General features: G+C 57.9%; 56 protein-coding genes and 2 pseudogenes (2 of these 58 only partly in view). 25 read left to right on the top strand and 33 right to left on the bottom strand.

Features of this window, described 5'->3' with window-relative positions; genetic code table 11:
* The 8 genes from AADW23_RS07165 to AADW23_RS07130 form a co-directional block, all read right to left on the bottom strand.
* A protein-coding gene (locus tag AADW23_RS07165) for an autoinducer binding domain-containing protein (protein ID WP_341863829.1) crosses the window boundary here: on the bottom strand, window positions 1-78 show its 5' portion. The gene continues 678 nt to the left of window position 1, outside the view; the window shows 78 of its 756 coding nt (coding positions 1-78); it begins with the start codon at window positions 76-78; its stop codon lies beyond the left edge, outside the window.
* A 172-nt stretch (window positions 79-250) separates the two neighbouring features.
* Entirely contained in the window at window positions 251-589 is a 339-nt protein-coding gene (locus AADW23_RS07160; protein ID WP_341863828.1) for a DUF736 domain-containing protein, read from the bottom strand.
* A 573-nt stretch (window positions 590-1,162) separates the two neighbouring features.
* Window positions 1,163-1,603, bottom strand: coding sequence for a hypothetical protein (locus AADW23_RS07155; protein WP_341863827.1), 441 nt, complete (start codon window positions 1,601-1,603; stop codon window positions 1,163-1,165).
* Between the two features lie 113 nt (window positions 1,604-1,716).
* Window positions 1,717-2,643 (bottom strand): DUF2493 domain-containing protein, encoded by a 927-nt coding sequence (locus AADW23_RS07150; protein WP_341863826.1) that lies wholly within the window; start codon window positions 2,641-2,643, stop codon window positions 1,717-1,719.
* Window positions 2,644-2,854: 211 nt separating this feature from the next.
* A complete protein-coding gene (locus AADW23_RS07145) occupies window positions 2,855-3,889 on the bottom strand; it encodes a toprim domain-containing protein (RefSeq protein ID WP_341863825.1) in 1,035 nt (344 codons plus the stop codon).
* Window positions 3,890-4,008: 119 nt separating this feature from the next.
* Window positions 4,009-6,114, bottom strand: a complete 2,106-nt coding sequence (locus tag AADW23_RS07140; RefSeq protein WP_341863824.1) for a ParB/RepB/Spo0J family partition protein — start codon at window positions 6,112-6,114, stop codon at window positions 4,009-4,011.
* 121 nt (window positions 6,115-6,235) lie between these two features.
* Entirely contained in the window at window positions 6,236-7,429 is a 1,194-nt protein-coding gene (locus AADW23_RS07135) for a DUF932 domain-containing protein (protein WP_341863823.1), read from the bottom strand.
* A 460-nt stretch (window positions 7,430-7,889) separates the two neighbouring features.
* A complete protein-coding gene (locus AADW23_RS07130) occupies window positions 7,890-8,414 on the bottom strand; it encodes a hypothetical protein (protein WP_341863822.1) in 525 nt (174 codons plus the stop codon).
* 69 nt (window positions 8,415-8,483) lie between these two features.
* Here AADW23_RS07130 and AADW23_RS07125 point away from each other — a divergent pair, with 69 nt between their 5' ends.
* Entirely contained in the window at window positions 8,484-9,065 is a 582-nt protein-coding gene (locus AADW23_RS07125) for a Crp/Fnr family transcriptional regulator (RefSeq protein WP_341863821.1), read from the top strand.
* A gap of 13 nt (window positions 9,066-9,078) precedes the next feature.
* Here the strand turns inward: AADW23_RS07125 and AADW23_RS07120 are convergent.
* From AADW23_RS07120 to AADW23_RS07080, 9 genes and pseudogenes are all read right to left on the bottom strand, one after another.
* Window positions 9,079-9,399 (bottom strand): annotated as a pseudogene (locus AADW23_RS07120) (L,D-transpeptidase); the annotation flags it as partial.
* Window positions 9,339-9,716, bottom strand: coding sequence for a hypothetical protein (locus AADW23_RS07115; RefSeq protein WP_341863820.1), 378 nt, complete (start codon window positions 9,714-9,716; stop codon window positions 9,339-9,341). The pseudogene AADW23_RS07120 and the gene AADW23_RS07115, both read right to left, overlap by 61 nt.
* A gap of 200 nt (window positions 9,717-9,916) precedes the next feature.
* Window positions 9,917-11,191 carry an exo-alpha-sialidase gene (locus AADW23_RS07110; protein ID WP_341863819.1) on the bottom strand — a complete coding sequence of 425 codons (1,275 nt, stop codon included), beginning with the start codon at window positions 11,189-11,191 and terminating at the stop codon, window positions 9,917-9,919.
* Between the two features lies 1 nt (window position 11,192).
* On the bottom strand, window positions 11,193-11,456 hold the full coding sequence (locus AADW23_RS07105) for a DUF411 domain-containing protein (protein WP_341863818.1): 264 nt from the start codon (window positions 11,454-11,456) through the stop codon (window positions 11,193-11,195).
* A 298-nt stretch (window positions 11,457-11,754) separates the two neighbouring features.
* Entirely contained in the window at window positions 11,755-12,687 is a 933-nt protein-coding gene (locus AADW23_RS07100; protein ID WP_341863817.1) for a cation diffusion facilitator family transporter, read from the bottom strand.
* A gap of 18 nt (window positions 12,688-12,705) precedes the next feature.
* Window positions 12,706-15,045 carry a heavy metal translocating P-type ATPase gene (locus AADW23_RS07095; protein WP_341863816.1) on the bottom strand — a complete coding sequence of 780 codons (2,340 nt, stop codon included), beginning with the start codon at window positions 15,043-15,045 and terminating at the stop codon, window positions 12,706-12,708.
* On the bottom strand, window positions 15,042-15,746 hold the full coding sequence (locus AADW23_RS07090) for a TVP38/TMEM64 family protein (RefSeq protein ID WP_341863815.1): 705 nt from the start codon (window positions 15,744-15,746) through the stop codon (window positions 15,042-15,044). Before AADW23_RS07090 ends, AADW23_RS07095 begins: the two co-directional genes overlap by 4 nt.
* Window positions 15,743-16,180: a DUF6010 family protein gene (locus AADW23_RS07085; RefSeq protein ID WP_341863814.1), complete on the bottom strand. Its 438-nt coding sequence runs from the start codon at window positions 16,178-16,180 to the stop codon at window positions 15,743-15,745. The genes AADW23_RS07090 and AADW23_RS07085 overlap by 4 nt, the downstream gene beginning before the upstream one ends.
* A gap of 211 nt (window positions 16,181-16,391) precedes the next feature.
* Entirely contained in the window at window positions 16,392-16,961 is a 570-nt protein-coding gene (locus AADW23_RS07080; protein ID WP_341863813.1) for a calcium-binding protein, read from the bottom strand.
* Window positions 16,962-17,130: 169 nt separating this feature from the next.
* Here AADW23_RS07080 and AADW23_RS07075 point away from each other — a divergent pair, with 169 nt between their 5' ends.
* From AADW23_RS07075 to ccmI, 6 genes are read left to right on the top strand one after another with little or no spacing between them, the layout of a single operon-like run.
* The gene (locus tag AADW23_RS07075; RefSeq protein WP_341863812.1) at window positions 17,131-17,856 is read left to right on the top strand and encodes a response regulator; all 726 of its coding nucleotides are present in this window, start codon (window positions 17,131-17,133) and stop codon (window positions 17,854-17,856) included.
* Window positions 17,853-19,316, top strand: coding sequence for an ATP-binding protein (locus tag AADW23_RS07070; protein WP_341863811.1), 1,464 nt, complete (start codon window positions 17,853-17,855; stop codon window positions 19,314-19,316). The genes AADW23_RS07075 and AADW23_RS07070 overlap by 4 nt, the downstream gene beginning before the upstream one ends.
* A 7-nt stretch (window positions 19,317-19,323) precedes the next feature.
* A complete protein-coding gene (locus AADW23_RS07065; protein WP_341863810.1) occupies window positions 19,324-21,324 on the top strand; it encodes a heme lyase CcmF/NrfE family subunit in 2,001 nt (666 codons plus the stop codon).
* A gap of 4 nt (window positions 21,325-21,328) precedes the next feature.
* Window positions 21,329-21,886, top strand: a complete 558-nt coding sequence (locus AADW23_RS07060; RefSeq protein ID WP_341863809.1) for a DsbE family thiol:disulfide interchange protein — start codon at window positions 21,329-21,331, stop codon at window positions 21,884-21,886.
* A complete protein-coding gene (locus AADW23_RS07055; protein ID WP_341863808.1) occupies window positions 21,883-22,368 on the top strand; it encodes a cytochrome c-type biogenesis protein in 486 nt (161 codons plus the stop codon). The genes AADW23_RS07060 and AADW23_RS07055 overlap by 4 nt, the downstream gene beginning before the upstream one ends.
* A complete protein-coding gene (gene ccmI, locus AADW23_RS07050; RefSeq protein ID WP_341863807.1) occupies window positions 22,365-23,513 on the top strand; it encodes a c-type cytochrome biogenesis protein CcmI in 1,149 nt (382 codons plus the stop codon). The genes AADW23_RS07055 and ccmI overlap by 4 nt, the downstream gene beginning before the upstream one ends.
* Window positions 23,514-23,530: 17 nt before the next feature.
* Here ccmI and AADW23_RS07045 read toward each other — a convergent pair whose 3' ends face one another.
* Window positions 23,531-25,648: a protein-disulfide reductase DsbD domain-containing protein gene (locus tag AADW23_RS07045; protein WP_341863806.1), complete on the bottom strand. Its 2,118-nt coding sequence runs from the start codon at window positions 25,646-25,648 to the stop codon at window positions 23,531-23,533.
* 852 nt (window positions 25,649-26,500) lie between these two features.
* Window positions 26,501-27,268: a DsbA family protein gene (locus AADW23_RS07040; protein ID WP_341863805.1), complete on the bottom strand. Its 768-nt coding sequence runs from the start codon at window positions 27,266-27,268 to the stop codon at window positions 26,501-26,503.
* Window positions 27,269-27,948: 680 nt separating this feature from the next.
* Between AADW23_RS07040 and AADW23_RS07035 the strand changes: the two genes are divergently transcribed.
* The 7 genes from AADW23_RS07035 to AADW23_RS07005 all read left to right on the top strand — a co-directional run bounded on the left by AADW23_RS07035 (window position 27,949) and on the right by AADW23_RS07005 (window position 33,730).
* Entirely contained in the window at window positions 27,949-28,413 is a 465-nt protein-coding gene (locus AADW23_RS07035; protein ID WP_341863804.1) for a cytochrome c, read from the top strand.
* A 429-nt stretch (window positions 28,414-28,842) separates the two neighbouring features.
* Window positions 28,843-29,409, top strand: coding sequence for a cytochrome c (locus AADW23_RS07030; protein ID WP_341863803.1), 567 nt, complete (start codon window positions 28,843-28,845; stop codon window positions 29,407-29,409).
* Window positions 29,410-29,424: 15 nt separating this feature from the next.
* Complete coding sequence (locus AADW23_RS07025; RefSeq protein WP_341863802.1) at window positions 29,425-30,318, top strand: cytochrome c; 894 nt, start codon at window positions 29,425-29,427, stop codon at window positions 30,316-30,318.
* 63 nt (window positions 30,319-30,381) lie between these two features.
* The gene (locus tag AADW23_RS07020; protein WP_341863801.1) at window positions 30,382-31,776 is read left to right on the top strand and encodes a multicopper oxidase family protein; all 1,395 of its coding nucleotides are present in this window, start codon (window positions 30,382-30,384) and stop codon (window positions 31,774-31,776) included.
* Window positions 31,773-32,261: a cytochrome c gene (locus AADW23_RS07015; RefSeq protein ID WP_341863800.1), complete on the top strand. Its 489-nt coding sequence runs from the start codon at window positions 31,773-31,775 to the stop codon at window positions 32,259-32,261. Before AADW23_RS07020 ends, AADW23_RS07015 begins: the two co-directional genes overlap by 4 nt.
* Window position 32,262: 1 nt before the next feature.
* On the top strand, window positions 32,263-33,000 hold the full coding sequence (locus AADW23_RS07010; protein ID WP_341863799.1) for a DsbA family protein: 738 nt from the start codon (window positions 32,263-32,265) through the stop codon (window positions 32,998-33,000).
* Window positions 33,001-33,127: 127 nt separating this feature from the next.
* On the top strand, window positions 33,128-33,730 hold the full coding sequence (locus AADW23_RS07005) for a L,D-transpeptidase (RefSeq protein WP_341863798.1): 603 nt from the start codon (window positions 33,128-33,130) through the stop codon (window positions 33,728-33,730).
* 43 nt (window positions 33,731-33,773) lie between these two features.
* Here AADW23_RS07005 and AADW23_RS07000 read toward each other — a convergent pair whose 3' ends face one another.
* Window positions 33,774-33,968, bottom strand: coding sequence for a heavy-metal-associated domain-containing protein (locus AADW23_RS07000; RefSeq protein ID WP_341863797.1), 195 nt, complete (start codon window positions 33,966-33,968; stop codon window positions 33,774-33,776).
* A gap of 151 nt (window positions 33,969-34,119) precedes the next feature.
* On the opposite strand from AADW23_RS07000, the gene AADW23_RS06995 reads away from it, so the two are divergent.
* Both AADW23_RS06995 and cueR read left to right on the top strand, forming a co-directional pair.
* Window positions 34,120-36,642 carry a heavy metal translocating P-type ATPase gene (locus AADW23_RS06995; RefSeq protein ID WP_341863796.1) on the top strand — a complete coding sequence of 841 codons (2,523 nt, stop codon included), beginning with the start codon at window positions 34,120-34,122 and terminating at the stop codon, window positions 36,640-36,642.
* A 31-nt stretch (window positions 36,643-36,673) separates the two neighbouring features.
* Window positions 36,674-37,078, top strand: coding sequence for a Cu(I)-responsive transcriptional regulator (gene cueR / locus AADW23_RS06990; RefSeq protein WP_341863795.1), 405 nt, complete (start codon window positions 36,674-36,676; stop codon window positions 37,076-37,078).
* Between the two features lie 119 nt (window positions 37,079-37,197).
* Here cueR and petA read toward each other — a convergent pair whose 3' ends face one another.
* Window positions 37,198-37,758, bottom strand: a complete 561-nt coding sequence (petA, locus tag AADW23_RS06985) for a ubiquinol-cytochrome c reductase iron-sulfur subunit (protein ID WP_341864296.1) — start codon at window positions 37,756-37,758, stop codon at window positions 37,198-37,200.
* 265 nt (window positions 37,759-38,023) lie between these two features.
* Between petA and AADW23_RS06980 the strand changes: the two genes are divergently transcribed.
* Window positions 38,024-38,476 carry a DUF305 domain-containing protein gene (locus AADW23_RS06980; protein ID WP_341864295.1) on the top strand — a complete coding sequence of 151 codons (453 nt, stop codon included), beginning with the start codon at window positions 38,024-38,026 and terminating at the stop codon, window positions 38,474-38,476.
* Between the two features lie 50 nt (window positions 38,477-38,526).
* Here the strand turns inward: AADW23_RS06980 and AADW23_RS06975 are convergent, their stop codons facing one another.
* Complete coding sequence (locus AADW23_RS06975; protein WP_341863794.1) at window positions 38,527-39,204, bottom strand: hypothetical protein; 678 nt, start codon at window positions 39,202-39,204, stop codon at window positions 38,527-38,529.
* Between the two features lie 418 nt (window positions 39,205-39,622).
* Here AADW23_RS06975 and AADW23_RS06970 point away from each other — a divergent pair, with 418 nt between their 5' ends.
* Window positions 39,623-40,126, top strand: a complete 504-nt coding sequence (locus AADW23_RS06970) for a disulfide bond formation protein B (RefSeq protein ID WP_341863793.1) — start codon at window positions 39,623-39,625, stop codon at window positions 40,124-40,126.
* Window positions 40,127-40,335: 209 nt separating this feature from the next.
* On the opposite strand, the gene AADW23_RS06965 is transcribed toward AADW23_RS06970, so the two are convergent.
* The 5 genes from AADW23_RS06965 to AADW23_RS06945 all read right to left on the bottom strand — a co-directional run bounded on the left by AADW23_RS06965 (window position 40,336) and on the right by AADW23_RS06945 (window position 43,819).
* Window positions 40,336-41,085, bottom strand: a complete 750-nt coding sequence (locus AADW23_RS06965; RefSeq protein WP_341863792.1) for a heparan-alpha-glucosaminide N-acetyltransferase — start codon at window positions 41,083-41,085, stop codon at window positions 40,336-40,338.
* 185 nt (window positions 41,086-41,270) lie between these two features.
* Entirely contained in the window at window positions 41,271-42,233 is a 963-nt protein-coding gene (locus tag AADW23_RS06960; protein WP_341863791.1) for a cation diffusion facilitator family transporter, read from the bottom strand.
* Window positions 42,223-42,993 (bottom strand): transglutaminase family protein, encoded by a 771-nt coding sequence (locus AADW23_RS06955; protein WP_341863790.1) that lies wholly within the window; start codon window positions 42,991-42,993, stop codon window positions 42,223-42,225. The genes AADW23_RS06960 and AADW23_RS06955 overlap by 11 nt, the downstream gene beginning before the upstream one ends.
* A 69-nt stretch (window positions 42,994-43,062) precedes the next feature.
* Window positions 43,063-43,389 carry a YnfA family protein gene (locus AADW23_RS06950; protein WP_341863789.1) on the bottom strand — a complete coding sequence of 109 codons (327 nt, stop codon included), beginning with the start codon at window positions 43,387-43,389 and terminating at the stop codon, window positions 43,063-43,065.
* A gap of 1 nt (window position 43,390) precedes the next feature.
* Complete coding sequence (locus AADW23_RS06945; protein ID WP_341863788.1) at window positions 43,391-43,819, bottom strand: helix-turn-helix domain-containing protein; 429 nt, start codon at window positions 43,817-43,819, stop codon at window positions 43,391-43,393.
* Window positions 43,820-44,028: 209 nt separating this feature from the next.
* Between AADW23_RS06945 and AADW23_RS06940 the strand changes: the two genes are divergently transcribed.
* The 7 genes from AADW23_RS06940 to AADW23_RS06910 all read left to right on the top strand — a co-directional run bounded on the left by AADW23_RS06940 (window position 44,029) and on the right by AADW23_RS06910 (window position 49,097).
* Window positions 44,029-44,604 carry an SCO family protein gene (locus AADW23_RS06940; RefSeq protein WP_341863787.1) on the top strand — a complete coding sequence of 192 codons (576 nt, stop codon included), beginning with the start codon at window positions 44,029-44,031 and terminating at the stop codon, window positions 44,602-44,604.
* A complete protein-coding gene (locus AADW23_RS06935) occupies window positions 44,601-45,023 on the top strand; it encodes a disulfide bond formation protein B (RefSeq protein WP_341863786.1) in 423 nt (140 codons plus the stop codon). Before AADW23_RS06940 ends, AADW23_RS06935 begins: the two co-directional genes overlap by 4 nt.
* On the top strand, window positions 45,020-45,679 hold the full coding sequence (locus AADW23_RS06930; RefSeq protein ID WP_341863785.1) for a thioredoxin domain-containing protein: 660 nt from the start codon (window positions 45,020-45,022) through the stop codon (window positions 45,677-45,679). Before AADW23_RS06935 ends, AADW23_RS06930 begins: the two co-directional genes overlap by 4 nt.
* 24 nt (window positions 45,680-45,703) lie before the next feature.
* Window positions 45,704-46,171 carry a copper chaperone PCu(A)C gene (locus tag AADW23_RS06925; RefSeq protein WP_341863784.1) on the top strand — a complete coding sequence of 156 codons (468 nt, stop codon included), beginning with the start codon at window positions 45,704-45,706 and terminating at the stop codon, window positions 46,169-46,171.
* The gene (locus tag AADW23_RS06920) at window positions 46,171-46,797 is read left to right on the top strand and encodes an SCO family protein (RefSeq protein WP_341863783.1); all 627 of its coding nucleotides are present in this window, start codon (window positions 46,171-46,173) and stop codon (window positions 46,795-46,797) included. The genes AADW23_RS06925 and AADW23_RS06920 overlap by 1 nt, the downstream gene beginning before the upstream one ends.
* Window positions 46,794-48,167, top strand: a complete 1,374-nt coding sequence (locus tag AADW23_RS06915; protein ID WP_341863782.1) for a M23 family metallopeptidase — start codon at window positions 46,794-46,796, stop codon at window positions 48,165-48,167. The genes AADW23_RS06920 and AADW23_RS06915 overlap by 4 nt, the downstream gene beginning before the upstream one ends.
* Window positions 48,168-48,314: 147 nt before the next feature.
* Complete coding sequence (locus AADW23_RS06910; protein WP_341863781.1) at window positions 48,315-49,097, top strand: ZIP family metal transporter; 783 nt, start codon at window positions 48,315-48,317, stop codon at window positions 49,095-49,097.
* A 39-nt stretch (window positions 49,098-49,136) separates the two neighbouring features.
* Here the strand turns inward: AADW23_RS06910 and AADW23_RS06905 are convergent, their stop codons facing one another.
* The 6 genes and pseudogenes from AADW23_RS06905 to AADW23_RS06880 form a co-directional block, all read right to left on the bottom strand.
* Window positions 49,137-49,634: a L,D-transpeptidase family protein gene (locus AADW23_RS06905; protein ID WP_341863780.1), complete on the bottom strand. Its 498-nt coding sequence runs from the start codon at window positions 49,632-49,634 to the stop codon at window positions 49,137-49,139.
* 54 nt (window positions 49,635-49,688) lie between these two features.
* Entirely contained in the window at window positions 49,689-51,056 is a 1,368-nt protein-coding gene (locus AADW23_RS06900) for a TRAP transporter large permease subunit (protein WP_341863779.1), read from the bottom strand.
* A complete protein-coding gene (locus tag AADW23_RS06895) occupies window positions 51,046-51,567 on the bottom strand; it encodes a TRAP transporter small permease subunit (protein WP_341863778.1) in 522 nt (173 codons plus the stop codon). Before AADW23_RS06895 ends, AADW23_RS06900 begins: the two co-directional genes overlap by 11 nt.
* Window positions 51,568-51,601: 34 nt before the next feature.
* Window positions 51,602-53,944, bottom strand: a complete 2,343-nt coding sequence (locus tag AADW23_RS06890; protein ID WP_341863777.1) for a cation-translocating P-type ATPase — start codon at window positions 53,942-53,944, stop codon at window positions 51,602-51,604.
* Between the two features lie 244 nt (window positions 53,945-54,188).
* Window positions 54,189-54,830 carry a L,D-transpeptidase gene (locus AADW23_RS06885; RefSeq protein ID WP_341863776.1) on the bottom strand — a complete coding sequence of 214 codons (642 nt, stop codon included), beginning with the start codon at window positions 54,828-54,830 and terminating at the stop codon, window positions 54,189-54,191.
* A 674-nt stretch (window positions 54,831-55,504) separates the two neighbouring features.
* Window positions 55,505-56,402: pseudogene (locus AADW23_RS06880) on the bottom strand (IS3 family transposase); it runs 232 nt beyond the window's last position.

The following is a 56,402-nucleotide window of genomic DNA, read 5'->3' as shown; positions in this document are numbered from 1 at the left end:
CAACCGATCCCAAAGCGCAGAAGCATCCTGCGTCATTAGGTAGGGTTCAAGATGGTCAATCGGCGTTGCGAAGTGCATTGGATAGCCTCATAGGGCTACCCTTCCCATTCCTACGCTATTCTACGCTTCTGTTTTTTCAATTGGTTCGTTGGTCAAGGCAGCTTTTCGGCGAAAACCAACCGCTCTCAAGGGGCTGTTTCCTACCAGTGCGTGCCTTGCTCCGAAGTGTTCGGGGCAAGGCACATTGCCTTCAGTCGCCGTTGCGGCGGCTGCTGGGGCGCGACCAGATGAGGCTGTAGGTCTCTTCATCGCCTTCGATGATCGTGTCGTCGAAGAGGTTGGCGTAGATCGGCGCGGTGAAGCTTGGGTCGTCGAGCTTGAGGCTCAGGTAGTCGCGGCCCTCCGTAGAGCGCTTGGACCATGCGGCACCGATTTCTGCGCGGCCAACGAAGACGCGGTGGGAAGGGGCGTTGCCATTTGCGGTGCTGTCCTCGGGGACAACGCGGACCCCTTTCGCTTGCACGCTGAGGGTTACGATTTCTCCGACGAATTCGCTGCCGGTCTTCTTGAAGGTTCCGATGGTAGCCATGTCAGCTCTCCTTTTGAGTTGTCCGAGCCCGCGCCTATCGCGACCTCGATGGCGATCTTCGGGACCGGGACGATCCGCCGACGCAGCCATTTGGCCCGCAGCGCCAGCGAAGGACGGCGCGCACAGACTTTCTTGTTCCGCGAGGAATGGTGGGTGTACCCGCCGGGGGAAGAAAGTCTGGGCGCTCCGTTGCGGCTTAGGCGGTCGAGGCGTCAGCCGATCCCGATCAGATCAGCCCGTTGAGAGGTCCGTTTAGGACGCGCGGCACAAGTCATGGGAGAAGTGCTGACAGGTTCTCGCTGGACCCGGCAAGGCCCCTGCAGCGCACGTCGTAGAAAGGCAGGCAATGGCGTGCATTCGGTGCAGGTGCCCGCTTCGATGGACACATCAGCTTATGACACGCCCCGGCTCTGAGCATAAGTGGGCAGGCCTGTTGGCGCTGCAACCCGTGAGCTCCACAGTGTCGCCGTGCCATGCCTCAGGCTGAACCGCATACTTCTAGGACCGCGATCACAACGACTACCCCGCAAACTGAACAATCCGAGGGCATGATGCCAGCCAATTACCCGCCGCCTAAACGCCCGACCGCGATTGAGGCTCAAGGGCCCTCCCCTCGAACCATCCCACAATGCGGACCCAAGCAGTTACCCCAACAAGCGCCGCTCCGATCCATGATAGGACAGTGGCAGTCGTTTCACCCGCACCGCCCAAGTCGGAAAGACCCTTCGCCGCGTGGAAACCTGCAACCCCAGCTGGCACCGCGTAAAGCAGGCCGAATAGACCACGGATCAACGTCGATCGGATGCTGACGAACACGATTTCACCCACGACCACCGTCGCGGTACCAAGAAACAACCCGGCCGCAAGTGAGACCAAAAGACCTTGCCCGGAATCATAAAGATAGACGCCCGATGCCAATCCGATCCAAAATGGGACGGCATAGACGGCCAGGTTGAACATCGCCCAGCAGATTGAAACAAGGCCGAATACGGCAAGCAAAACTAACATGATCATGGTGTGCTCCTTTTGAAGGGACTGCGCCTCCACCACCTCCAACAGCGCAAATCCATTATAGCAGAAATCGCCCCCCCCGGGAGAGGCCGGGATGGGCATTAGCGGATTTCCGATTAGGCGGAGGGGGCGAGCTTCGGACGAAAATCGAACAGTGGGATCCCCATTGAACGGGCCTTGTCGGCGAGGTTGTCGGTGATGCCTGACCCCGGAAAGACCACGAGGCCTATGGGCAGAGCCTCAATCAACGTATCGTTGCGCTTGAACGGAGCCGCTTTTCCGTGACGCGACCAGTTGGGCTTGAATACGATCTGCGGACAGCCGCGTTTATCGGCCCAAGCACTCGCGATACGCTCGGCTCCTCGCGGAGCACCTCCGTGCAAAAGTACCATGCCATCATGTTTGGCATGGACACGATCAAGCGCATCCCAGATCGCGGTGTGATCAACAGAATCGAGCCCACCGGAAAAGGCGATTTTTGGACCAACTGGCAACAGCGGTTCAAGATCGGCTCCGCGCTTTGCAGCGATATGGTCGCGGCTGTCGATCAACGATGCGGTCATGGCGCGATGGTTCACATGGCTGCCAGTGCGCGGATGCCATGTCTGGCCAAGATGGGTTTCGAATAGATCTGCGGCGAGACCGCGCATAGCTTCATACGTGTTGCGTCGTTCTAGAAGCGTAAGGCCTTCGGCGATCAATGTCTCCAGTTCAACCGAGCGAACTTCCGACCCGTCTTGTTCGCGCTGCGCCCGTTTCTGCGCCTGTTCGTTGGCATCCAGATCACGATCAACCCGTGTGGCTTTGCGGTGGAAAAGGTTGGTAGTGGCCCAGAGCAAGTCGTCAAGGTCGGGCTCAAGTCGAGTGTCCGACAGAGTGACGACGAGTGCGTCGAAGATGTCAATGACAGCCGTGCGTAAGGCGTCAGCTTCTGGCAGCGGTCGCGGGTCAGGTTGATCGCTGAAGGCGTGCCAACCGTAGAGTTGCAGTTCCTCTAGAACGACAGCGGTCGAGGATTGGGTTTGAGGATAAATGTGGGACATAAGGTGGCTCCAGTTTTCGAGGGCCGCGCCTGTCGCGGCCTTCCCGGGCGACGGGAAAGCAGGGGCTGGTCGCGCCTGCATTCTCAGGGGTCCCCTTCGCGCCTGCGCGATGGGGTGGAACCGGAGCGCAGCGGAGGACGGCTTGCCGTTGCGGGTTCGCCCGGCCTCTGCTCCGCCTCGCCTGCTCTCGGAAGGCCTGCAGGCGCGGCGCTTAATCGGGTAACGCCAGGCCCGCATCCCCGGGCGCCAGTTGCGGGCGCAGATGGACGCGCAGCTCATTGAGCCCAAAAGCACGCAGATCGTCGTTGAAGTCACCAAGCCGGGGGACCAGCCGAACAACTTCAATGCTCTTATTCATCGCACGTTCCGCAAGTGCTTTTGCCGCAGAGCGACCCGCAGGATCGTTGTCGACCGCAACGTAAAGACGGCGCGTGGTTTCCGGAAGGCGTAGCGCGGAAAGGTGATTTGCGGAGAGCGCCGCAACGGCGGGCAGCGCTGGCAACGCTATTCGCAACGAAAGCATCGTTTCCAGACCTTCACCCGCTGCCGTGACGTCATCAGGATTCCCCAACCAGACCCCGTTTCCCAATAGGCATCCCATCGCCTTGCGACAGGGCTCAACAGGCGCTTTCTGTGCTGTCGCAGAGTCAAACCATGTACGTTGCAAACCAGTCTGCCGGCCGTTCAGATCCGTCACCTGCGCAAGAAGCGCGGGCCATGTCTCTGGCTGCTCCAGCGGTGAATGGCCCTCCCGCCAATAATAGCAATCCGGATGAAACCGCAGCGCCTTGTGATGCGCTACATCTGAAAGCCCACGATTGATCAAATAACGTTCGGCTATTGTGCCTGCGAGGGGCCGCCCCATTGCCCAAAGACGCCGGGCGGCCTTTGGCGAGCCTCGTCCAGCGGGGGCATATGACTTCAGTCGGGGCGCGGGTTGAGGAAGAACCAAGAAGCGACGCGCCTCTTCGAGAGTGTCAGTCAAAGTGCTGATCCTCATCGTGGCGGCGATCAGATCGAGTAGGTCGCCATGTTCGCCCGTGGCGGCGTCAGACCACTTTCCCGCAGCGCCGGGGCCCGACATCGGCCCGGTTAGACGGACATAAAGACTGCGACCGGGCGCATTCTCCACATTGCCAACGATCCAATATCGGCCCTGCTGGCGCCCATTGGAGAGGTAGTGGCGGCATACAGCGTCCGCATCGGCGGCCAGTGTCCGCGCGATAACCTTGGCGGGGTGTTCCATGGACAACTCCTTTCGTCAGCACCGACAAAAAAGGGGCCCACCGTTTCCGATGGGCCCAAGGTGTCCGGCCGTGTCGGGTGGCCTGGGGGGGACGGTTCATACCCGAATGCCCGGATGCGTTACTCGGCAGCGGTCTGTGTGTTCGCCTCACCGGAAACAGGCTCATCTTCGCGTGCCGGGCCTAAATCCCCCACAACCTGTTCGCCGCCATCAGCCGCCGATTGCTCGACTGCTTCTAGGGTTGTGCTGTCCGCGTCGTCGATCAATTCGATCTGCGGGTCTTCAACCTGTGGCAATGGGTTCGTACGCAGCACCTCCGGCAGCCAGCGGCTTCCAGCGAGAAGCTCTTCTGCCGCAGCCACCATCTCCGGCTTCTTGAGCCCCACGAGCCGCGCGGCGGCATCGTCGCCTTTTGCGTCCCGAACAGTCTTCAGAATACGGGCCTTCGTAACACGGCCGAGGTAGGTGTCAGCGGACACCCCCCAACCGGCCTTCGCCATGTCGAGGTCGACCGTCCCGGCCAAAACATCCGCGTGTGCCATCGCATTTGGACGACGGTAGTAGGGGTCATGCGTTGCGTTCACCCCCAGAGAGATACAATGCGCGAACAAGGCCTCTCGGCTGCATCTGTCGAACTCCGTCAGGATGTCCCACAGATCTTCCGATGCTTTGGGCAGTGTACGAACCCAGGTTTCGTGTCTCTGCTCAATCGCCTGCGCATAGGGCATATCCCCCAAACCAGGCACCTGCCCTACAAAACTTGTATGGCGCAGTTCAACTTCGACACAGCTGTCACCTCCATGACGGTAAAAGAGCCGAAGCGTCATGGCGTGAAGGGCGGCAAGCAAGGCGATCTGCGGATCCTGCGCAAGGGCATCTCGCAAAGCGAGCGTTCGATGCGCTGTGAGCTCCGTCAAGAGCCGGTCCGAGAGAGGTTTCAACTCGTCGTCGTCCTCCTCCTCAACGCTCCCAACTTCTGCCTCATCTCCCTCGTTCGTCTCAGCAGGATCCGCAGCAGCCGTATCAACCGGCTCTTCTGGCCCATTATCGGCTTCGTCCTCTGGCCTCACGTACCCGCGCTCGACGCGAAGTCGGCCTGAGCTGTCGATGCTGACAAATGCACCAGCCAGCGCAAAATCCTCGTCTTCGAAACGGATTGGGCGTTCCTGCAGCGCCTCCATTGTCGTTTCGATCTCGCCAAGACGCACATCAACGTCGTCAGGCAACTCCTCCGCATCCGCATGCTCTGCTTCGAGCGCATCGTACTCCGCTCTAAGCGCTTGGTAGGTCGCGGCCTGCTCGTCACTCATGGGCTCTGCCTCGCCGGGAATGCGGTGCATGCCAAAGGTGTGGCCATATGGAAAGTCAGTATCCACTTCGACCCAATGCCACCCTTCCGCCTGAACGCCCTCTGCGTCTTCCCGCAGTTTCTCAGTGACCATCAGATCAAGCAGCCCGGCATCCTGTAGCCAGCCACCGTCATCGGTCTGGAACAGATCCCGCAGGATCGCACCGCCTGCGTCGACATAAGCGCCCAGCCCGACATATTGCGCCCGGCGGTCTGAGGCGCGCACCGCGCCCTCAGTCAGCATGCGGCGGATTTCATAAGGCTGCTTGGAATAGTGCCGCTGCAACGCCTCCCAAACCTGCTCTTGCCGCTCATGATCGGGATTGACCGTGAACGCCATAAGTTGGTCGAGCGTCATTTCTTCCTCGGCATAGGCATCCAGCAACGTAGCAGCGACGGCGGCAAGCTTGAGCCGCTGCTTCACGATGCTGGCGGAGACGAAGAAGGCTGCCGCAATCTCCTCCTCGCTCGTGCCCTTCTCGCGCATCGCTTGAAAGGCGCGAAACTGATCCAGCGGATGCAGCGGCGCGCGCTGAATATTCTCGGCCAGGCTGTCTTCCTCTGCCAGACCATTTGTGCGGATGATGCAGGGAACGGGTGCTGTGCGGTTGAGGCGCTTTTGTTTGACGAGCAGTTCCAGCGCTCGAAAACGCCGCCCGCCTGCGGGAATTTCGAACATGCCAGTCTCGGTGCCGTTTTCGTCCAACACGGGCCGCACCGTAAGGCTGGCCAGAAGGGTGCGCCGGGCAATGTCCTCGGCCAGTTCCTCAATCGAAACGCCGGCCTTGATGTGCCGGACGTTGGACTGACTGAGCAGAAGCTTGTTGAAGGGAATGTCGCGCGAGGCGCTGAGGGTGATTTTCTGTTGCTTGGTCATCGGGGGTCTCCGCGACGGGCCGGTCGGGAACCTCTCTCGACCTCCAAACCCGTCACGAAAACCCGGCCCACCTCTTCCTCTGAGAAAGGGGTGAACCGGATCTCTCTGGGCGCGTCAGGTTTCAGGCAGCGCTTTCCAGAAGCTTTTTCGCGCGGGTTTCCATCTCCAACCGTGCGTCCTGCTGCGGCCTGTTACGCGCGACCGCAGTGACGCCTTGCACGAAATCGTAGACACTCTCAGGTGGCCTGCCTTCTTCGTTCAGCACGGCGTCGATGATCGTCGTAGCAGCGGCCTTCGAGAATCCGCGCTTACGCAGAAAATCCGACCGATCTTCGTCCGTCCGCGCCACGATCTTCTCGCGCGCGGCGCGGATGCCATCGATAAACGGCGCGGGCGACGAATTGGCAAAGGCCTCCAGCGCTGGGGTGGCCTCGTGGGCAAACCGATTGGCTGCGTACTTCGAGTGCCGGATTTTGATCTCCTGAAAGTCCTCAACTCCCCAGAGATTACGGTTCTGGCAAACCGCGCGGAGGTAGAAACTGGCGATGCCAAGCGTCTTTGCGCCGACCTCTGAATTCCAGCAGTAGAACCCGCGAAAGTAGAGATCCGGCGTTCCATCGGGCAGTGTCCCCGCCTCAATCGGGTTCAGGTCATCCACCAGAAAGAGGAAAACGTCGCGATCAGATGCATAGAGGGTCGTAGTGTCCTTGGTGATATCGACCCGCGGATTGTAGATGCCAGTCGACCAATCGAGCACGCCGGGGACCTTCCACCGTGTATCTCCGGTCCCGTTGCCCGCAATTCCTTGAACAGCAGAGACCAGCTCATGGTCATAGATGCGCCCGTAATCAGGCCCAGTCACAGCTCGCAGTTCCGTTCTACCATCCTCGGTTTCCAGCGTCTTGATCTGTTCCGCGCGGTGGTTGGTCAGCCCGTATTGCAGGTTGATGCCTGCCAGCGGCGCCGGCAGTTGACGCAAATACGCAGCGGGCGCGCCAATAAGGCTCGACAACTGGCCAAAGCTCCAATGCGTCGGGGCGATAGGACCTTCCGCGCCCGGCATCATCAACTGCAAGCGTTCCGGATTGTCACGATGTGCCTCAACCCGGATCGTAGCGCTTTCCACCGTCCGCGTCCGGCTCCGCTCGGCCCGGCCTTTAACGGACGCAAAGAGGGCATCCAGTGACAGATACCGGTCATCGTCGGGCCGCGAAAACCACTCCGACGACACGCGGTCCACATGCGCGCCGCGAGACACATCCACCTTGTAGCCGCCGCTTGGATCGCGATGGCCGTCCAGAATTTCCATACTCATTGGGACTCTCCCGAGACGGGCGGTCAAGAGCCTCTCTCTCGACCTCCAAACCCGTCATGGGAACAACCTCAGGCCTCTAACTCTCTATGAGGAAGGAGTCGGAAACCGAGCACGGGAACCAGTCTCGGAAACGCGCAACGTTTGGAATTCCAATCTAAAGATGAGCCTTCTCCAAGAATGCACGAATGCGGCGGAGGGTTGATCTTGGCTCCTATTCGAAGAGGAAACGACATGGTCGCGGTTTCCTCAACATCCCGGACCGCAATATGGATTAAGATGGCTGCTTCATGGGCAATCGCCGAACGAGGCTTGCGAAAGTTCAGGTAGCATTTTGGACCCACGTCCTACTGCCTGCAATCAACCTACAAGACTCAGCATTGGCACGTCTCTTTTCGCTAACGCTAAGAACGAACAGGCAAGTCAATGATGCCGCCAAATTGGATACTTGAACTAATCCCCATCAAAGATGCGGTGATTGCCCCGTCGCAATCATCAGATGATGTTCTTGGTGATGGGCTCCGATAGTCATCAATCCGTGGAAACCCAATCCTTGGATCATTGATGCATCCCCTGTGACGGTCATCACCACACCATCAGGCATTTCAGCGACCTCTGTGGTCCAACCAGCTTCCGCGTCAAGGAAGGGAGCATGGGCCGGGACCATACGAAGCAGAGCATCAATCACCTCGCCGGACCCGCTCACCTCAAACACGGCTCCAGTGGAGGTCGGGGTTGCGAAAGAGACTGCTTGCGTGGTCAGCAAGTCCATATCGATCAAGTGTTGTTGCAGGGCAGGAATATCCACAGCCTCCCAATCAGTAACGTCATCAGATCGTAGCAAGGCTACGATCTCCGCTATAGCTGCAAAGGCGGATTGTCCTGTTTCCGAGGGACCCGCATCGGCTGTACCCATGGCAGAATGAGCGTGTTGGGCCGTACTCGGCGTGGCGGCGAGCATAAGAAGGACGGCAAGGGGACGGATCATCAGGGTAACTCCAATTTTCTTTCGATATGAGTAGTCGAACACGTGACCGCTAGATATGATCCTGATCACATGCTCACATCTCCGTTCCATCTGCTTCCAGACACTGACCTGAACCCGCTCAATGCTGTTGCGGGGGAGGTGTTGTTCCGAGAAGGCGACACAACACGCGGCATTTTCGTCTGCGTGGACGCAACTGTTCATCTGGTCCGAGTGGGACCAGATGGAGAGAGCATCACCTTACACCGTGCCGGGCCCGGTCAAGCATTGGCAGAGGCATCGCTTTATGCCGACCGGTATCATTGCGACGCGGTGGTCAAGGGGTCTGGTCAGATTGTCCATATCCCGAAATCCGTTATCCTCAAGCACATGTCCAACCCAGAATTTGCAAACGTTTACATCAAGTACATTTCGCAGCAGGTGCAGCAGTATCGGAGTGTGCTGGAGATCATGTCCATCAGATCAGCGACGGAACGGGTTTACGCGGCCCTTGTAGCAGGGCTACTCGATGGTACCGTCATGGAGTGCTCCACGAAGATCGCCCTGACCCATGAGGCCACGTACCGCGCCTTGCGCACGTTGGTGCAGCAAGGGCGGATCGATCACATAGGGCGAGGCCGATATAGCTTGAAGCATCAGCCGGATGGTCCATAGGCCAACTTCAAAGCTAGGCTGGCGAGTGAAGCGTGACAGGTGTGTCCAAAGGCACCTCAAGGTAAAGCCGCATGACGTGGTCATTGACCAGACGGACACACCCGGAGGATGCGGACGTCCCAATAGTCCAAGGTTGAGGCGTTCCATGGATGCGCAGATATGTGTCTCGACCGGCATCGTCATAGAGATAGAGCGCTCTTGCACCCAAAGGGTTGTCGGGGCCGCCGGGCACGCCACTGGCGTAAGGTCCATAAACCTCAGGCTCCCGAGCGATCATGTTGGCAGTAGGTGTCCAGCTAGGCCATTCAACCTTTCTGCGAATGGTGTAAGTGCCCGGAGATTGAAGACCAGATCGCCCAACCGCAACGCCGTAACGCCGTAACGCATTGCCATGCCGTCATCTCCGATATGGTAAAGGTATTTTGCGACTGGATCGACATGGATGCTTCCGGCCTGCAATCCAGCATTGTGCCGAACGCGCGTGGGCATGTAGCGCGGGTTCAAACCCCAAGGGTTATTGGCCATCGGATCGGCATCGGGGCGCGTCACGGTCGCATCAAATTCGACGGCATCCTGTGCAAGGGCAGGAAACGCCGTCGCGAAGACTAAGCCCGCGGCGGAGGTGCTTATAAAATGGCGACGCGTGATCATGAGAATTGCTCCTTGCGGTATGTTTTAAAGGCCTGGTCGTTGCCTTCCAAATACCCCCTGAAACCCATGTAACAAAGGTTACATACTTCAAATATTTGTAAGAATTGCTAGAGAACGTGGAGGCTCTAATTCAAGTGAACATCTATCCCGATCGCCGCAGGACGATTGCCCCGAATTATGCCGCAGAAGCAGGCAAAATGTCAGCGCTGTGCCAACATCATCCTAATTGTATCTGCGTGCATCTGGCCATCCGCCCCGCGTTCGCCGGGCTGCGTCCATGCAAAATGAACGCCAGAGGGACCAGAAACCATGCGCGGAAAATTGATGGATCCGGTCGTACTGTTTAAGTGCACCTGTTGCGCTGCGCCGCACCCTTGACCGCTATCTGCCAAGCAAACCATGAGCGCCTCGCCCTCATCCGTCCATTCGACCCAAGACACCAACGTCGCACCGTCATCCAGCATCAACACGTCGACCCTTCCAGCGACATCCTCTCCACCAATAGGAAATGCATCGCCAAAGCTGACACCTGCGTCTTCAGAGAACGTCACGTAGATTGCCGGAATATCATCTGGCGCTGTGAACCAGGCCACGACTGCACGCTCACCCTCGGCGTCAATGGCCGGTCCATTCACTGGGCAGCCAGAGATTTGCCAGCCATCGTCATGGACGTTCACGGGAGCTGACCATTCGCCGTCCATGTACCGCACGATCGAGATATCGCGGATTTCCTCGGACGTGCGATCACGATAAACTAACAACACAGAACCGTCACCGGCTACCGCAGCAGAAGTTTGGCAACAGGTGCAAGCGCGGGCGTCGATCAGCATTTCTTCGCCAATGACTCCGTTTGATCCAACCATCGCTGCGCGCAGCTGCATCTCATTGGGATTGCCACCGCTTTCACTATCCAAATCGGCCAATCCATATTGGCGGCCGTCCAGCCAGATGGCCATCAGTTGATCAGTGGCGACAGGCAACAGCGTTGCAAAGCCGTGCTGCACGGAACGCCCATCGCGATGTGGCGTTTGCGCATGGCCCCACGTCTCACCCCCATCGTCTGAAAGCGCCACGGTGAAGTCATAGGCATACGCCGTGCGCCCATTATCTTGCAGCCAGTGTACGGCTAGGGTTCCGTCCGGGAACGCCGCGACCGATGGGATATCGGCCCAGTTCACGAAGAGCTGGTCCGAAGCCGTCACGGTCATTGGCGCAGTCCATTGCTGGTCAATCCAGCTTGCTATGCGGACGGCATGACCTTCCTCGGAAGGTTCCGTCCAACTCATCAGGATTTCGCCAGCGTCAGTCGCAAAAAGCGAAGGATCTTGCGCTCCGGGGCCAACGGGAACGGGAACCTCGACGATGTTTGAGAAGACGGTACTGCCATGGCCGGATGCCACGGCGGTACCGGCCCCAGATAGGGCAATCAAAGCAATGACGACGAGAATGCGCATCCGTTGGCTGAACCGAGGCATTCTAGCTATGGCTCGCAAAGACGCTGTTTTCAGCATCTGCTGCAAAGAGAATGACGTCAAAGGGATCCACGCGTTCGCCCATCTCCATTCCCGGCGATCCGGCTGGCATACCCGGCACAGCAAGGCCAAGCGCGTCAGGCCGCTCAGACAGAAGGCGAGCGATGTCTTCCATCGGCACATGGCCTTCGATGGTGTAACCGTCCACGTCCACCGTATGGCACCCGACAAGAGCATCAGGGACACCGCGCTCACTCTTTTGGCGCATAAGTTCTTCCTGATCAGATTCGATCACTGTTAGATCATATCCAGCAGTCCGAGCATGTTCGACCCAAGCACTGCAGCACCCACATGTGGGCGAGAGATACACCGTCATTCTGGTGGGAGTAGCCAATGCGGCGCGCGACATGAGCGGCAGTGCGATGGCTGAAAGAAGAAGCGTGCGTCGGTTCATTTTTGTAGTCCTTTTACGTGTCGAAATCGTTTGAGTTTCTTGAATTTGGTCCGTTAATCGAACCATAGGCTGGAAGCGGCGTCACAACAAAGATTGCGCGTGGATCGGCCCATCACGAATGCGTGCCATGGGGCGCGTCCGAGATGAATTTCAGGTCGACACTGCGCGCATCGCGCTCGGCGAGGCAGGTCGTCTCTATCTGGAGCGTTGCAAAGAAGAAACCGAACTGGGATTTGAGGCGCGCGTGCGCAGTTTCCAGGATCTTCTCTGCGTCAGCTCCCTCTTCAATGCGCATATGAGCCGAAACGACATTGCGACCGCTGGTCAAGGCCCAAGCATGCAAATGATGGACGTCTTGGACGCCCGGGATCAGCTCAAGAGTTAAGTCGACATCGGGCAAGTCTACTCCGTCAGGAGTGCCCTCCATCAACAATCGCATCGCATCGCGCAGGATACCCCAGCTGGCCCAGATGAGGACAACGCCGAACGCCATACCAAGGATCGGGTCGATCAGGAGAAACCCCGTAAATTCTATCACCAGCGCCGTCACAATGATCAACAAGCTGCCAACGAACGTCTGAATGATATGCCACAGCGCGCCCCTTGTGTTCAGGTCGTCTTTGCTTTGCTTCCACAAAAGGGCCAAGGAAATGAACTCCGTGAACAATCCACCGGCCGCCGCGATCAACAAAGGCGTCGTCGGTAGATCAATTGGATCTGATAGCCGCATGGCCGCCATGGCAATGACGACAATGGCCATTGCGAGGAGGAAGCCACCGTTGACCAGCGCTCCAATGACCTCGGCGCGGTACCATCCAAAGCTCATTGTGTCATCCGCTGGCCTCTCCGCCAGGCGGCGGGCCACGATGGCAACCAACACACCGCCCACTGCGGAAAACGTGTGAAACGCGTCCGACATGACAGCGACAGACCCGGTCCAAAGGCCGATCCCAAGCTCCACGAAGAAGTATATGCCGGTCAACCAAGCTGAGATCGCAAGACCCCAGCCGCCTGACGGCAGATGGCCTGAATGTCCGGTTGCCATTGTATGTGCCTTTCGCGTTCAGAGGTCGACGCGCCGGAGGCGCAGGGCATTGGTGATAACGGAGACGGACGACAAGCTCATCGCAGCCGCCGCGATCATCGGCGACAGCAGCAATCCGAAGACGGGATAAAGCACACCTGCAGCCACAGGCACGCCGAGGGCGTTGTAGGCAAAGGCGAAGAAGAGGTTCTGCTTGATGTTCTTAAGCGTGGCGCGTGCCAGCTTCCGTGCGCGCACAATGCCCGTCAGATCGCCACCCAACAGCGTAATGCCCGCGCTTTCCACGGCGACATCGGCGCCCGTTCCCATTGCGATACCCACATCAGCGGCGGCCAAGGCGGGTGCGTCGTTTACACCGTCACCCGCCATGGCGATGCTTTTACCGGCACGACGGAGTTCTTCAACGAGGTTTTTCTTATCCTCAGGAAGGACACCAGCGCGCACTTCATCGATCCCAAGCTTGCGTGCAACGGCGTCTGCGGTGCGCTGATTGTCGCCCGTGGCCATGATGACGGTCAGACCAAGCTTGTGCAGATCATCAATGGCTTGCGCGGCGGTGTCCTTGATCGGATCAGCGACTGCCAACAAACCTGCCAGCGTGCCGTCCAGCGCAACGTACATCGCCGTCTTGCCCGCATCGCGAAGGTCATCGGCTGTCGCGTCCATGGCAGAGGTATCGATGCTCAAAGCTTGCATCATCGCCGGGTTGCCAAGGGCGACCATCCGACCATTGATGCGGCCTTGCACACCTTTGCCGGTGACGGCCTCAAAATCTTCGACCTCCGCACGGGCCGCGCCACGCGCCTCCGCTTCCTCCACAATGGCCTCAGCCAACGGGTGTTCGGATCCACGTTCCAGCGCTGCCGCAAGGGTCAGAAATTCGGCCTCATTCACGCCTTCGACGGTCACGACATCTGTCAATGTCGGCTGGCCAAGGGTCAAGGTGCCAGTCTTGTCCACAATCACCACATCGATGCGCGCCATGCGTTCCAGCGCCTCTGCGTCTTTGATTAGGACGCCAGCCTGCGCGCCGCGTCCTGCCGCCGTTGTGATGGAGATCGGGGTCGCAAGTCCAAGCGCACAGGGGCATGCAATGATCAGGACGGACACCGCCGACGCGATGGCGAAGACAAGCGGCGGTGTCGGGCCGAAGGTGAGCCAGGCAAAGAAGGCGGCCACGGCGATCAACACCACGGTCGGCACAAAGACCGACGAAACGCGGTCAGCCAGTCCTTGAATCGGCGCGCGCGATTGGCGGGCGCCCGCCACCATATCCACAATCTGCGCCAGCACCGTATCGCTTCCCACCTGCGTCGCGCGAATGGCCAAGGTGCCGTTCTTGTTCAGCGTGCCGCCTGTCACACGGTCGCCGGTGGTCTTTTCAATCGGCACAGGTTCCCCGGTAAGCATGCTTTCGTCGATGGAAGACCGACCCTCCATCACCTCTCCATCAACCGGAATGCTGTCGCCGGGACGGATGCGAAGGTGATCGCCTTCCATGATATTTTCGAGCGGCACATCGTTCTCCCGACCGTCCGGCAGTATTCGACGGGCAGTCTTTGGTGCCAGATCAAGCAGGGCGCGGATTGCGTCGCCTGTGCGCTCGCGGGCACGCAATTCCAGAACCTGCCCCAGAAACACCAATGCGATGATAACGACGGCGGCCTCGAAATAGGTGCCGACACCGCCGCCCATTTGATACTCAGCAGGAAAGATCCCGGGCGTGAATGTGGCAGCAAGAGAATACGAGTAGGCCGCGCCCACGCCAAGTGAAATCAGCGTCCACATATTCGGCGAGCGTGTCTTGATCGAGTCCAAACCGCGCTTGAAGAACGGGGCAGCGGCCCAAAGAATAATCGGTGTGGCGATGACGAATTCGATGTACACGGAAAGTTGATGGCCAAGCATGTCGCGCAACGGCAAGCCAACCAATTCCCCCATCGTGAGGATAACCAGAGGCACTGCGGCCGCGATGCTGATCCACATCCGTCGCGTGAAATCGATGAGTTCTTCGCTTGGCTCGTCGCTCGGCATTATTGGCTCCAACGCCATGCCGCAAATGGGACATGCGCCCGGCTCATCCCGAACGATTTCGGGGTGCATCGGGCAGGTGTATTGTGCGTCTTTCACGGCAGCTTTCTTGTGGCCGCCGCCCCGGCCTGAAGCGTAAAACCATGGATCCGTGCCAAACGTCTCGTGGCAATTCTCAGAGCAGAAATGATAGGTCGTCCCGTCAAATTCTGCGGACGGCGTGGCGTCGGTAACGCTAACTTGCATGCCGCACACCGGGTCGGTCTCGGTGAAACCCTCTGCGCTTTGGTGAGAATGCCCGTCGTGATGTGTCGCGTCGGTTTTCATTTCGCCGTCCTTTCAGTAACTACAGGTGCCGCGTCTGAATTCGATGTCATTCGGTTCCGCCAAATGGCGACCGTCAAAAGGCCCGAACCGCCGAGCGCCAGTGAGATCCAGAAGCCCGCATTGCCTTGTCCTTCAAACGCACTGGCACCCAGATGAGCCAGTACGAAGCTTGCAGGCACGATGCCTGCCAGTGTCGCCAATCCGAAGCGCCAGAATTTGATATGACTCAACCCAGCGGCATAGCTGATTATGTCAAATGAGATGAAAGGCAGAAGGCGGCTCAAGAACACCGTCGCCATCAGCGCATTCTGCGAGCCAAAGAACCGGTTCTTCATGCTATCGCCAAGCCAGCGTTGCACCCGATCCCGGCCAAGATAGCGTGCGATCACGAAGGCTATAATCGCTCCCAACTCCGCGCCGATCACGACCAGAACCGTGCCCCAAAAGTGACCGTAGACCAGCCCTGCGGCCATCGCGATGGGTGCGCTGGGGACTGGACTTGCCACGATGGCGAGTGTCATCAGCCCGATGATCGCCAGCGGTCCTAGTGGGCCGGCGGACGCAACGATTGTCCGCACGCGGTCGGGATCAATCCCATTGAGAGCCGAATTGATCTGATCCCAGAACACCACCAACGCCACGATTGAAGCCATTGCCAGAATGACGGAGACCAATCGCTTGATTTGAACCGTTTGGATCATGCCCCAAACAACTCTGCGCCGTAGAGCAACACCAAAAATAGCGCCGCCAAACCATCAAAGACCGCACACATCGGTATGTACCAATTGGGAACCGCGGCGCCGAACTCACGATTGTGGTGCAAGAGGTCCCACACAGCATGCAACGCCAAACCTGCGGGAAGGAATGCCCAGTGCACGGTGATGCCGAGAACCGCCGTCAGGCCAAAAAGCATCGCCACAGCCAATTCCATCCAGAAGACATTCGCAGAGTCGGCCCGCGCGGCAAATCCGATGTACGCGCCGCCAATCAATGCCAGCGTAACGCTCGCCACTATGATCGATTGATCCACCGGCAGGATGATATGGATGGGCACAAACAGCGCTACAAGAACTGCGGCCAACCACATAGGGTGCCGCCTCAATAAGTCGCTCTCACGGGATAAAGTTGAGGTCATGCTGATCCATCCTTTTTCGTCTCAGCACTACGCTTAATCCCTCCAGTAACTGGAAGGTAAACTGCCTGACTGAAGAAACGCAAAGTGGCCACCAGACACGACGGCTGCATTCTTGGGATGCAGCCGTCGCACTTTCTGGCACCAACTGCTTCATACATCGCGGATGCAATCGGCGGCCCGAACCGGGAAGCACCGGGTGGTCAATGACTGCCTAGTTGTCACTGGGCATACTTGATCCGCCCATACCGGGCATCTCACCTGACTCTGGCATTCCGCCCATCATACCCATGGAGGGACGGTTTATCATACGGGCTGGCGCGGTCATTTCCTCGGTCGTGATTGCCCCGTCGCCATCGGCGTCGAGGTGCTGGAACCGATCAACCATGCGTTCACGAACCATCGCTAAAAACAGCGCTTCAAACTCTGACAGCACGAGCGTGCCATCACCGTTCTCGTCATAGTCCGCCAATTGGGACAGCAAACCCTCCTGCAATTCTTCCGGCGTCACCGTACCGTCGCCATCCGCATCATGCATTTGCATCATGGGGCCCATTGAGCCGCCCATCATACCCATGTCCGGACCTGCGCCGCCCGACATCATACCGCCATGCATCTGCATCATCATCTGCATCATTTGGGCCATCATAGGATGTTGCGATGCCCCCCCTGCCCCGGATTGTCCCATTTCCGTGAAATCAGAACCACCGTGACCGTGGTTGCTATCGGCGAGGATTGCCGTGGGTGCGGCGGCCACAAGCGTGGCAAGCAAAAGCGTTTTCATGAGGAACCTCCAATGTTCAGTTACCTCAACTACGTGATGCAGGCGGATCATAGATGCTAGAGACCTCGCAGAGCGGATGTGTATCGGTTCGTCACACGTCCGCCGACTGTTACAATCCGTGACAATTACAATGCGGAATTGCCGCGAATGGTGGCGTAGGGAAGATCCAATGAAAACCGAAAGCCCACATATCTTGGTCGTCGATGACCACCGTGACATCCGTGATGCAGTCACGCGGTTTCTCGAAAAGAATGGACTGCGCGCAACATCTGCCGCAGATGCCGTCGATATGGATCAGAAGCTTAGCCTCGGCAGCTTCGATCTCATCGTGCTGGATGTGATGATGCCCGGCGAAGATGGGTTATCGGTCTGTCGTAGGCTTGCAGCCTCCGGATCATGTCCAATCATAATGTTGACGGCTTTGGGCGATGACACAGATCGCATCATAGGCCTAGAGGTCGGCGCAGACGATTACCTACCAAAGCCGTTCAATCCTCGGGAACTTTTGGCCCGCATAAAAGCGGTCCTAAGACGCACAGAGCGGCCTGAAACTTTAGCCGGAGCATTGGCGGGAAAAACCGTTCGGTTTGCGCATTGGAGCCTTGATGTTGATCGGCGTTCGCTCGTGTCGGAAACAGGGGTTCAAGATACCCTTTCAAACTCTGAATTTCGGCTGCTTGTCACGCTTCTTGAAAGACCGCGTCTCGTTCTGAACCGCGACCAACTGTTGGATCTTACGGCAGGCAGAGCCGCTGGCCCTTTTGATCGCACGATAGACAACCAGGTCAGCCGCTTACGCCGCAAGGTCGAGGTTGATCCGATGCGGCCCAAGATCATCACGACGGTCCGCAATGGTGGCTACAGTCTCGCATGTGACGTGGAGACTACGTCATGATTGGGCGCTTTCTTTTCAGCCTTCGGGGACAGCTCATCCTACTCCTTTTAGGTGTTTTGCTGGCAGCCCAGATCGTGAGCCTGTTCTTTTTTGTCGACGAGCGCAGTTTGGCAGTCCGAGCGGCACTTGGGTTTGAGGCCGCAGGCCGCGCCGCAAGTGTCGCGCGCCTGCTGGAAGAGGCACCGGCAGATTTGCACGACGCCATTCTTCGGGCCGCAAACTCACCTCTAGTTCGGTTTGATATGACCGACGAGCCGCAGGTTGCGCGGCACAGCCACCCGGATGGCGGTGCGGTCGAGAGCAGGATCCGTACTCTACTTGGTGACCAATTTACACGTGAAATCCGCGTGGATGTCCACGCCGTCGAGGGCAACATCCTGCCACTGCCGCACCTGTCACCCGAGATGGCAGAAATGCATGTGGCGATGATGCGTGGCGATCTGTCTGCGATTGAGATGAGTGTGTCGATCGCCTTGTCCGGCGGTGAATGGCTGAATGTTGAGACACGGTTTGAGCGGCCACCTTTGCAATGGGCGTGGGGATCGACGCTGACTTTCGTCGTTACGGCGGCAGTGCTTCTAGCGGCTGGATTTTGGTTCCTTATGGCGCGCATCACAGGCCCTCTTCGGCGCTTGGCCGTGGCCAGCGAACGCCTCGGACGAGGCGAAGATATGGCTCCCGTCGCTCCGACAGGCCCGACAGAAGTGCGCGAACTGACGGCGGCGTTTGGGATTATGCAACAACGCCTCACCAGGTTCGTAGAAGATCGAACGCGCATGCTAGCCGCGATTGGTCACGATCTGCGCTCCCCTCTGACCGCGTTGCGGGTCCGAACGGAAATGGTGGATGATGAAGAGACGCGCGAACGGCTGACAGCTAGCATCGAAGAGATGCAGGGAATGCTGGATGCGACGCTGTCCTACGCACGCGGCGTCAGCGCATCTGAGCCATCAGAGCGCATGGAGGTTGGACGGGTCCTGTCGGATATCAATCAGTCGATGCCGTCTCAGTTCTTGATCCTTCCAGGACACGAAAAATTTGTGTCCGTTCGTCCATTCGCATTCAGGCGCGCGCTTCGAAACCTGATCGAGAACGCACAACGGTACGGCGGCAACGCGCGTGTCAGTTTTGGGGAAAGCGACGGGGTCGTCTCAATCAAAATCGACGATGATGGTCAGGGCATTCCAGAGGAACAACTGGAAAACGTGTTCGCCCCGTTTCAACGGTTGGAGCATTCGCGTTCGCTCGACACAGGGGGCCATGGTTTGGGCCTCTCGATTGCGCGCAGCATTCTTCGCGCCCATGGCGGTGATGTCGTGCTGTCCAACGCTTCCCAAGGCGGGCTGACAGCCACCGTCACACTGCCGACCGACGATACCCGCGAAGACGAGACAAGTGTGTCCCGCGACGGCGAGGATCAGTTGGGCAGCGATCAGATCACAAGAAACACCAATCCATGAGGCCGACATGATCCCAGAAATCGGACAATTCGCCCTGACGCTGGCTTTAGGCTTTGCGTTGGTTCAAAGCATCTTGCCGATACTTGGGGCCGCTCGTGGCAACAGTCTCTGGATGCGGTCGGCATATGCCACGTCACTGGCGCAGGTTGTCTTCACGATGATCGCATTTGCAGCACTCATGCGGTCATTTGTGGTCAGCGACTTCACGGTTCTGAATGTTGTCGAAAACTCCCATTCGCTCAAACCGCTGCTGTTCAAGATCGCGGGAACTTGGGGCAGCCATGAAGGCTCGCTGTTGCTCTGGGTCCTTATCCTCACAGTTTTCGGGGCTGGTGTCTCGGTCTTCGGCACGAACATTTCCGCAGGCCTGCGAGCGCGGACTTTGTCTGTTCAAGCCTGGATCAGTGTCGGCTTCTTCAGCTTCATGCTGTTCACCTCAAATCCCTTTGAGCGGGTGTTTCCCCCGCCCACGGACGGGCAGGATCTAAACCCGCTTCTGCAAGACGTCGGGCTCGCGATCCATCCACCACTTCTCTATATCGGCTATGTCGGCTTCTCGATCGTGTTCTCCTTCGCCGTCGCGGCGTTGATCGAAGGGCGAGTGGATGCTGCATGGGCGCGGTGGGTTCGTCCTTGGACACTTGCCGCCTGGATGAGCCTGACCGCCGGGATCGCTCTTGGGTCGTGGTGGGCCTACTACGAGCTTGGCTGGGGCGGCTGGTGGTTCTGGGATCCTGTCGAAAACGTCAGCTTCATGCCTTGGCTCTTGGGCACGGCACTGCTGCATTCTGCCATCGTGACCGAAAAGCGTGGCGCCTTCAAAAGCTGGACCATCCTTCTGGCGATCCTGACCTTTTCGCTATCGCTTCTGGGTACTTTCATTGTGCGCTCTGGCCTGCTGACCTCGGTCCATGCGTTCGCCGTAGACCCTGAGCGGGGAGTCTACATTCTTTGGCTTCTGGGGGTCAGCATTGGCGGATCCCTCACGCTCTATGCATGGCGCGCGCCAGCTTTGGACGCCGGAGGGCTTTTCCGCCCGGTGAGCCGGGAGGCCGGGTTGCTTCTGAACAATCTGCTCCTAGCAACAGCAACAGGGACGGTGCTGTTTGGCACACTCTATCCGCTATTCGTTGAGGCGATCTCAGGTGAGAGGCTTTCAGTCGGGCCGCCTTTCTTCAATGCGGCCTTCATCCCCATGATGTTGCCTTTGGTCTTCGCTATGGCGCTCGGGCCATTCTTGTCATGGAAACGCGCTGATCTGGCGGGTGTCCTGCAACGGCTGAAGTTCGTCGCGATCCTGTCGGGTCTTGCCACGCTGACGATATGGTATTTGACCGAAGGCGGGCCGGCGCTTGCCTATCTCAGCATCGCGATTGCGATCTGGATGTTGCTGGCTACCTTGCAGGAATGGGCCGGACGCATCCGGCTTGGCGACGTTCCAGTGCGGGAGGCGTTTCGCCGGGCCAGACATCTGCCACGCGCCTCACATGGCATGACATTGGCCCATGCGGGCCTTGCCATTGCGATCTTTGGATTTGTCGGCTCCAGCGCATGGAAGTCGGAGCAGATCGTGTTCGTGACACCCGGCACTGAAGTGGCCATAGCTGGGTTCGATGTACGTTTTGAGGGCGTTGAGCGTGTCGTGGGGCCAAACTATGTGGCCAATCGCGGCACATTGATTGTCGAGCAAGACGGCGACTACGTCACCACGCTCTATCCAGAGCGACGCAGCTACCCGGTCTCACAGTACAGCACGACAGAATCCTCCATCAGATCAACTATGGCGGGCGATCTCTATGCATCACTGGCCGAGCCCGCCGACGCGCAGGCCGAGGCCCGAGGGGCTTGGACGCTGCGCATCCTCTATGAGCCATTCGTAAACTTCATCTGGATCGGAGCTGCGATGCTTGTATTCGGCGGAGGGCTTTCGCTGTCGGATCGGCGCTTACGTGTTGGGGCGCCCAAACGGGCATCCCGCCCTATTCCCGCTGCAACACCAGCGGAGTGAGGCCATGAAACGTCTGCTTTACGCTAGTCCAATTCTGATTGCCCTGGTCTTTGGCGGATTTTTCCTCTGGGGACTTAACCCGGAGCGGGACCCCAACTCCATTCCCTCAGTACTAATCTCAAGCCCTGCGCCTGAGTTCATCTTGCAAGAGGTGGAGGGGGCTAGCGTACCCGGTTTCTCTCGCGCTGATCTTGTGGGCGGTGATGGGCCTGTCGTGGTCAATATCTTCGCCTCCTGGTGTGTGCCGTGCCGCGCTGAACATGCGGTGCTGGCACACATGGTGAACCAAGATGGCGTGCGCTTGTTCGGCATCAATTATCAGGATCAACCTGAAGATGCGCTGCGCTGGCTGAATGAGCTTGGCAATCCGTACGAGCGGATCGGATCCGACCTGAACGGACGCGTCGCAATCGACTGGGGCCTGACCGGTGTGCCGGAAACCTTCATCGTCGGCGCAGATGGAACGGTCCTCTACAAACATGTCGGGCCAATCCTTGGCGATGCCGCGATCCGGGCGTTCACCACGGCCCTGACCCAAGCCAGGCAGGAGGGCTCTTCATGATCGCGCGCGTTCTTTTGATCATCACGCTGGCCTTGATCCCCATGACCGCTGCGCTGGCCGTTGAACCAGACGAGATCCTGTCTGACCCGTTGCTTGAGACACGGGCACGCGAGGTCTCCCGGCAATTGCGCTGCGTCGTATGCCAGAACCAGGACATCGACAGTTCAAACGCAGGTATCGCACGGGATATGCGGATTCTGGTCCGCGAACGGCTGATGGTCGGCGACACCAACGCGGACATCCTCGACTTCATGGTCGCGCGCTACGGCAACTATGTGCTGCTACGCCCGCCGTTCAACGCACAAACCTATGCGCTGTGGTTCGCGCCTTTGGTGCTCGCGCTATTCGCAGGTGGCGTTGGCTATACCGTGATGCGCCAAGCACGCCGCAAAACGATCCGGCCCGCCGATCTGACCACTGATGAGGAAGCCGCGCTTCAGGCGCTTCTCGACACATCTTCAGACACCGAGAAAAACACATGATCCTATCCATCATTTTCGGAGCCATGGCGCTCCTTGCGGTCTCATTCCTGCTCCTGCCACTCTTGCGGCAAGATACCGAAAGCGGCGACCGCGATTCAGGTACCTTCGCGGTCCTTAGGGACCAACTGTCAGAGATCGAGCGCGATCAGGCGCGTGGCCTGATCAGCGAGGTCGAAGCAAAAGACGCCGGGATTGAAATCAAACGGCGGCTTCTTGCGCTTGCGAAAAAACAGAAGGCTCCAGAACTGGCGACAGGGCGCGGAAGTTGGGCTTTGTACATCGCAGTTGTCGTCGTAGGCATAAGTGGCGTCGGCCTCTACGGGTCTTTGGGAAGCCCCAGCATGCAAAGCGTACCCTTCGCCGACCGCGGTGACGAACGGACTGCTGCGAACGAAATCGCAGATCTGGCCACAGAGTTGCGGACGCGTTTGGAAGCCGATGAAAATGGCGGGCCATTTCAAGGCTGGATATTGTTGGGCCAGACTTACATGCGCATGAACGACTACTCCGGTGCAGTGGATGCTTTTGGTGTCGGTACAGAGCGCCCAGAGGCGACGTCGGCCACGTTCTCCCAACTGGCTGAAGCCATGCTTGCCGTCGAGAGTGGAATTGTCACGCCACCGATAGAGGCCGCCATCGAGCAGGCCGTTGCCCTGGACCCGAGCAATCCCGCCGCCGTCTACTATCAGGCATTGGCTCTTGATCAGACGGGGCGCAGCGTAACTGCCTATGATGTCTTAGCTCAGCGCATTGCGATGGAGTCCGAGATTGCACCGTGGATGGAGGCATTTATCGGGCAGTTGAACCGGATCGGTGAACGTTTGGGCCGTCAGCCTGTCGGGCCGATGATGCTTCTGTCGCAGGACGGCGTCCCTGGACCGAATGCCGACGATATCGCGGCCGCAGCGCAGATGAGTGCCGAAGATCGGGCGGAGATGGTGCAATCAATGGTCGCGCGCCTTGCCGCACGTTTGGAAGACGAGCCGGATGATCTTGAGGGGTGGCTGCGTTTGGCCAATGCGTACAATGTTCTTGGAGATTTGGATGCAGCGCGCACCGCATTGTCACGTGCTGAACCCCTTGTTCCAGAGACAGGCCCCCAGCGTCAGGCTTATCAGGATCTGTCGCAAGAGTTGAACCAGTAGGCGCGCGTTGTTGACGCTCAGTTGCCAATTGCCACGTCGCGAACGGCAGCATCGCTCAACGCCTGAAGGACGGCATCAGCGCTCAACAGTTCCGACAGGACGATGCCGTCCGGTGCGCCGGGACCGTAAATCGCGTTGAATGGAATGCCGTAGCGGCCAAACGACGCCAGATAGCGCGAAATATCCTCGCTCGGACGGGTCCAGTCGGCGCGCATGGTAATCACACCGTTGGAGGCCAAAGCGCTGACCACAGGGTCACGGTCCAGCACGAGAAGTTTGTTGGCCTGACAGGTCAAGCACCAGTCGGCCGTGACATCGATAAAGACTACGTCGCCTTGGGAGACATGACGTGCAATCGCCGCGCGGTCGAAGACCGTCCATTCAGTTTCGATGGCGGCGAGATCTACCGCGTTGCGATCCGCAAACTGGCCCGCCGCCACGATAGGCGCGATGGCCAAGACCACAATCCCGGCCCACTTGGGTAAGTCCGGGATCCGCTTCACGCAGATTAGTGCGATCAAGGCGAGGGTTAGACCCACGGTCACAAAGGTCGCCGTGGATCCGGCCACACCGGACAACACCCAGATCAGCCATGCAGCCGTCACCAGTAGGAGCGCACCCAGAACCAGCTTCACAATGACCATCCAGCGCCCGGGCTTCGGCATCATTTGCGCAACACGCGGATAGGCGGCCACGATGAAGTACGGCAGCGCCAACCCCAATCCCAAGCCGGTGAATACTACGGCGATATCAATCGCGCGCCCCGTCAGCGCAAACGCAATCGCAGTCCCGAGGAAGGGCGCGGAACACGGCGTGGCCAACACGGCGGCAAAGGCGCCGGTGGCGAAATCACCGGCATAGCCGCCACGCGAACCGCTGTCCGCCATTCGCGTTTGAAGGCGTGACGGAAGCGCAATCTCGAACAGGCCCAACATATTGGCGGCAAAAACGGCGAGAATCACGACCATCAAGGCCAAGAAACCCGGGTTCTGGAACTGAAGCCCCCAGCCAACAGTGAAGCCGATCTGTTGAAGCCCAAATGTTATCGTCGCCAAGAACCACATGAACGCCATGACGCCGAAAGCTGAGGCGAGAAAACTTCGACGAATTTCACCTTGGGTCTTACTCTTTCCAGAGACGACGGATGCCAGTTTGATCGAGAGAACCGGCAAGACGCAGGGCATCACATTCAGGATCAAACCACCAAGGATCGCGAACAATCCGATCCACGCCAACGCTGCAAAGGAGGTCTGCTCGACCTGTAGGTTGAAGGGCGCCGGGATCGGCGCGTCCACCAATGTTGCGGCCAGCGTCGCAGCGCGATCACCGTCTGTTAGCGTGATCGTCACGTCAGTGGACTCGGGGTCCAGCACCAGGATCGGGAACTGCGCCCAAACCGATGTACCGCCATCACCAAGGCGGATATCGGGCTCCCCGAACGCAGTGTAACCGGCCATTTCAGGAAACAAATCAGGGGTTTGAAGCGAATCGGCACCGCGAGCCGTGACGGTTAGCATTTCGCCTGCCTCGTCAACGAATGCGTCAATCTCTGACACAAACTCAGACGGTCCCTCGATTGGCACCTGCGCGACAAAACGCGCGATCTGCTCTGCCGAGGAAAGGTCAATGGCGTCCGCCCCTCCGGCACCATTGCCCGGCAACTCAATGGTTAGGTCAAAATTGAGCGGTACGCAGACATCAGAGCAGACCAGAAGGTTTACATTCGCCTGAAGGGTCGCGGGCTCACCAGGGGTTTCCAACTGGATACTTAGCGGCAGGACGATATCGCCGGAATAGCCGAAGTTCTGGATTCCGAAAGCGGTGAACCGGTGCGGCGCGGGCCAGAGCATCTCAACGCTCGCAACGTTCTCGGACCCTGCATAATCGATTTCGGGCGGTAGCCCAACTTCGCCCGGACTGCGCCAATAGGTCTTCCAGCCGTCCACCAGCGACAAGCTCAACCCGCCAGAGATCGCGGACGCACCCGGAGCGACCCAGTTTTCCGCTGTGATGAGAGTGACGTCGACCGCAGGGTTGCTTTCAACGTCTGACGTCGCAGAAATCGAGGCAACAGATGACCCGAACAGCAACATCGTAGCGATGGAGAGTGTTTTAAGTAAGGCGTGCGCGGTCATATTCAGGAGCTTTCACGATGAATCTTCGGCGGCGCTACTGAATAACATACCCTTCACGACCGCCTTCGCATTCGATACGGGTAACACCGCCGCCCAGATCTTGGACAGTTTGACATTGCTCCGCAACGCCTTCTGCGTGCAGTAAACTAATTGTGCTCTGCGTCACCTCGAGGAATTCGCATTGCTGAAAAACAGCACCGCACCCGCCCAAAAAGAGCAGAAGCATGGGCGCGCTTAAGCGAGCGATCCTCCAACGGTCCATCTTCACGGGTCGAGCCGGACCGAGAGTGGAACTGCAGCCATGTCATCAGGCTCGTGCGTTACTTCGGCATCTGTCGCATTCTCGCCGTGGAACGAGCGCCCAATCATGCGCGGTGCCTCACGAAGTGCATGGCAAGGCAGGTTACCAGCGGCAGCATTAAGCCGGCGTTTGGAAACATCGTTCCAATACTTGCCCCACTCAGTAGAACCAGAGCAACGGGCGCCAACATGATGATACAGCAAGCGGCCATCGCATGCTTGGCAAACCAGTTGCTGAAATTTTGTCCTGTTGGAATGTCACTCACGGCTACATCATTGCTCAGCAAATTTTACAATATCAAGAGAACACATTCCTGCACCGGAAGGTCAAGATTACATACAGATACATAGAACACTCATGCTTGATCGGTCGACGTAGAGGGAGCATCAGGCACGAGCGAATTGTATTCGGTCAGATGCTGACTTTCAACTACTGGGCTAATTTACAAATCGATCGATACCGCATTCAAAACCGACGTCAGTTGTTCATGAAGATCACCGCCGACGGCTCGAAATCAATTTACATCATTGGTTTGGAAATGCCGTTGCAATCTAACAGACAACTATCCAGTCGTCGTTCCTTTCCAGTTCAACAATGCTAAATAGCTGGCGATCAGAAATTTGTCCCATTACGACAGTTCGGCCAATGACCATGGCGGGTGTTCCAACGAATCCAAAGATGCGGGCCAACATCGACGTCGTTTGAAGCTCTCGAGTTAGGGTCTCGGAGGCGATGTCACGAAGAAGCTGGTCGTGGTCCACACCAATGCTTTCGGCCAAAGCCTCGATATACCCATCGTTGGCCACGAACGGTGTTCGAATAAGGCTCTCTTGAAATTCGGCGTAACGCCCTTGCCGACCTGCCGCCAGAGCGGCGCGTGCCGCCGCCTCTGACGCATCCCCAAGCAATGGAAGCTCATGCCACTTAATGGCTATTTCATCTATATTTCGCTCAGCAAGTGCCGCAAGGTTGCGCGTTTGAATGCGGCAGAATGGACAATAGTAATCCGAGAACGCGGCAATCGGAATTTGGGAACTATCCGGGTCGAACGTCCCGTACAGCGCGCCGCAAAGGTCCGCACGAACGTCTTGTTCGCTCACCAATTGTTCCTCGACCTCAGTATCGTTACCATCCAGTCCCACAAATGCATTGAATGATCCGGATGAAAAATCACCGCCACCCACGGCGCGAAACCCGGGCGGATCATCGAGAGCTGTGAAGTCAACACTTGGGGGAAAAGCCAGAGGGATTGCTTTAAAACCAGCATATGCCGCGCCGGAGAGGCCCGCCGCGACCAAGAGGGTTCGGCGGGTCAACATTTCAATGTTGGCCCGGCTGTTGCGTTCCCATTGGTCGATCAGTGCTTTCCTCTAACAATTGTTCTGTCACAGGCTGATTGTCAGCCTCTTCAACTCCGCTGTGACAAGAGCGTCCCATCACGCGATGCATTACGAAGTGCATGCCCAGACAAAGCACTAAAGGCAGTATCAAACCCGCGTTAGAAAACACCGCTCCGATGCTAGCGCCGCCTAATAGGACAAGTGCTATCGGAACCATCATGATGATGCAGCACGCTGCCATACCAAGCTTGGAAAATCGGTTGCCGAGCTTTTGCCCTGTAGATGTGTCACTCACTTCTGAACCCTCGTTTTGACCAACCATCTCGATCCCACGAAGCAGGTTCCTGCGCTGGAAGGTCAACGTTACATACAGATACAAAAAACACGCATACGTAACCGGCCGATGGATTGACGTTCGACCGTTGGAGATTGCACACCTAATGGTGTTTCCCGTCGAGCATGGACGCCAGCATGAACAATACCATTCACCCATCTTTATTGCTGCGCCGCCGACCGGTGACGATCCTCACAGGGATGGTGCTTCCAAGAGTTTCCTCCGCAGTGTGGCAGAACATCCCGAAGGCTGCTCAAAGGCGCAAAAGTGATCCGAGATTCATGCTATTCTCCGCCGTTTCTTCAATTTCCGAAAGTCACCCACAATGTCAAAAGTAGGTCTTGGAATTGCAGCTTTCGTCATCGTTGGCATAGGTTTGGCGCTCGCAAATCTTTGGACAGACAACGATGTCGCGCCTGCAGCTGGCCATTCAATGGAGCCCCCGGATCTATCCGATGTTGCCGACAATGGACCTATCGTTGAGGTCGCGTTGCCAGCAGAACTGACGTCTGAAGCGCGATTGGGTCAGGTCGCTTTTGAAGCTGTGTGCGCAGACTGCCACGGTATCAATGCAGCCGGGCAAAATGGTGTTGCTCCGCCCCTCGTACACATCACTTACGAGCCTAACCATCACGGTGACGGCTCATTCCTATCGGCGGTTCGCAACGGTGTACAGTCACATCACTGGAGCTTTGGAAACATGCCGATGATTGATGGTCTGACCAATGGAGATGTCCGGGCGATCACGCAGTACATTCGTGAGCTGCAGCGCGAGAACGGGATTTTCTGATGAGTCCGCGCTGGTTAAGCAATTGGGGTCTGGAACTCCTTCGCAAATCTATCTTGCTACTTGCGCTGCTGATCAGTGTCGGCGGAGCGCTTCTTGGTAGCGAGGCCGCTGCGCATACATCCGAAGAGCCGACATCGGTTTCTACGGTCGTTGCCTCACGACAAGCCGACCAAGTTCAGGAGGCTTCTGGCACCCATTCCGACGAGGGGCATCCTGCGGTGGGCGGCCATTGCCATCCTGGTCTAGAGTGTTCGTTGATCGCAGTCATGGCCGAACACCAGCACATTGATCGCCATCGTCATATAACGAGATCTCCTGCGATCCGGATCGCAACTCGGTATCCTTCCACGTCGCCTTCACACGACCCTCCTCCACCTCGACTGTTCGCTTTGACCTGACTCAATTCAATCGAAGCCAAGGACAGACACAATGAAAAAGATACTAATCTCCGCAACCCTAATCAGTGTAGTGGCCGCAGCCGTCGCGACTGCTCATCCAGGCGCCACCGGTGTCGTGCGTGAACGGATGGACGGCATGATGGCTATGCGGGATGCCGTGCGTGCACTGACCCCGATGATGCAAGGTCAAGTCGAATACAATAGCCAGACCGTTGTCGACGCAGCGGCCATTATTGAAAGTCATGCTGGAGAGACCATGACAACCCTCTTTGAGGAAGGGACCGGTGGACCTCCGTCATCGGCGACGCCCGCCGTCTGGGAAGATTGGGAGGCGTTCGAGGCTATTGCGATGCGCCTTGAAGTGGTTGCTGGGGCACTTGGTGAGGCGGCGGTGAATCCTCTCGGGTCCGGCATGCCGGAAGGCGCAATGCAAGCAGATGCGGGTGCCATGATGGGTGGAGCAAGCTCCATGATGGGCGGCAGTGCGGAGCCGGATGCAGAGATGATGGCGCAGATGCCCGTGGACCGCGTTTTCGCCCTAGCGGCACAGACTTGCTCGTCTTGCCATACACCCTACCGCGTCGAGCAGGAGGATTGACCCGTGCGGGTTTGGATGCTCGGAAGCGTATTGGCGGCAGCCGTCGCGGGGACTGCGGGAGCAGTCTTCCTGTGGCCTGTTGGCGCTGCACCGGAGCGGATTGAACTTCCAGGCGATGCAGGACGCGGGGCCTATTTGGCGCGCGCAAGTGGTTGCATCGCCTGTCACACAAACTTTGAAGGAGGAGGCGCGCCCCTTGCCGGGGGTGTCGAGTTGGCGACGCCGTTTGGGACCTTTTATTCCCCAAACCTGACGACCGATCCCGAGAATGGCATAGGACAGTGGAGCATTGAGGACTTCGCGATGGCCGTGCGCCAAGGTGTAAGCCCTGAAGGAGACCCCTACTACCCGAGCTTCACCTACCCGTTTTATGGTGATTTCTCAGATCAAGATATCGCCGACCTTTGGGCTGCATTCCAAACCGTGCCACCGGTGGCGGAAGTAGCGCCGGAACATGAGGTCGGCTTCCCATTCAACATGCGGTGGGGCCTCAAACTGTGGCGGGCCGCGTTCCTGAGCGATCCCGCCACAGAACCGGTTGAGGGGCGTGACGATGTCTGGAACCGGGGGCGCGAGTTGGCCCGAGGCGCGGCGCATTGCGGTGCATGCCACACGGGCCGCAACATCGCAGGCGCACGTCTTGAGACAGCATTCTATGCCGGTAATGATGATCTGCCCGGCGGTGACCACGCGCCATCCATTCAGATTGAACATCTGATTGAACAGGGATGGACGGTCGACTCGATCGTTTATGCGCTTGAGACGGGGATCACGCCGTCGGGCGATGTGTTCGGCGGCGGAATGGGGGAGGTTGTCCAGTATGGCACCAGCTTCCTGACGCCAGAGGACCGATTGGCCATCGCGACATATGTAATGGATCCGGGTGAAGACCTGCCTGATCTTGAATGAAAAATACAGCCCGGGCGGATTGATCTGCCCGGGTCACCTGCATGTCAAAGGACTTGAGAGATCATGCAAGACAGACGAAAATTCATGGCGACATCAGCCGCAGCGATCGGCCTGTTCGGCGCTGGCCTGCCACGCGTGGCGCGCGCCAACATACCTTTTGAGAGCCTGGAGGCGATGCCCGCCTCGGTTCAACTGGCACCCGACGGGTATCCGCGCACCGATATCTGGGGATATGGCGGCACTGCGCCTGGCCCCGTTCTGCGCGTGGCCCAAGGGGCGCGGCTTCAACGTCAGTTTGTGAACAGCTTGCCGCAAGCCAGTGCAGTGCATTGGCACGGCATCCGCATAGATAACGCCATGGATGGCGTGCCGGGCTTAACTCAGGACGCTGTCGCGCCTGGGGATAGCTTCAACTACGACTTTGAAGTGCCGGATGCCGGGACCTATTGGTATCACTCTCACAATCAATCCACCGAACAGGTTGCACGCGGCTTGCATGGTGCTTTGATCGTGGACGAGCCTGACGCGATCGATGTGGATCGCGACGAGGTCATGGTACTTGACGATTGGCTGATCGACCCCGAAACCGCACAGATCTTTCCCGAGTTTGAAAACTCTCATGAACGCAGCCATGGCGGCCGAAATGGGAACCTGACCACCACGAACGGCATCTATGATCGCATGATGACAGCGCAACGTCATGAGCGGCTTCGTCTGCGGTTGATCAATGCCGCCAACGCACGGATTTTTGGTCTGGGACTGGCAGGTTTGGAAGGTTGGATCGTCGCATTAGACGGAATGCCGCTGCCAACGCCTGAGCCCTTCACGAACACCCTCGTGCTTGGCCCTGGCCAACGCGTGGACCTTATCGTCGACGTCGTGGCCGAAGATGGAACCTCTGCGTATCTGGTTCGCGCCGAGGACGGGCGCGGCACACCGCAAGTCACGTTTCAGGTGCGCGGACAGGCAAGCCTCGCCCGCCGACCGGCACCAGAGGCGTTGCCTCCGAACCCCGGTCACATGATCAACCTATCTGGCGAAGTCACCCGCGTGGCCCTCGAGATGTCAGGCGGCGCAATGGGCGGCATGCGGCAAGCCATCTACAATGGTGAGATGATGAGTTTCCGCGAACTGGCCCGCGCGAACCAATTCTGGGCCTTCAACGGAACCGTCGGGATGACTGAGGAGCCCTTGGCTGCATTTGATCGCGGGCAAACGGTGCGTCTCGGGATTTCAAATGACACCTCGTTTCCCCACGCGATGCACCTGCACGGGATGCATTTTCGCGAAGTTCTGGCAGATGAAACACTCGGTCCGATGCGCGATACACTCTTGGTTGGCAGCGACCAGCAGCGAGAGATCGCCTTCGTTGCGAACAACCCCGGCGATTGGTTGTTCCACTGCCATATGCTGTCCCATGCTGCATCGGGAATGATGACCTGGGTACGGGTCGCATGAGGTTTTTGGCCCCTGCCCTTCTACTCTCAGTGCTCGCCGCAGCGTCATTTGGCATTTGGTCCGCGACAGCGCAAAGCGACGCAGAGGCCATCCCAGTGATGCCAAACACCGTCGATATTCTGCAAGGCGCTGCTCTTTACGCCGACAATTGCGCGGCCTGCCATGGAGCCAATCTTGAGGGGCAGCCGGATTGGCAAATCCCAGATGATGACGGTGTTTTACCCGCGCCGCCGCACGACGCCACTGGCCATACGTGGCACCACACAGATGGGCTTCTGTTCAACTACACAGCTTTAGGCGGTCGCGAAATGATGGCACGCCTTGGGGTCGAGTTTAACAGCGGCATGCCCGGGATGGCTGACACGTTATCTGACCAAGAAATCTGGAATATTCTCGCTTTCATCCAATCGACCTGGCCCGACCGCCAGCGTGAGGGTCAAGCCGAGCGCACACAGGCGGAATTGTCCGCACAAGGAGATGGATAAGATGCGAACTCTTGGAAGAATTCTTTTTGTCATGACGCTTGCGGTTTTGCCTCTGGCAGCCACGGCGCAAGACACTGTTACTGAGGACCGCGTGCGCGAACTGGTGCGCGAAACACTCTTGGAGAACCCTGATATCTTAATTGAGGTCTTCGCTATCCTCGATCAAAGGGCCGCAGAAGCAGAGACTGCGTCCCGCGCCGACGTGATCGCCCAACAGCGGCTTCTATTGGAGCAAGATCCGAACGCTCCTGTCCTTGCTAACGCCGAAGGCGATGTCACTATCGTGGAATTCTTCGACTACAACTGCCCCTACTGTCGCCGTGTGAAGCCTGCAGTTGAAGGTTTGATTGAAGCCGATGCCGGTGTGCGGTTTGTTTACCGTGAATGGCCTATTCTTGGGGATGGATCCGTCTTTGCTGCCCGCGCAGCTCTCGCGTCGAGAGAACAGGGGCTTTATGAAGAATTTCACTGGGCTTTGATGGGAATGGATGGCCGCGCCGAGGAGCGATCCGTTCTGATGATCGCCCGTGAAATCGGCCTCGATATTGAGCAATTGCGGGCCGATATGGAAGCACCAGAGGTTGAAGAGCATATCGCCACCTCTATGCGGCTTGCTGAGCTTTTAGGTGTCACTGGAACGCCGGCATTCATCATTGGCGACAACCTTGTTCCGGGCGCCGTGGAGCAGTCGTTACTTCAAGCCTATGTGGATGAGGTCCGGGCCTCAGCGGTAGAATAAATGGGATCCGCGCAACAGCTCTTTGAGATAGGCTTGCAACAGTTGATTTCCGAATACCGTGTTCACGAAGGCGTGAATCGATTGGAAGCTGAATTTTAATGATCGTTGATTAGACGGAAAAATATCTATGGGAGTATTGTCGATGCAATCAGGAATAAGCCGCAGAAAATTCTCATTCGGCCTTAGCGCTGCGGGACTGCTTGGGGCGTCCGCTGTGTCTGCACACCCGTTTACCTTGCCTGAGCATTTTCTGCCGCAGTTGGTGAACACCAGACAGCCGAACTGGTTGCCCGGCGACGTCCACGTCGTACCCGACGAATTCCACCTCTACTTCATGTTGGAGAACGGTCGTGCCATTCGGTATGGCGTTGGCGTAGGGCGCACGGGGCTATACGAGTCTGGTGTATTCACAGTTGCCAGAAAAGCGGAATGGCCGTGGTGGCGACCGACGAATGCAATGATCCGGCGCAATCCGGAGCAATACGCTAGGTTTGCAGACGGCATGCCAGGCGGACCTAACAATCCGTTGGGGGCCAGAGCACTCTACCTCTATGACGACGATGGCCATGACACGTATCTTCGTATCCATGGGACCAATGCACCAAGCACAATCGGTTCTGCGGTATCTAATGGCTGTGCTCGACTTACTAACGAACACGTCATTGATTTGTACCCACGCGTCGACGTTGGCGCACGGGTCCACCTCTATCCGAAGGTGACGACCGCATAGGGTTGCCTTAGCAACCTTTGCGCTTGGCTGCCGATGCCCCCTGCTAGGCGACTGCGGAGTCGTAGCCGGCATCTTTCATCACGGACTGAAGTTGCGAGCCATCCAGGCTGCTTTCAATTTCGATAGCTCGCTTAGGCATATCGAAGTCTAGCGTCGCGGCTGGATCAGCGCCCTTTACGGCGGTTTCAATTGCTGACTTGCAGTGGCCGCAGCTCATCTCTGGTACGTTGAATCGCATGACTATTCCTTAACTCTCGAAGTTTTTCAGGAACCTTGTGCAAGCTTGCTGCGCCGGAAGGTCAATCCCTCAAATTAAATTCTCCACCCCTTGACCTTCCAGCTACTGGAATCCCTATGTGTCTAACTGAAGATTTTTCAGGAGAGCCGCAATGCTACCGACATCGACGTCAAAATCCTTGAGTATTGACGGCATGAGCTGCGCCTCTTGCGTTGGCCGCGTGGACCGCGCGTTGACTGCAATTGGCGGCGTCAGTGATGTGCATGTGAACCTCGCCACAGAAAGCGCCAGCTTGGTCGTTGAAGACGCCCAAGGCTTGAAGCAGGCAGCGGACACGTTGAGCGATTTGGGCTATCCAGCGCGCACTGCGCGCGTGACGCTCAACATCGCAAGCATGACCTGCGCGTCGTGTGTCGGTCGCGTGGACAAGGCGCTTGCGAAGGTGCCCGGTGTCTTGGACGTCTCGGTCAATTTGGCGACTGAAACGGCGATGATTACCTTTCTGGAGGGCGTTATCGCGCCAAGCGACCTTGCGGCTGCATCGACAGACGCGGGGTACCCAGCGAACGTGATAGAGGCGGACGCGCCTTTAGATAGGTCTGCTGAGAAGGAAGAGGAAGCTCAGCTCGCCTTGCGCCGAACGCTGTTTGCTGCTGCTTTATCTCTACCTGTCTTCGTCCTCGAAATGGGAGCCCACGTCATTCCGGGCGCCCACGCGTTCATTGGGGCAACCATCGGCCACCAGACCAGTTGGCTGATCCAGTTCGTCCTAACGACAATTGTGCTGATTGGGCCCGGTCGAGGCTTCTATCTCAAGGGATTTCCGGCACTGCTGAAGGGTGCCCCGGATATGAATTCCTTGGTCGCGGTCGGAACCTCCGCCGCCTACGCCTATTCCCTTGTGGCAACTTTTGCGCCATCGCTTCTGCCCGATGTTGCGCGCGCGGTCTATTTTGAAGCCGCTGCCGTCATTGTGACGCTGATCCTTCTTGGTCGGTTCCTTGAGGCGCGTGCCAAAGGGCGAACAGGGGCCGCCATTCAAAAACTTCTGGGGCTGCAAGTCCGAACAGCCCGGGTGCTGCGCGACGGTGAACCCGTCGATGTGGCGCTAGAGGATATCGTGGAAGCCGACGTGCTGATCGTGCGTCCCGGTGAGCGGATTGCCGTGGATGGAGAGGTCGTCGAGGGCAGCAGCCACGTGGATGAAAGCATGATCACCGGTGAGCCCATTCCAGCGGGCAAGACCGTAGGCGATGCAGTGACAGGTGGCACGGTCAACGGCGCAGGCAGCTTCCGCTTTCGCGCGACTCGTGTCGGTGCCGATACGACGCTGTCACAGATCATCCGCATGGTGCAGGACGCCCAAGGTGCGAAACTTCCGATCCAGGCTTTGGTGGACCGCGTGACCATGTGGTTCGTGCCTGCCGTGATGGCGCTAGCTGCCTTAACCGTCGCTGTTTGGCTGGTCGTAGGTCCCGATCCGGCAATCACCTTTGCGCTAGTGGCCGGTGTGTCGGTCCTGATCATCGCGTGCCCCTGCGCCATGGGACTGGCGACGCCAACCTCGATTATGGTCGGCACAGGACGTGCGGCCGAGATGGGCGTGCTGTTCCGCAAGGGTGATGCCTTGCAGCAGTTGGTCGACGTCGGCGTGGTTGCCCTCGACAAGACCGGGACGATCACGGCGGGCCGGCCAGAATTGACCGAGTTGGAACTTGCCGACGGGTTCACGCGCGCGGATTTGCTCTCGCTTGTCGCTGCAGTCGAAGAGCAATCCGAACACCCGATTGCCGAAGCGGTTGTGCGCATGGCCCGTCAGGAAAACGTCGCCCGTGCGGACGTTACCAGCTTTGAAGCGATCCCCGGATACGGAGTGCGGGCCCAAGTGGCCGGGCATGACGTATTGGTCGGTGCTGACCGACTGCTGGAGCGTGAAGGCATCGCATTGGGTGGCCTGAAAGAAACGGAAACCGAGCTTGCAACCAGAGGCCGAACAGCGCTTTTTGCCGCCATAGACGGGAAGGTTGCGGCTGTCATCGCCGTCTCAGACCCGGTCAAACCGGCCAGCGCAGCCGCTATTCAGGCGTTGCACGATCTCGGCCTACGGGTTGCCATGATCACCGGTGATAAACGCGAAACAGCAGAAGCTATAGCGGCTGAAATCGGCATTGATGAGATCGTAGCCGGTGTGCTTCCCGATGGCAAAGTCCGCGCATTGGACGAATTGCGGGGAGACGGGCGCAAAGTTGCGTTTGTTGGCGATGGCATCAACGATGCCCCTGCCCTTGCGCACGCTGATGTCGGTATCGCAATTGGCACTGGCACCGACGTGGCGATCGAATCCGCTGATGTCGTTCTAATGTCTGGCGACTTGGCAGGCGTCGTGAACGCATTTGAAGTATCGCGGCGCACCATGCGGAATATCAGGCAGAACCTGATCTGGGCCTTTGCTTACAACACCGCCTTGATCCCCGTTGCAGCAGGCGTCCTGTTCCCAGTTTTCGGAGTGCTCTTGTCACCAGTCTTTGCCGCAGGGGCGATGGCATTGTCGTCCGTCTCGGTTCTGGCCAATGCGCTTCGATTGCGGCGCATCCAACCCGCGATGCGGGAGGGTGGAGGTGATGGGCCAAAAACCATACCCGCCCCTAGCCTACAACCCATGGCAGCAGAATGATTCCCGCCGCAAATGCACAGGAGAGACAATCATGAACATCGGCGATGTATCCAAGATGGCAGGCGTTCCTACAAAAACTATCCGTTATTACGAGGATATCGGGCTGATAAAGCCATTGCGCAGTGGAAACGGCTACCGATCGTTCCGGGAAACAGACGCCCACAAACTCGCGTTTTTAGGGCGCGCGCGGGCGTTAGGATTTTCTATCGCGGACTGCCGCAACCTGTTGCAGCTCTATGAGGATGACAGCCGGACCAGCGCTGAGGTGAAGGAAATTGCACAAGAACACTTGGAGGAAATTGAGCGGAAAATCCGCGACTTGGACGACATGCGCGGAACCTTAGCATCCCTTATCTCGGCGTGTGCAGGCGATCACAGGCCAGATTGTCCAATCCTGTCTTCTCTGGGCGAAGCGGGCAATATCAGGAACACTTGACGTGAAGTCTGCGTGCGAGATGTTGCAGGAGCATAGCCAACATGATCCGCGTCAAAGTGGCGACAACATGGATCTGATTGTCACAAACGCATAAGCGAGCAGGTACGAAGTTACGCGCTTCAACCCAACGTTAAGATCAAATCACCAGACAGATCCAACTTGGGTATATGAAGGTTCTCAGGTGCCGGTCCTCTGCGAATGCGCCCGGATGTATCGTAGTGAGACCCATGACACGGGCAGAACCACCCGCCAAAATCGCCAGCTCCGTCGCCGATCGGAACGCACCCAAGATGTGTGCAAACCCCAATCATAACTAAAAATTCTGGCCGGTCTGATACCGCTCGGTTTGCATCACTGGCGATACTTGCGTCGGGAACGTTTGGGTTACGCGCTATGGAGTCAGGCAGGGCGCTGACGTCCTCCGCTTGGGCTTCGGCTATTTCGCCCTCGGTCCGGTAGCGAATGAAAACCGGCTTGCCCCGCCATTCGACCGTCAACTGGCTTCCGACCGTGAGACCGGAGATGTCCACTCGAATACTGGAAAGAGCGACCACATCCGCGCTTGGGTTCATCGAGTTGAACAACGGCCACACCGCCGCACTCGCGGCAACCGCGCCGACGGCACCCGTCGCGTAAAAGAGGAAGTCCCTTCGAGGTGCAGTGTCCAAAGTTGCTGAAATGAATCAATCATGCTCCCTTCCTGCGCTGGAAGCTCAAGAGCATTCTTGAAAGAAGCAGACCGGGAGATCAGCCCTGTCGGACCCCCAAGCCAAGAAAACCCGAAACCGCTGGAACCCTCCCACGCTGGAATGTCGTTTCTCAATTATACAACTAATCTTGGAGGATCGAATGTCAGTATCCAATACGACCAACCAAACCCGCCATAAATCCGGAGACACCTCTGCAAGTGACCAAGGCCACGGCTCATACGGTCGATTTTTTGCGATGGTCGGCACGGCAACAGCCATCATGTTCGGCCTGATGTACCTCAACACCTATGCGCTTGATCATGTGTTCTTTAGCGAGACGCGGTTCTACATGACGTTTGTCATGGGGGCTGTGATGGCCACCGTGATGCTACTGTTCATGCTGGGAATGTACCGTAATAAAGCGGCGAACTCGGCGATATTCATCGGCTCGATCATCGTGTTTGCGGGGTCGCTTTGGCTTGTTCGAAGCCAGTCGACCGTGGAAGACGTTAGCTGGATGCGTGCCATGATCCCGCACCATTCCATCGCGATCCTGACCAGTGAACGTGCTACTTTCTCAGACCCTCGTGTGCAGTCGCTTGCGAACGAAATCATCGAGGCGCAGCGTCTTGAAATCGATGAAATGCGCGCGCTGATCACTGACTTACAGGGCGGACCGGTTGCAACACCCGAGCTTGACGGGCAGTAATTGGTTTGTGCGAAAAACATGGCGAGGGCTCAACTACTGGCCTTTGCCGATCAAGGTGTTTGCAATGCAACGATCAGGTTGGCCAACGCCGTCAATAGCAGCGTGAAGAGCCCAAAATAGACAAACGCGCTCAGCACCCTCAATGTTGCTATACCGCCCTTTCCCAGCCAAGCCAGCTTGCCTTGGATTCTTCGGCTCATTCGTCCTTCCCCCGCAAGAAGCACTGAGATCACGTTTAGATACAGCGGTACCGCGCTGATTATTGTTGCGTAGAGGTAAACTCCTGAAATGTTCTCGAACATCGCTGATCGTGCGAGGGTCGGGCCGACCACGCGCAACGCTTGCCATCGATCACCACCAAATGAACCGAACCAGTCGGCAGACACAAAATAGATGAAGGCATGCAACGCGACAAAAACAAAGATCCTGGCTGGCAGGTCTACTATGAGGATGAGGATGGGTGACGAGTGAGTTCCCTGTCTCTTGGCCGAGAAAGCATAAAGGAAGAAACTCAGGTAGTTGACCGCGAACACCACGGGAATGCCATTTGTAAGAACTTGTCTTAGGAAGCGCCGCAATGCTGGACCATTTTCCAGAAGCATGGAGCCAAAACCTGGTGTGAGCGCAACATAGAACAGCAGGAGTGGAATTAGACTAACACAGCTCAGGATCAGCGTATTCGCTGCAAACCGTGAGAACGGTAAGTAGAGTGAGAAAAAGCGATCCATGGTGGGGCAGTGTCGCCGTTTGGGGACGTCAAGGCGAGTAGAATAACGCGCTTTAGACGCCCGAAGATCGACCCACTGGTTGGCCATTGATTGTTATGGTGTTGCTGGATGCCGCGCTTCGAAGTTTTGGATGTCCGCTAGCAACCTCAAGGCCACGTGAAGAGCTGCCCGAAGCGAGTTGTGGCACCTCCTCGCTACTAAATTCCGTAGTTCCAGGGGCTTAAATTTGGTGCGAATGACATGATGCAGCGATCCAGAGGCCTCAGCTTAGCCAGCCACCTGACCAATCTTCATGCTCATGTTACACATGGTTACACATCTGATTTTGTCATCTGAGATCCGGTTGTCTACGTAAGTCGCAGTATCACGGCAAACGTGGCGGACTTATTCGCTTTGCCCAGACAAAGGACAAAACACGGTGACATTCGACGACACGAAAACTGGAGTTGTTGCCGCCGCAGGGTCGGGCCTTCTGCTATCTACTGCTTGGACCTTTCAAGCCTTTGGCTATGCCCCATGTTCAATGTGCATACTGCAACGTTATCCGCATGTCGCGGCAGTATTGGTAGGCATATTGGTCCTCTTGGGCCTGCGCCATCCGGTCATGTATCTGCTAGGCGCAGCTGCCGCCGCCACGACCGGAACGATTGCAATTTACCACACGGGAGTTGAGCGAGATTGGTGGGAAGGCCCTACAAGTTGCACTGGCTCCGGGCAAAATTTGTCGAGCATGGACGTCGTAGATCTTCTTTCGACTGACGCGGGGCCGACGTTGGTCATGTGCGACCAAGTCGCTTGGGAGTTTCTCTCCATTTCGATGGCAAGTTGGAATGCAATCGGCAGTTTTGGACTGATGCTGCTCTGGATCATTGCTCTAAGTATTAGGATCAAAAAGCGACGTTATTCGGCTCACTCCGACTGACGGACCGTTCTGTTGACCCGTTCACAGAAATCTTTCGTGGGTTAGGCCAACATCGCTTTAAGTTTGAATTCGCAAAATGGATTGCATGATATCTAGTGTAGCCAACACGAACCGAGATGCATCAAGGAGCGCAATTGTTGGCATCCTGAGAAAAGGGTGGACATGCAATTGTTGAGCTAGAGCTAGTGCTAGTGCACTTCGAAACGGCTCTATCGCAGGACCTGTGTGGCCGCCCAAACGATGGATATCAATATGGGTTGGTGGATCAAATAGACCACGAGCGTGTGCCGTCCGAAGAACCCGAAAACGCGCATCGTGCGCGACGTCTTGGTTGTCGAGAACTGCTCCCAATATCCTGTGCGCGATGCCAATTTCGCCACGGCCATGCCCGCCAAGAAGGCCGCAAACCATGGGAAGATAGGCTCATAGTCCACGGTGCTCAGTTGGATCGTCTGCAGGCCCGTCCACCATAGCCACGGCGCATTGAAGGCCGGGGATGCCGCGAAGTCCGGCGCGAAGAAAACCGCAACGGCGAGAAGCGCGATGATCACGATCGGCAGACGCAGCACAGCAAGGCCCAATAGGCTGCAAAGGGCAATCGAGTGCAGGATGCCGAAGAAGACGAAGGAGTCTGGGAACGCTATGTAGGTCGCAACGGATACCAGAGCGGCCGCCGACAAGATGATCGCCAAACGCTTGGCAAAGGCGGCCCATCGGATGCCGTTTGCGTGGGAAAGCCAAAGGCCAACGCCCGCCAGAAATACGAACGATCCCGCAGAGGCTATGGCAAGTCCGCGCCAGAAGCCGCTGCCAGTCGTGCCGAGGGCGATATAGCCGAAGATTTCCAGATCGAACACGAAGTGAAACACCGCCATCGCCAAAAGGGCCGCGACCCGCGCGATGTCGAGAACGAATATCCGAGGCCGAGATGCAGAAACGTCGGCGGTTGTGGTGTTCATGGGGTTCGCCCCTAGATGAGTTCTGCGTTAATGCCAGTGAAACGATCAATGCGATGTTCAACGCCATTTTTTATCAATAGCTTAGGTGGGCATGAGTGGGCAAACGACACATGACCGATGGCATCGGTCGGGTTTCCGTCAGCGACGTTTGAACGGCACCACTGTTTCCTGCTACTTCGATGCAGCTACGCATGGTCAGCCCGTCCGTGACTATGAGCCTCCCTCTCGCTTGCATCGCCGTGACCATAAAGATCGGCGTTTTCATGGGCTCGGTCCTCGTGTTCAAATTCCAAACTGGAATGGGTGATGCCGAAGTCATCCTTCAACCGATCCTTGATCACGCCCTTTACGGACTCGCTCTGTGACCAGGCATCGGCTGTCAGAACGACGTGGCAATCCAGCGCCACTTCATGTTCCTGCATCTGCCAAAGGTGGACGTGATGAACCTCCGCGACACCGTCTACGCCGCGCATCGCGTCGACGACCGCAGCGTTATCCATGTCGGGCGGACTGCCGAGCATCAGGGTTCGGATCGGACCTCCAATTTCCGTAACCGCCAAGTACAGAATGTAGAGCGCGATGCCGATGGTGATGGCCGGATCAACCCACCGCATGTCATAGAGGATGATCAGCGATCCGCCAACGATGACCGCCACCGAAGCAAGCGCATCAGACAAGTTGTGAAGAAACAGAGCGCGGATATTCACGCTGTCCTTCTGCATCGAATAGGTCAGCAGTGCCGTCAGCGTATCGACACCAAGCGCCACACCCCCGATGATCACGACCGTCCAGCCCTGCACTTCCGGCGGATCGATCATGCGCATTCCGCCCTCATAGATCAGGTAGACCCCGACAAGGATGAGCGTCGTGTAATTGATTAGCGCAGCCACGATCTCGATCCGGCCATAGCCGAAGGTCATATTCTCGTCAGCAGAACGGCGGGCGATCTTGCGCGCGCCAAACGCAATGACCAGAGACGCCATATCGGAAAAGTTGTGAAGTGCATCTGCGATCAGCGCGAGGCTGCCCGAGAGCACCCCGCCCACGATCTGCGCAACCGTTAGAAGACCGTTCGCCCAGATTGCGATTGAGACGCGACGGTCGCCGGAGTTCGGGTCAATATGTGCGTGGCCGTGGTCATGCGGCATGGTTCGTATCCCCATGGCTGTAGTTTGGCAGGGCGACGCCCGGCATCCGAGGCACATCCCCGCGCCGGATCGCGCGCACCCGTGCGTTCATCCAATGGCGGATCAAGTGGCGATACAGCCAATTGCGGACGGTTCCAAAGTCTTGACTGTGGCTTAGGTAGAATGCGTCAGGTGTATCGAAGATTCCAAAATCTTTGGCGATACCAGTCTTCTGGATGAACGTATCCTCGCCCACCCATTCAACCGGCGGGGCGCTTAAACACTCTGTTCCGGTCCCGTAGCCGCACAGATCATCGGTTGCGCTGAATTCCTGCTGCAAAGATGCAAGGAAGGTTGCGTCAAGGATGAAGCCCTCAAGATTGATCCATCCATTCTCGGTCTCTACTTCGACCCAGGAATGCAAGATTTCTGCTGGCGCCAGCGGATAGACCAGCTCAGGAACCACCCCACGTTGCAGCGCCTTGTGAATGGTGAAGCCGTGCAGCCTGCACCGAACACCAAGGCCGCGCAGCAGCGCCATCAGAAGTGTGCCCTTCGTGTTGCATTGGCCATAGCCGTCGGCAAGGACCTCAGACGCCGGGATATCATCAGCCCGATTGTATCCGAAAGCGATTTCGTTGCGCACAAAGTCGTAGGCGGCGCCGATTTGGTTATGTCGGGAAAGATCCTCCCAGCCACGATCATGGATCAGCCCTGCAATTGCGGGCCCGTCGAAATCAAGAAGCCGGGTTGCGGTAAGGTGGGTAAGTTCGTCGGCCAAGGTTGGTCTCCCAGAATCTAACTGGACCCTACCTAGTTGCTACAGTTACTATAGCTTCAAGGCCTAATTTCAACCGCTCCGCAGGGCACCAAGAATGATCGCGGCACCCATCAGGCAAACAACAGTGCCAAGAACGTCCCATCTGTCGGGCCTCTGACCCTCTGCCAACCACATCCACAACACCGACGCTGCAATGTAGACCCCGCCATACGCTGCGTAGGCGCGGCCCGCGGCGACCGTTTCGACTTGCGCCAGAAGCCAACCGAAAACCACCAGCGCTCCAATACCAGGCAAAAGCCATGCCGGAGACGCGCCCAACCGCCACCAGCTCCAGATGGCGAAACACCCCGCGATTTCGGCCAAGGCGGCCAGCGGATAGACCAACGCGGCGGGCATTCTAGGCACCAATTTCATTATGTTCGGTCAGGCACTCGGAGTGATCGCGCAGCACCTCCAGCACTCGGCAATCGGCGCTCTTACCGCCGCTGCATTCATGCACCATGCGTTTGAGTTCGGCACGCAACGCCTTCAGGCGTGCCATGCGCTGCTCCACCTGCTTAAGCTGGCGGCGTGCGATGGCATCAGCGTCCTCGCAAGACCTGTTGGGGTCGTCGCTGAGATCGAGCAACTCACGGATCGCGTCGAGCGAAAACCCGAGTTGCCGCGAATGGCGGATGAACGACAGACGGTCAAGCTCTGCCTCGCTGTAACGCCTCTGGCCACCTTCTGTCCGGCCCGGCTCTGGCATCAGCCCGATCTGCTCGTAATAACGGATGGTCTGCACCTTCGTGCCGGTTTTCTTCGCCAAGGTTCCGATCGTGAGCATGCTCAACTCCCCAAAATACGTATAGTTTGTGTAGGTTTTGACATGTCCCGTGACAAGGGTTGGAATCACGTCCGCGTGATCACGTGCGGCGCTATGAATTTCGTGCTTGAACCTCCAGTTGCTAGAGGATGTATCCGCCGGGACTAATAAGAACCAACCGCAGGTAAACCTAGTTGTCTCTCCTTTCCGTCAGAAGAATCCTATGGGGATTGGTGGCTGTCTCGGCGATCGCAGCGGCATGGCTGATGCTCTGGCCAGATCTTCGGGATGATCGCTCACAGCCTGCGACTGGGCCTGCGTTCTACGCCGATTTTGAGCTGACAGATCACCGCGGGATGGTGCAGCAAGATGAGTACTTTGAGGGACGCTGGATGTTGGTCTTTTTCGGCTTCATCAACTGTCCAGACATCTGCCCGACGACGCTGTCCGAAGTCGCATATGTGATGGAAGGCCTGGGTGACGACGCGGCAGACGTGCAGCCGCTATTCATTTCGATCGACCCTGCGCGGGATACGACGACCGCGCTCTCCGAATTTGTTCCGCTGTTCGACGCTAACATCATCGGTCTTACCGGCACGCCGGATCAGATCGCTGCGACATCGGAGACCTTCCCGATCTTCTTTGAGCGCATCGAAGAAGCGGCCGCACCTGACGGCTACACCATGGGACACACATCGCATTTGTTCCTGTTCGACCCGGAGGCTGGTTTCGCGACCTCTTGGCCCTACGGAACGACCGCCGAAGATATCCTCGCCGATCTGCAAGACATAATGGAGGCCAGATGAAACCTCTGACCGGAGAAACCGCCCTCGGGCTGGCTTGGATCATTGCCGTCGTAGCCTCGCTTGCCGTGCTTTTCATCGGTGAAGTGTTGGGGCAGACACCCTGCGTGCTGTGCTGGTTCCAGCGCGCCTTCATGTTCCCGCTGGCTATCATCCTTGGCCTCGGCCTCTGGTGGCGGGACACGCAGGTCGGCCGATACGGCATCGCACTGGCAATTGGAGGCGGTGCAATCGCACTTTGGCATATGGGGCTCTACGCCGGGCTGATCCCAGAGCGCATCCAACCCTGCACGGCCACCGGCCCCTCTTGCACTGACGACAACCAATTGGTTTTCGGCATTCCCATCCCCCTGATGGCGCTTGTCGCCTTCACTTTCATCGGACTGCTGTTAGCCTTTTCTCTTAAGGACACACGAACATGAACCGACGCAGCCTAATCCTGTCCGTTCTCGCTGTAAGCGTTGCCGGTTTCGGCGGTGCGACCTGGTTTGCAACAAGGCCCGGTCCCATTGTCGAGACTGAGCCCCTAGCACCGGAACTGGCAGAGGCCATGATCCGCCCCTACTCACCCATCCTTGGACCCGAAGAGGCTCCTGTCACGATCGTGGAATTCTTCGATCCCGCCTGCGAGGCATGCCGCGCCTTTCATCCAATCGTAAAAGACATCATGGCCGAGCATGGTGACGCCGTCCGTGTCGTAATTCGGTACACACCGTTCCATGGAGAAGCTTCCGAGGAAGCAATACGGGTGCTGGAAGCGGCCCGTATGCAGGGGGTTTTTGAACCGGTTCTCGAAGCTGTCTTGCGCGAACAACCAAACTGGGCCTCCCACGGAGCACCTTCACCCGGCCGCCTTCTACAGATCGCCGCGACGGCCGGGCTCGATGCCGAGGCCGCGCGCATGCAAATGCTGTCGCCCGGTGTCGTGGCCATCCTGAACCAAGATCGTGCCGACGTTGAAACCGTCGGCATTCGTCAGACTCCGACCTTTTTCGTGAACGGCATTTCGCCTGATCCGTTCGGTGAGGCGGAATTGCGACGGTTGGTTGCGGCGCAAGTCGCTGCAGCGCAGAGCTGAATTTGTTGATTGGGAAATAGACGCATGAAAAAGATCCTGTTCACGGGCGCGGTGACGGTGCTTTTGTCATTCGCGGGCGCAACGATGCCTGCGCTGGCCGATGCAGATGATATCGTCATCGACGGCGCTTGGGCACGGGCGTCCATCGGAATGAACCGTCCCGGTGCCGCCTATGTGACGATCCGCAACACCGGCGCAGAGCCGGTGACGGTGACCGGCCTTTCGACCCCACTGGCCATGATGCCAGCGATTCATGAAACGAGAACGAGCGCCGAGGGCGTCAGTAGCATGACACCCACCGACGAGATCACCATAGCACCGGGTGAAAGCGTGGCACTGGAACCCGGTGGCCTGCACGTCATGTTAATGCAATTGCAGGAGCCCATGGTCGAAGGGGAGACGTTTCCATTAACTCTGATCTTCGAAGATGGCGGTGAAGCGACGGTCGATGTTTCGATCCTTGGCTTCGCGGCGCGCGGACCGGAAGGTTGATGCAGCGTACGCGCGCTTTGGGCTATGGCGCAGTGGCTGCTGCGGCTGTTGGCATGATGCTTCTCGTGGGTTGGTGGCAAGTCGACGGCCCCGGCGCAGCGGAACCGATAGGGCAGCGCCCATTGCCTTTGTCAGAGATGGCGTTCAGCCTGACCGACCATGAGGGCAACGACGTCGGACCGGAGACCCTTCTCGGCAATCCCACTATGGCCTTTTTCGGATTCACATATTGCCCAGATGTCTGCCCGACCACTCTTTCCGATATCTCTGGCTGGCTTGACGCGTTGGGCGATGAGGCAGCGTCGCTGAACGTGATCTTCATCACGGTCGACCCCGAGCGGGATACCGTCGCCGCAATGGCGGAGTACGTCAGCTATTTCCACCCGGCAATCCGCGGCTGGACAGGTCCGGAAGAGCAGATCGCACGGGCGGCAGAGGGTTTCCGTGCAGTCATTGAGAGAGTGCCGACCGATAGCGGAGACTACACGATGAACCATACCGCCAGCGTGTTTCTATTCAACGCCGAAGGGCAATTCGTCACCACAATCGACTACCACGAGGCAAGAGACTTCGCGCTGCCAAAGATCCGCCGCGCACTGCACCAAGAAATGGAAGAAACGACATGAAGCTGAGAGTTGTAGCGGCGGGCTTGGTAATTATGGTTGCTGTCTCAGGGGGCGCGATTTTCGCTACTGGTGCCTTATCAAGGGAACCAGTCCCGACAGGTCTGGAAGAAGCCTCCTTGTGGCTACCCGAGCCTCCCACGCTGCCCGACACTTTAGGTGGTGGGGCAGTTCGTTTCGCAACGGTGCAATCCGAGAGTGCGCGCGATCAACTCCCCCTGCCCCTTTTGCAGGCCCCAACCATCGACGCGCAGCCGCCAGTGATCCAACCTCCTCTGTCGACTTGGTCCCGTGACATCGCACCCGGCGAAACGCTTGATGTCGTACTGGCCGACTCAGGGATGGCGGCGTCCGACCGGGCATCAGTCGCCTTGGCAATCGGCGCTGAATACGATCTGCGACGGCTTCGGCCCGGCCATTCGCTCACGGTCGTCTCAACCATGGACGGCGGCCCGCGGACGGTGACCCTGGCCGTTGAGGACGGTGTGAGGATCGAAGCAGTTTTTGGAACTGAGATGATCACGCAAGTTATCGCCCCGGAGACGGAAGTTGTGACGGTAGCCGGTGAAGCGATTATTTCGACCTCAATGTTCGCCGCGCTCGACGAAGCTGGCATTCCCGCCCGTTTTGCAGTTGACCTCGCTCAGATGTTGGGCGGCACCGTGGATTTTCGCCGAGAGATGGCTGGTGGAGAAAGGCTCCGCCTGCTGTGGCGCGAGGCGCGTGTTGGCGAAGATCGGATCGGCCAGCCGGACCTTACCTTCGCTGCGTTGGAAATCGCGGGGAGCCTCTATGAGGTTGTCTGGCCAGATGATGCCAGCGGACAGGCGACAATCTATGTCGATGGCGACGTGCTTCGCGTTTTCGCGCAGCCCGTCGTGGGCGCACGGTTGAGCTCCGTCTTCGGGCGTCGCACGCATCCGGTCTTTGGCAACGTAAGAATGCATACGGGCGTGGACTTTGCGGCGGCGCACGGGACGCCTGTGCAATCGACCGCGCCAGGACGCGTAAGCTTCATCGGATGGCGAAACGGTTATGGCCGTGTGGTCGAGATAGCCCACGGTCCCGACATCATGACGCGCTACGCGCATCTCAGCACTGTGCCTGAAAGCATCGCAGAGGGTCAGCGCGTCGCCGCCGGAGAAATGATTGGGCGCGTTGGAGAGACCGGCACTACCACGGCACCGAACCTTCATTACGAGGTGCTCGTAAACGGCCTTCCAACGGATCCTCTTGTCGACGATCGGCTGGCGGACGCGGCTGACCCCGAAGCGGATAACGCCGCAGCGCTGTCACGCCTCGCTGAGGCCCGCGCACGTATGGAAGAAAGCTTTAGTCCCGGGGTTGCCACTTCAGCTTCCGAAAGGCTCTGATGCGCTCCGCGAACGCAGCCATGGCACGCGGTTCGACCAGCATCGGTCCTGACTACAAAACGCGAGACCAAGGAAGCCTTCCCATACGGACACGGCAGGGCTATTGAGAATGAGTCGCATTTACACTGACAAATAGATTGGCCCGCAATGGAAACTGTCTCCCCAATAATGCTCGGCTTCCTAGGAAGTCTCGCTGCGGGATCACTCACCGCTGTTGGCGCCCTGCCCGTGTTGTTCGGTCGTGTTCCATCGCGGGCCACCCGTGATCTTTCGCTCGGGTTCGCGGCAGGCGTGATGCTTGCGGCTTCGTTCTTCTCACTGATCATTCCCGCCTTGGACGCAGCTGATATCCGGTTCGAAAGTGAGGCAGCGCCTGCAGCCATCGTTTGCCTCGCGATCCTGCTTGGGATGGGCGCGGTCGCCCTGATGAACGAAAAGCTCCCGCACGAGCATTTCAGCACCGGTCGCGAAGGGCCCGAAGGAGCATCCCTCCGGCGGGTTTGGCTCTTCATCATCGCGATCACGATCCACAACTTCCCCGAGGGGCTTGCAGTTGGCGTCGGGTTCGGGTCCGGCGGTATCGAAGGCGGCATGCCTCTTGCCATTGGCATTGGCCTACAGAACGCACCCGAAGGTCTGGCCGTCGCCGTGGCCTTGCTTGGAGAGGGCTATCCCAAGTGGCGCGCGTGGGGCATCGCGGCGCTCACCGGCATGGTCGAACCCATTGGCGGATTGCTTGGGGCAGGCATCATTACGCTGTCAGAGCCGCTGTTACCGTGGGGATTGGCCTTTGCCGCGGGCGCGATGCTTTATGTGATAAGCCACGAGATCATCCCTGAAACCCATCGCAGCGGCCATCAGAACAAGGCGACGCTCGGCCTTGCGGTAGGCCTCGTGCTCATGCTGTTCTTGGATGTCTACCTCGGGTAACCGAAAAGAGACGCAGCCTGGCCCACGCAGCCGCGCACATCAGGGATAGATGTCGATAGGTGTACCGTCCTGAACCATGGCGTAGACATGCTCGATCTGCCGATCCGTTACAGAAGGGCAGCCTGCCGTCCAATCGCGGACATTCATCGGGTCAATTCCGCGCCGCGGACCGCCATGGATGAAGATATCTCCACCGGGCGAACGACCGTGCGACTCAGCAAACGCAATGTCCGCCTCATTCGGGTAGGAGATACCGATGGATAGATGGAATTCGCTGTTCGGATTGCGGCGGTCGATAATGTACGCCCCCTCGGGTGTACGGCCATCGCCTTCGAACTGTTTGTGACCCACGGGCGCGAAACCAAGCCCGATCGGGAACCTCCGCAATTCACCCTCCACCCCGTCAAGGATAAGCAAACGCTCATTCTTGTACATTCTGAGCCGTGTGACCTGCGGTCCATCGTAGTCCCGGAACCTGCTTGCGCAGCCGGACAGAAATGCGGTGATCGTACCCAAAAGGAAGATGCGGCGTTTCATGGAGAAAGCTCGATTTTTTAATTATGCCTCGTGACGGTAGTTAGCATGCCAAATCTAGTTGATCAAAGGCGAGTTTGATCGCGAAAGAACAAGTTGCGGCAGCCATGTGATCAATTCAGGTCGCCATACCAGCAAGGCGATCAGTGCGACTTCGATGACCACGAGTGGTCCCGCGCCGCGATAGATATCGGCCAGATTAACGCTTGGTGGCGCCGCCATCTTGGCGAAGAACAGCGCATATCCGAACGGCGGTGTGAGAAATGAAGTCTGAAGCGCCAATGCGATCAGACCAGCCAACCAGACCTGCGAGAAATACTCTGACCCAACATGATCGGAGAAATCCAGCTGTGCGAACAAAGGAAGGAAGATCGGTAGGAACACGAGCAGAATCTCGATCCAGTCGAACACAAACCCCAGCACAAGAATGACGCCCAACAACATGCCAAGGGTCGCCCAACGTCCAAGGTCAAATCCATTGATCCACGCAAGCAGAAGCTGGCCACCCTCCAGCAGATTGAAGCTGAGTGAAAAGATTGATGCGCCCACCACGATGAAGAACACCATCGAGGTCATGGACGCCGCCTGCACAATCGTCTTGTTCAGACGATCAAACGTCATGCGACCGCGAACCACCATGACCAACAGCGCACCAAAAACCCCAACACCGGCAGCCTCGGACAGGGTCGCAATCCCGCCCATGATACTGAGGGGAATGGCGGCGATCACCGCAATCGCCATGATCGAGGACACCACATCCCGCAGGGTCGGCTTTGCGTCGTCCGAAAGTGAGATGTCGATGCGCCCTCTCAGCGTGACGGCAAAATAGACGGAAAAGAAGAATACCAAGATAAGGACTGGGATGACCAACGCCGAGTACATCAACGAGATGCGAAGCTGAAAGACATTGGCCACGAAGAACAGCAGGACCGCCGGAGGGAAGACGACGCCCAACGCGCCGGACGCCGCCACGGCCGATCCCGCCACTGACGCGGAATACCCTGCGCGCAACATCGGGGCGTAGGCCACCAGCGCCACGGTCACGACGGAAGCTCCGATGACACCCGCGGCAGGGGCCAGGATCAGGCCAATCAACAAGGTGGCAATGGCGTAGTGACCGGGGAGCCACCTTAGCGCTTGCCCCAGTGTTCGAAACAGGGTTGATGAAATGCCGCTGGCGTTCAAAACCAGCCCCAGAAAGATCAGGAGCGGCACGGTGGTGAATTGCACCCCTTCGTTCGTCAGGATGCCACGCACACGAAGATAGATCAGACCAAGGTGATTGAAATCGGTGACACCCATCCAGACCGCGCCGACAAAGGCAAGAAACCCGGTCGCCGTCAGAACCAAAGCCACGGGGAAGCCGCTGAACACGCCTAGCGCCAGAATACCCAGCATGGCGATGGCCAGAAATTCAGTCTCCATGGGGAAGATCTTCTTGGGACAGCGGGGAAAGGCTATCGCGCCTGCCCCGCAGGAACGCGACGTTTCGGACAATGACGATAAGCCCGGCCAAGCCCAGAACCACGGGACCGATCACGGCGGCAACGCGCCTTGCCCAAATGTCGGTGTCCGCGAATTGCGTTGTCCGCATCAGCCCATCCCAGCCGTAGTAGGTGAGGATGGCCGCGAGGGGCAAAAGCACGAGAAGGCAGCCACCAAGCTCGATCCAAGCCAAGCGGCGTGGCGGCCACTTCCTTCGGAATACGTCCACGCGCACATGACCGTCCCGCAAATAGGTGAACCCGAATGTCATGAAGATCAGGATGAACAGCAAGGACGTCGAAAAATCCGGAAGGTATGACGACACCCCAAGGTGTAGCTTGCGATCAAGCATTTGCAGGCCGGTAAAAAATGCGATGGGGACCACTGTCAACCAAGCGGTCCCCACACCTATCGAATGGATGATCTTTTCCAGCACGTCGAATATGCGCATACTGCCCCCACCTTCGCCGCCCTTCCGGGCCACCTTATTGTCCCGGCGCCAAGGCCCCCTTGGCCATCTTCGCGCCGACCCGCTTTCCACCGGCAGGGGGCTGCTTGCGTTCCCCGGCATTCAGAAGCCGCAGGGCATTGGCAACGACGACCAGCGACACACCGACATCCGCGGCGATAGCCCCCCACATGGACGCCATCCCGAAGGCCGTCAGCCCGACAAACAGCGCCTTGGTTGCCAGCGAAATCGCTATGTTCTGGCGGATGATCGACATCGCCCGGCGCGAATGGCCGATAAGCCAAGGCACCTTGGCGATATCGTCGGTCATAAGCGCGATATCCGCCGTCTCGATCGCGGCGTCCGAGCCGACGGCACCCATGGCAATCGCGTAATGCGCCCGCGCCATGGCGGGTGCGTCGTTCACGCCGTCGCCGATCATGGCCACCATGTCGTGGGTTTCGACCAGCTCTTCGATGGCTTTCACTTTGTCTTCGGGCAGAAGCTCGGCGCGCACCTCGTCGATACCCACCTCGGCGGCCACGGCCCGCGCGGTACGCTCGTTGTCGCCCGTCAGCATGACGATGGTTTTCACGCCCTGTGCGTGAAGCTGCGCCACGATGCCTTTGGCGTCGGGACGGATACGGTCACGCAGCTCCAGCAGTCCAATCACACCCGTTTCATCGCCCACGGCGACGAGCGTGCTTCCGGCGCCTTCAATCCGGTCGCGGATGTCTTTTGGGATAGAACTGCTGAACCCCTTCTCCTCCGCGAAGCGGTCAGAGCCTAGCCAGATCGAACGGCCAGCTGCGCGCCCTTCAAGCCCACGACCCGGCACCGTGCGGGTATCTTCAGCGGCGGACACCGTGACACCGTCGACCTCGGCCCGCGCAAGAATGGCACGCGCCAAAGGGTGCGAGGATCGCGCCTCAAGACCTGCGGCCATCTCGATCAGATCCTTGGCCGTCGCGGTGCCCAACGGATGCACGGACGCCACTTCAGGCTCGCCCATGGTGATCGTTCCAGTCTTGTCCATCGCCAGCGCCGTCGTACGGCCGGGCGCTTCGACATAAGCCCCACCCTTGATGAGCACCCCAACCCGAGCCGATGCGGCAAGTGCCGCGACAATGGACACAGGCGTCGAGATCACCAGCGCACACGGGCAGGCAATAACCAGAAGGACAAGCGCGTTGTAGAACCAGTAGTCCCACGCCCCGCCTGCGATGAGCGGCGGGAGAACTGCAATCGCGATCGCCAACACCATCACGATGGGCGTGTAGATGCGTGCGAATTTCGTGACCCATTGTTCTACCGGCGCGCGGCGCGCATGGGCATCGCCAACCATACGCGTGATCTTGGCCAGCACCGTGTCAGATGCCAACTTGGTGGCGCGCACCGTCAGTGTGCCTTCACCGTTAATCGTGCCAGCATAAACGTCATCCCCGGTTTCCTTCGGCACCAGCGCGCTTTCACCGGTGATCGGAGCCTGATCGACGGCTCCCATCCCGGATGTGACCTCTCCATCAAGCGGAATACGGTCGCCACCACGCACCACAAAGCGGTCGCCCACAACCACTTTTGCCGCTGGCATGTCCAACTCTGTGCCGTCATCGCGGATCACCCGCGCGGTTGGCGGCGCGAGATCAAGAAGTGCGGAGACAGCATTCCTTGCTCGTCCGACGCTCCAACTCTCAAGGAAGAGAGACAGGGAAAAGAAGAACGCGACTGTCGCCGCCTCGAAGAACTCACCAAGTCCAATGGCACCTGCAACTGCGACGACCATCAGCAGGTTCATGTCGGGCGAGAACCGCCGCGCCGAGGACCACGCCTTCGGCGCCACGAGCCAGACGCCGCATAGGATCGCGATTGCAAAGAACGCAACCTCGATCAACGGCATCGGCGCTTCGCCATGGCCGGAAAAGAGCCCGACAGCTCCGCCCAAACCGGTTTCAACCACGTGCCAGATAAAGCCTGCGGCCCAGAAGCCTCCGCTGAGGAACGTGAACAATCTTTGGCGGGCAAGGTGTTCAGCCTGATCGACCGATGCCCTTTCGGCATCCCACGGTTTGGCTGTCATGCCGGTACTTGCGACCAACTCTGCGACATACGAGTCCGATATCGTCTTGGCACTGTCCAAAACGGTCATTCGCCCATTGATGACATCGAAGGCTAGATGCTCGGCCCCGCCCACTTTGGGGCCAACTACCTTGTTGAGGATTGAGACTTCCTCAGCGCAGTCGAGACCAGACACCTGAAAGCTGCGTCCCGACGACGGAGCTGGTGCAGGCGACGTGTTAACGGGCTTGTCACTTCCGCAACAGCTTTCGCCGTGCGTGTGGCCAGTCTGAGTATGATCGTGAAAATGTGGGTCGGACGGCATCAGAAACCTCGGGAATCGATATGATGCAATTTAGATAGCACCTACAGCCACTATAGCTTCAAGTGGCTATTTTTGGTTCAACCCCAGATGTCCCCGAATGACATTTCCCGCATATCCGGGACACGCAGATGCGGAAAGCCCTCGCCCGACATGGCGCGCCAAGCAACGGAAATTCAATGTCGGTCTGGAAGGAGTAAGGATCGATATGGTTCATCTGCCAAACGCGACTTCCAACTCTTCTTTTCTAAGCCGGATAAAGGCGCGCCATGGATCCAATTTCGACATTGGGAAAGAGCGCATTGATATGTGGCATAACCATGCGCACACATCCGGAACTCGCACGACTTCCGATCGACCAAGGCTGTGGCGTTCCGTGGATCCTAAGAAACGTGTCACGCTGTCCGACGTATAAATACAGAGCACGTGAGCCGAGCGCGTTGTTGGGTCCAGGTTCCTGTCCATTGGCATACTGCGAATATACCCCTGGCTCCCGGGCGATCATGTTCTGCGTGGGAGTCCAGTGTGGCCATTCAACTTTGCGGCGGATCGTGTAGGTCCCCGGTTCATACAATCCGTCTCGACCGATAGCGACGCCGTATCGCATAGCGGTCCCCCCGGCTTCTACGTGGTACAGGTAGCGCGCGGTCGCGTCGACATGGATGTCACCCGGAACTAATCCGTCGTTCGCGGCAACTCTCTGAGGAAGCAAACGTCGATCCAGCCCCCACGGATTGGTGGTCGAAAGATCAAATTCTGGCGGAGTAACCTGCGCGTCCCAAGTCGCCATTTCCGACTCCGTTGGCCAGTTATTTGCCAACGACGGTCCGGCCAATGCCGCAGAAAACAGCGCCGTGGTTGTCTGGATGAAATGTCGTCTGGTCAGCATCTGTTTTCCCCGCATCAAGTTCGACTTTCAGTGGCAATGCCACACTTTACCTAACACGCGGTAACACCTCCAGTAGCTGGAGGTTCAAGAGAAAAGTTGTACGCAGACTGCCGAATTCGCAGGTCTAGCGGGAACGTGAACGCTCCGGTCGCCCTTTTGCCTTTCATGGTATGATCGGCGAAACGCATAGCCACATCTCTGTGTGAACCTCTGGTCCGCAATATGAGTCACTGTCACCGCGAGCACGTGTCGCCAATACTCATTACCTTTCAGTGCGTGAACAGAAAGGGTTGGGCAACGTTCGTTCCATCGTTCACTGCAGTGGATGTTCTCGAAAGAAGCCGATGGACCAAGTGACCTGAGCACCTTTTGCCCGAGAGCGATGAACACAACTTCCCAGGACTTTAAGGAACGATCAGCTTAATCGACACCTTGCAACTAGGCGACAGCTGCAATCAAGGCGCGAAGTTCGTGCTTCGACAGTGGGTTCGATAGCTTGAAACAGAGCCGATAGTTCCAAAGTGAAAAAAATATGGTCCATCGTCACCAATGTTGCGTTAGTTCCTGTAGATCTTTTCGCCGATATTCAACCCCAAATACGCGCTTCCATTACGATGAGACGATGGTCAGAAGTTCGCGGTGATCGGCCCCACTTGAGTGGTTCGTTTTGAATGTTAGTGCATGACTGGCCTGGGTTCCATCGGGACAATGGATTCAGGGGCCGGTGGTCGGTAGCCCAAAGCACTGTGCGGTCGCTTGGTGTTGTTGTGTTTCCTCCAGCTTTCAATGATGATTTGGGCCTCACGTAACGAGCAAAAGGTCTCTCCGTTCAACAGCTCATCCCGGAACCGGGCGTTGAAGCTTTCGCAGTATCCGTTCTACCAAGGTGACGCTGGTTCGATGTAGGCCGTCTTGGCACCGACTGCCGCAATCCAGTCCCGGACAGCCTGAGCAATGAACTCTGGGCCGTTGTCCGACCGGATATAGGCAGGAACGCCGCGCAAGATGAACAGATCCGTCAGGGCGTCGATGACCTGAGTCGAGTTCAGCCGCCTCTTAACCCGGATTGCGAGGTACTGTCGGCTGTGCTCGTCCAAGATATTCAGGGTTCTGAATGCCTTTCCATCGTCTGTCCGGTGATGAACGAAGTCATATGACCAGACATGGTCGCGATACTCCGACCGCAAACGAACGCACGAGCCATCGTTCAGCCATAGCCTCCCCTTCTTGGGCAGTTTCATTGGCACTTTGAGCCCCTCACGTCGCCAGAGGCGTTCGACACGCTTGTCGTTCACCAACCAACCTGCATCCCTTTGCAGGGCCGCGATCCTACGAAAACCGTAACGACCGTACTGGCGGGTAAGCTCGATCATATCAGCGATCAAACGCTGATCGTCGGACCGGCCGACAGGCAAACTCCTCTGCGTAGACCGGTGCTGCCCCAAGACATGACAGACCCGCCGTTCCGACACCCTGACGCGATCGCGGATATGATCGATACAAGCACGACGACGCGAGGGACTTAGTAGTTTCCCCGTGCTGCTTCCGACAAGATCAGCTTGTCCAAAGTCA

It is taken from the genome of Gymnodinialimonas sp. 57CJ19, assembly GCF_038396845.1.
Taxonomy (GTDB): Bacteria; Pseudomonadota; Alphaproteobacteria; order Rhodobacterales; family Rhodobacteraceae; genus Gymnodinialimonas.
This window is presented reverse-complemented; position numbering and strand designations above follow the sequence as displayed.

What these genes read in the sequence shown, in the direction of transcription:
- AADW23_RS07110 (WP_341863819.1), bottom strand. Translation starts at nt 11,191, where the DNA reads ATGCCTCGGTTCAGCCAACGGATGCGCATTCTCGTCGTCATTGCTTTG.
- AADW23_RS06995 (WP_341863796.1), top strand. Translation starts at nt 34,120, where the DNA reads ATGCTACCGACATCGACGTCAAAATCCTTGAGTATTGACGGCATGAGC.
- AADW23_RS06905 (WP_341863780.1), bottom strand. Translation starts at nt 49,634, where the DNA reads ATGAAACGCCGCATCTTCCTTTTGGGTACGATCACCGCATTTCTGTCC.
- AADW23_RS06885 (WP_341863776.1), bottom strand. Translation starts at nt 54,830, where the DNA reads ATGCTGACCAGACGACATTTCATCCAGACAACCACGGCGCTGTTTTCT.
- AADW23_RS07015 (WP_341863800.1), top strand. Translation starts at nt 31,773, where the DNA reads ATGAGGTTTTTGGCCCCTGCCCTTCTACTCTCAGTGCTCGCCGCAGCG.
- AADW23_RS06895 (WP_341863778.1), bottom strand. Translation starts at nt 51,567, where the DNA reads ATGCGCATATTCGACGTGCTGGAAAAGATCATCCATTCGATAGGTGTG.
- AADW23_RS06945 (WP_341863788.1), bottom strand. Translation starts at nt 43,819, where the DNA reads ATGCTCACGATCGGAACCTTGGCGAAGAAAACCGGCACGAAGGTGCAG.
- AADW23_RS06935 (WP_341863786.1), top strand. Translation starts at nt 44,601, where the DNA reads ATGAAACCTCTGACCGGAGAAACCGCCCTCGGGCTGGCTTGGATCATT.
- AADW23_RS07010 (WP_341863799.1), top strand. Translation starts at nt 32,263, where the DNA reads ATGCGAACTCTTGGAAGAATTCTTTTTGTCATGACGCTTGCGGTTTTG.
- AADW23_RS07075 (WP_341863812.1), top strand. Translation starts at nt 17,131, where the DNA reads ATGAAAACCGAAAGCCCACATATCTTGGTCGTCGATGACCACCGTGAC.
- AADW23_RS07130 (WP_341863822.1), bottom strand. Translation starts at nt 8,414, where the DNA reads ATGATCCGTCCCCTTGCCGTCCTTCTTATGCTCGCCGCCACGCCGAGT.
- AADW23_RS06920 (WP_341863783.1), top strand. Translation starts at nt 46,171, where the DNA reads ATGCAGCGTACGCGCGCTTTGGGCTATGGCGCAGTGGCTGCTGCGGCT.
- cueR (WP_341863795.1), top strand. Translation starts at nt 36,674, where the DNA reads ATGAACATCGGCGATGTATCCAAGATGGCAGGCGTTCCTACAAAAACT.
- AADW23_RS07140 (WP_341863824.1), bottom strand. Translation starts at nt 6,114, where the DNA reads ATGACCAAGCAACAGAAAATCACCCTCAGCGCCTCGCGCGACATTCCC.
- AADW23_RS07020 (WP_341863801.1), top strand. Translation starts at nt 30,382, where the DNA reads ATGCAAGACAGACGAAAATTCATGGCGACATCAGCCGCAGCGATCGGC.
- AADW23_RS07105 (WP_341863818.1), bottom strand. Translation starts at nt 11,456, where the DNA reads ATGCGCCAAAAGAGTGAGCGCGGTGTCCCTGATGCTCTTGTCGGGTGC.
- AADW23_RS06915 (WP_341863782.1), top strand. Translation starts at nt 46,794, where the DNA reads ATGAAGCTGAGAGTTGTAGCGGCGGGCTTGGTAATTATGGTTGCTGTC.
- AADW23_RS07095 (WP_341863816.1), bottom strand. Translation starts at nt 15,045, where the DNA reads ATGAAAACCGACGCGACACATCACGACGGGCATTCTCACCAAAGCGCA.
- AADW23_RS07055 (WP_341863808.1), top strand. Translation starts at nt 21,883, where the DNA reads ATGATCGCGCGCGTTCTTTTGATCATCACGCTGGCCTTGATCCCCATG.
- AADW23_RS07080 (WP_341863813.1), bottom strand. Translation starts at nt 16,961, where the DNA reads ATGAAAACGCTTTTGCTTGCCACGCTTGTGGCCGCCGCACCCACGGCA.
- AADW23_RS06950 (WP_341863789.1), bottom strand. Translation starts at nt 43,389, where the DNA reads ATGCCCGCCGCGTTGGTCTATCCGCTGGCCGCCTTGGCCGAAATCGCG.
- AADW23_RS07090 (WP_341863815.1), bottom strand. Translation starts at nt 15,746, where the DNA reads ATGATCCAAACGGTTCAAATCAAGCGATTGGTCTCCGTCATTCTGGCA.
- AADW23_RS07030 (WP_341863803.1), top strand. Translation starts at nt 28,843, where the DNA reads ATGAAAAAGATACTAATCTCCGCAACCCTAATCAGTGTAGTGGCCGCA.
- AADW23_RS06960 (WP_341863791.1), bottom strand. Translation starts at nt 42,233, where the DNA reads ATGCCGCATGACCACGGCCACGCACATATTGACCCGAACTCCGGCGAC.
- AADW23_RS07035 (WP_341863804.1), top strand. Translation starts at nt 27,949, where the DNA reads ATGTCAAAAGTAGGTCTTGGAATTGCAGCTTTCGTCATCGTTGGCATA.
- AADW23_RS07150 (WP_341863826.1), bottom strand. Translation starts at nt 2,643, where the DNA reads ATGTCCCACATTTATCCTCAAACCCAATCCTCGACCGCTGTCGTTCTA.
- AADW23_RS07145 (WP_341863825.1), bottom strand. Translation starts at nt 3,889, where the DNA reads ATGGAACACCCCGCCAAGGTTATCGCGCGGACACTGGCCGCCGATGCG.
- AADW23_RS07115 (WP_341863820.1), bottom strand. Translation starts at nt 9,716, where the DNA reads ATGATCACGCGTCGCCATTTTATAAGCACCTCCGCCGCGGGCTTAGTC.
- AADW23_RS07045 (WP_341863806.1), bottom strand. Translation starts at nt 25,648, where the DNA reads ATGACCGCGCACGCCTTACTTAAAACACTCTCCATCGCTACGATGTTG.
- AADW23_RS06975 (WP_341863794.1), bottom strand. Translation starts at nt 39,204, where the DNA reads ATGGATCGCTTTTTCTCACTCTACTTACCGTTCTCACGGTTTGCAGCG.
- AADW23_RS07025 (WP_341863802.1), top strand. Translation starts at nt 29,425, where the DNA reads ATGCTCGGAAGCGTATTGGCGGCAGCCGTCGCGGGGACTGCGGGAGCA.
- AADW23_RS06965 (WP_341863792.1), bottom strand. Translation starts at nt 41,085, where the DNA reads ATGAACACCACAACCGCCGACGTTTCTGCATCTCGGCCTCGGATATTC.
- AADW23_RS06925 (WP_341863784.1), top strand. Translation starts at nt 45,704, where the DNA reads ATGAAAAAGATCCTGTTCACGGGCGCGGTGACGGTGCTTTTGTCATTC.
- AADW23_RS07160 (WP_341863828.1), bottom strand. Translation starts at nt 589, where the DNA reads ATGGCTACCATCGGAACCTTCAAGAAGACCGGCAGCGAATTCGTCGGA.
- AADW23_RS07000 (WP_341863797.1), bottom strand. Translation starts at nt 33,968, where the DNA reads ATGCGATTCAACGTACCAGAGATGAGCTGCGGCCACTGCAAGTCAGCA.
- AADW23_RS07135 (WP_341863823.1), bottom strand. Translation starts at nt 7,429, where the DNA reads ATGAGTATGGAAATTCTGGACGGCCATCGCGATCCAAGCGGCGGCTAC.
- AADW23_RS07155 (WP_341863827.1), bottom strand. Translation starts at nt 1,603, where the DNA reads ATGATCATGTTAGTTTTGCTTGCCGTATTCGGCCTTGTTTCAATCTGC.
- AADW23_RS07005 (WP_341863798.1), top strand. Translation starts at nt 33,128, where the DNA reads ATGGGAGTATTGTCGATGCAATCAGGAATAAGCCGCAGAAAATTCTCA.
- AADW23_RS07060 (WP_341863809.1), top strand. Translation starts at nt 21,329, where the DNA reads ATGAAACGTCTGCTTTACGCTAGTCCAATTCTGATTGCCCTGGTCTTT.
- AADW23_RS06900 (WP_341863779.1), bottom strand. Translation starts at nt 51,056, where the DNA reads ATGGAGACTGAATTTCTGGCCATCGCCATGCTGGGTATTCTGGCGCTA.
- AADW23_RS06890 (WP_341863777.1), bottom strand. Translation starts at nt 53,944, where the DNA reads ATGCCGTCCGACCCACATTTTCACGATCATACTCAGACTGGCCACACG.
- AADW23_RS06980 (WP_341864295.1), top strand. Translation starts at nt 38,024, where the DNA reads ATGGTCGGCACGGCAACAGCCATCATGTTCGGCCTGATGTACCTCAAC.
- AADW23_RS07100 (WP_341863817.1), bottom strand. Translation starts at nt 12,687, where the DNA reads ATGGCAACCGGACATTCAGGCCATCTGCCGTCAGGCGGCTGGGGTCTT.
- AADW23_RS07040 (WP_341863805.1), bottom strand. Translation starts at nt 27,268, where the DNA reads ATGTTGACCCGCCGAACCCTCTTGGTCGCGGCGGGCCTCTCCGGCGCG.
- AADW23_RS07125 (WP_341863821.1), top strand. Translation starts at nt 8,484, where the DNA reads ATGCTCACATCTCCGTTCCATCTGCTTCCAGACACTGACCTGAACCCG.
- AADW23_RS07085 (WP_341863814.1), bottom strand. Translation starts at nt 16,180, where the DNA reads ATGACCTCAACTTTATCCCGTGAGAGCGACTTATTGAGGCGGCACCCT.
- AADW23_RS06910 (WP_341863781.1), top strand. Translation starts at nt 48,315, where the DNA reads ATGGAAACTGTCTCCCCAATAATGCTCGGCTTCCTAGGAAGTCTCGCT.
- ccmI (WP_341863807.1), top strand. Translation starts at nt 22,365, where the DNA reads ATGATCCTATCCATCATTTTCGGAGCCATGGCGCTCCTTGCGGTCTCA.
- AADW23_RS07070 (WP_341863811.1), top strand. Translation starts at nt 17,853, where the DNA reads ATGATTGGGCGCTTTCTTTTCAGCCTTCGGGGACAGCTCATCCTACTC.
- AADW23_RS07065 (WP_341863810.1), top strand. Translation starts at nt 19,324, where the DNA reads ATGATCCCAGAAATCGGACAATTCGCCCTGACGCTGGCTTTAGGCTTT.
- AADW23_RS06930 (WP_341863785.1), top strand. Translation starts at nt 45,020, where the DNA reads ATGAACCGACGCAGCCTAATCCTGTCCGTTCTCGCTGTAAGCGTTGCC.